The 57,671-nt window shown below is 56.9% G+C and carries 51 protein-coding genes (1 of these 51 running past the window's edge); 23 read left to right on the top strand and 28 right to left on the bottom strand.

What is annotated here, in order from left to right; genetic code table 11:
- Positions 1-125 precede the first annotated feature (125 nt).
- Positions 126-530 carry an OsmC family protein gene (locus tag IM299_RS17465; protein ID WP_008503018.1) on the bottom strand — a complete coding sequence of 135 codons (405 nt, stop codon included), beginning with the start codon at positions 528-530 and terminating at the stop codon, positions 126-128.
- Between the two features lie 311 nt (positions 531-841).
- Between IM299_RS17465 and crp the strand changes: the two genes are divergently transcribed.
- Both crp and IM299_RS17475 read left to right on the top strand, forming a co-directional pair.
- On the top strand, positions 842-1,474 hold the full coding sequence (gene crp / locus IM299_RS17470) for a cAMP-activated global transcriptional regulator CRP (protein ID WP_000242758.1): 633 nt from the start codon (positions 842-844) through the stop codon (positions 1,472-1,474).
- A 57-nt stretch (positions 1,475-1,531) separates the two neighbouring features.
- A complete protein-coding gene (locus IM299_RS17475; RefSeq protein ID WP_059357226.1) occupies positions 1,532-3,619 on the top strand; it encodes a YccS/YhfK family putative transporter in 2,088 nt (695 codons plus the stop codon).
- Here the strand turns inward: IM299_RS17475 and IM299_RS17480 are convergent.
- The 4 genes from IM299_RS17480 to ppiA all read right to left on the bottom strand — a co-directional run bounded on the left by IM299_RS17480 (position 3,616) and on the right by ppiA (position 6,779).
- Positions 3,616-4,836, bottom strand: a complete 1,221-nt coding sequence (locus IM299_RS17480; RefSeq protein WP_193357871.1) for an aspartate aminotransferase family protein — start codon at positions 4,834-4,836, stop codon at positions 3,616-3,618. The two genes, IM299_RS17475 and IM299_RS17480, sit on opposite strands and share 4 nt — an antisense overlap.
- An 86-nt stretch (positions 4,837-4,922) precedes the next feature.
- A complete protein-coding gene (pabA, locus tag IM299_RS17485) occupies positions 4,923-5,486 on the bottom strand; it encodes an aminodeoxychorismate synthase component 2 (RefSeq protein WP_048957360.1) in 564 nt (187 codons plus the stop codon).
- 30 nt (positions 5,487-5,516) lie between these two features.
- Positions 5,517-6,101, bottom strand: a complete 585-nt coding sequence (locus IM299_RS17490) for a putative adenosine monophosphate-protein transferase Fic (protein WP_193357872.1) — start codon at positions 6,099-6,101, stop codon at positions 5,517-5,519.
- A 105-nt stretch (positions 6,102-6,206) separates the two neighbouring features.
- Positions 6,207-6,779, bottom strand: coding sequence for a peptidylprolyl isomerase A (gene ppiA / locus IM299_RS17495; RefSeq protein ID WP_041911929.1), 573 nt, complete (start codon positions 6,777-6,779; stop codon positions 6,207-6,209).
- A 278-nt stretch (positions 6,780-7,057) separates the two neighbouring features.
- On the opposite strand from ppiA, the gene tsgA reads away from it, so the two are divergent.
- The 5 genes from tsgA (at position 7,058) to IM299_RS17520 (ending at position 13,192) form a co-directional block, all read left to right on the top strand.
- Positions 7,058-8,242 carry an MFS transporter TsgA gene (tsgA, locus tag IM299_RS17500; RefSeq protein WP_045259345.1) on the top strand — a complete coding sequence of 395 codons (1,185 nt, stop codon included), beginning with the start codon at positions 7,058-7,060 and terminating at the stop codon, positions 8,240-8,242.
- A 259-nt stretch (positions 8,243-8,501) separates the two neighbouring features.
- Positions 8,502-11,045: a nitrite reductase large subunit NirB gene (gene nirB, locus IM299_RS17505; protein WP_193357873.1), complete on the top strand. Its 2,544-nt coding sequence runs from the start codon at positions 8,502-8,504 to the stop codon at positions 11,043-11,045.
- Positions 11,042-11,368, top strand: coding sequence for a nitrite reductase small subunit NirD (gene nirD / locus IM299_RS17510; protein ID WP_041911926.1), 327 nt, complete (start codon positions 11,042-11,044; stop codon positions 11,366-11,368). The genes nirB and nirD overlap by 4 nt, the downstream gene beginning before the upstream one ends.
- A 135-nt stretch (positions 11,369-11,503) precedes the next feature.
- Positions 11,504-12,877, top strand: coding sequence for a siroheme synthase CysG (gene cysG / locus IM299_RS17515; RefSeq protein ID WP_193357874.1), 1,374 nt, complete (start codon positions 11,504-11,506; stop codon positions 12,875-12,877).
- A gap of 144 nt (positions 12,878-13,021) precedes the next feature.
- Positions 13,022-13,192, top strand: a complete 171-nt coding sequence (locus tag IM299_RS17520; protein WP_008503029.1) for a YhfL family protein — start codon at positions 13,022-13,024, stop codon at positions 13,190-13,192.
- 72 nt (positions 13,193-13,264) lie between these two features.
- On the opposite strand, the gene trpS is transcribed toward IM299_RS17520, so the two are convergent.
- From trpS to IM299_RS17580, 12 genes are all read right to left on the bottom strand, one after another.
- Entirely contained in the window at positions 13,265-14,269 is a 1,005-nt protein-coding gene (trpS, locus tag IM299_RS17525; protein WP_028014657.1) for a tryptophan--tRNA ligase, read from the bottom strand.
- Positions 14,262-15,023: a phosphoglycolate phosphatase gene (gene gph, locus IM299_RS17530; protein ID WP_193357875.1), complete on the bottom strand. Its 762-nt coding sequence runs from the start codon at positions 15,021-15,023 to the stop codon at positions 14,262-14,264. The genes trpS and gph overlap by 8 nt, the downstream gene beginning before the upstream one ends.
- Complete coding sequence (gene rpe / locus IM299_RS17535; RefSeq protein WP_023333698.1) at positions 15,016-15,693, bottom strand: ribulose-phosphate 3-epimerase; 678 nt, start codon at positions 15,691-15,693, stop codon at positions 15,016-15,018. The genes gph and rpe overlap by 8 nt, the downstream gene beginning before the upstream one ends.
- Positions 15,694-15,734: 41 nt before the next feature.
- Positions 15,735-16,547 (bottom strand): adenine-specific DNA-methyltransferase, encoded by an 813-nt coding sequence (dam, locus tag IM299_RS17540; RefSeq protein WP_028014659.1) that lies wholly within the window; start codon positions 16,545-16,547, stop codon positions 15,735-15,737.
- 67 nt (positions 16,548-16,614) lie between these two features.
- Entirely contained in the window at positions 16,615-17,916 is a 1,302-nt protein-coding gene (gene damX, locus IM299_RS17545) for a cell division protein DamX (RefSeq protein WP_193357876.1), read from the bottom strand.
- A gap of 92 nt (positions 17,917-18,008) precedes the next feature.
- Positions 18,009-19,097 carry a 3-dehydroquinate synthase gene (gene aroB / locus IM299_RS17550; protein WP_041911921.1) on the bottom strand — a complete coding sequence of 363 codons (1,089 nt, stop codon included), beginning with the start codon at positions 19,095-19,097 and terminating at the stop codon, positions 18,009-18,011.
- Between the two features lie 57 nt (positions 19,098-19,154).
- Positions 19,155-19,676, bottom strand: coding sequence for a shikimate kinase AroK (gene aroK, locus IM299_RS17555; protein WP_003861630.1), 522 nt, complete (start codon positions 19,674-19,676; stop codon positions 19,155-19,157).
- 286 nt (positions 19,677-19,962) lie between these two features.
- Entirely contained in the window at positions 19,963-21,201 is a 1,239-nt protein-coding gene (hofQ, locus tag IM299_RS17560) for a DNA uptake porin HofQ (protein WP_193357877.1), read from the bottom strand.
- On the bottom strand, positions 21,113-21,517 hold the full coding sequence (locus IM299_RS17565; RefSeq protein WP_047362544.1) for a HofP DNA utilization family protein: 405 nt from the start codon (positions 21,515-21,517) through the stop codon (positions 21,113-21,115). Before IM299_RS17565 ends, hofQ begins: the two co-directional genes overlap by 89 nt.
- Positions 21,507-21,962: a HofO gene (locus IM299_RS17570; RefSeq protein WP_193357878.1), complete on the bottom strand. Its 456-nt coding sequence runs from the start codon at positions 21,960-21,962 to the stop codon at positions 21,507-21,509. Before IM299_RS17570 ends, IM299_RS17565 begins: the two co-directional genes overlap by 11 nt.
- Before the next feature lie 3 nt (positions 21,963-21,965).
- Entirely contained in the window at positions 21,966-22,460 is a 495-nt protein-coding gene (locus tag IM299_RS17575; RefSeq protein ID WP_193357879.1) for a PilN domain-containing protein, read from the bottom strand.
- Positions 22,457-23,233, bottom strand: a complete 777-nt coding sequence (locus IM299_RS17580) for a DNA utilization protein HofM (protein ID WP_193357880.1) — start codon at positions 23,231-23,233, stop codon at positions 22,457-22,459. The genes IM299_RS17575 and IM299_RS17580 overlap by 4 nt, the downstream gene beginning before the upstream one ends.
- Positions 23,234-23,353: 120 nt before the next feature.
- Here IM299_RS17580 and mrcA point away from each other — a divergent pair, with 120 nt between their 5' ends.
- A complete protein-coding gene (gene mrcA, locus IM299_RS17585; RefSeq protein ID WP_028014665.1) occupies positions 23,354-25,906 on the top strand; it encodes a peptidoglycan glycosyltransferase/peptidoglycan DD-transpeptidase MrcA in 2,553 nt (850 codons plus the stop codon).
- A 79-nt stretch (positions 25,907-25,985) separates the two neighbouring features.
- Here mrcA and nudE read toward each other — a convergent pair whose 3' ends face one another.
- Entirely contained in the window at positions 25,986-26,546 is a 561-nt protein-coding gene (gene nudE / locus IM299_RS17590; protein ID WP_028014666.1) for an ADP compounds hydrolase NudE, read from the bottom strand.
- 322 nt (positions 26,547-26,868) lie between these two features.
- Here nudE and IM299_RS17595 point away from each other — a divergent pair, with 322 nt between their 5' ends.
- The 5 genes from IM299_RS17595 to pckA all read left to right on the top strand — a co-directional run bounded on the left by IM299_RS17595 (position 26,869) and on the right by pckA (position 33,032).
- Positions 26,869-29,004, top strand: a complete 2,136-nt coding sequence (locus IM299_RS17595; RefSeq protein ID WP_028014667.1) for an intracellular growth attenuator family protein — start codon at positions 26,869-26,871, stop codon at positions 29,002-29,004.
- Between the two features lie 67 nt (positions 29,005-29,071).
- Positions 29,072-29,755, top strand: a complete 684-nt coding sequence (yrfG, locus tag IM299_RS17600) for a GMP/IMP nucleotidase (protein WP_028014668.1) — start codon at positions 29,072-29,074, stop codon at positions 29,753-29,755.
- The gene (gene hslR, locus IM299_RS17605; RefSeq protein WP_028014669.1) at positions 29,752-30,153 is read left to right on the top strand and encodes a ribosome-associated heat shock protein Hsp15; all 402 of its coding nucleotides are present in this window, start codon (positions 29,752-29,754) and stop codon (positions 30,151-30,153) included. Before yrfG ends, hslR begins: the two co-directional genes overlap by 4 nt.
- Before the next feature lie 18 nt (positions 30,154-30,171).
- Complete coding sequence (hslO, locus tag IM299_RS17610) at positions 30,172-31,056, top strand: Hsp33 family molecular chaperone HslO (RefSeq protein ID WP_161495995.1); 885 nt, start codon at positions 30,172-30,174, stop codon at positions 31,054-31,056.
- Positions 31,057-31,412: 356 nt separating this feature from the next.
- On the top strand, positions 31,413-33,032 hold the full coding sequence (pckA, locus tag IM299_RS17615) for a phosphoenolpyruvate carboxykinase (ATP) (RefSeq protein ID WP_041911911.1): 1,620 nt from the start codon (positions 31,413-31,415) through the stop codon (positions 33,030-33,032).
- A 90-nt stretch (positions 33,033-33,122) separates the two neighbouring features.
- Here the strand turns inward: pckA and envZ are convergent, their stop codons facing one another.
- Complete coding sequence (envZ, locus tag IM299_RS17620; protein ID WP_028014672.1) at positions 33,123-34,469, bottom strand: two-component system sensor histidine kinase EnvZ; 1,347 nt, start codon at positions 34,467-34,469, stop codon at positions 33,123-33,125.
- A complete protein-coding gene (ompR, locus tag IM299_RS17625) occupies positions 34,466-35,185 on the bottom strand; it encodes a two-component system response regulator OmpR (RefSeq protein ID WP_001157751.1) in 720 nt (239 codons plus the stop codon). The genes envZ and ompR overlap by 4 nt, the downstream gene beginning before the upstream one ends.
- Positions 35,186-35,413: 228 nt before the next feature.
- On the opposite strand from ompR, the gene greB reads away from it, so the two are divergent.
- From greB to feoC, 5 genes are all read left to right on the top strand, one after another.
- Positions 35,414-35,887 (top strand): transcription elongation factor GreB, encoded by a 474-nt coding sequence (gene greB, locus IM299_RS17630; RefSeq protein ID WP_014885539.1) that lies wholly within the window; start codon positions 35,414-35,416, stop codon positions 35,885-35,887.
- Between the two features lie 86 nt (positions 35,888-35,973).
- Positions 35,974-38,295 carry a Tex family protein gene (locus tag IM299_RS17635; RefSeq protein ID WP_193357881.1) on the top strand — a complete coding sequence of 774 codons (2,322 nt, stop codon included), beginning with the start codon at positions 35,974-35,976 and terminating at the stop codon, positions 38,293-38,295.
- Between the two features lie 301 nt (positions 38,296-38,596).
- Positions 38,597-38,824 carry a ferrous iron transporter A gene (gene feoA / locus IM299_RS17640; protein ID WP_006177893.1) on the top strand — a complete coding sequence of 76 codons (228 nt, stop codon included), beginning with the start codon at positions 38,597-38,599 and terminating at the stop codon, positions 38,822-38,824.
- 30 nt (positions 38,825-38,854) lie between these two features.
- Entirely contained in the window at positions 38,855-41,173 is a 2,319-nt protein-coding gene (feoB, locus tag IM299_RS17645; RefSeq protein WP_192987453.1) for a Fe(2+) transporter permease subunit FeoB, read from the top strand.
- Between the two features lie 12 nt (positions 41,174-41,185).
- Positions 41,186-41,422 carry a [Fe-S]-dependent transcriptional repressor FeoC gene (feoC, locus tag IM299_RS17650; RefSeq protein WP_041911908.1) on the top strand — a complete coding sequence of 79 codons (237 nt, stop codon included), beginning with the start codon at positions 41,186-41,188 and terminating at the stop codon, positions 41,420-41,422.
- Positions 41,423-41,455: 33 nt separating this feature from the next.
- Here feoC and IM299_RS17655 read toward each other — a convergent pair whose 3' ends face one another.
- Together IM299_RS17655 and bioH are read right to left on the bottom strand one after the other, a co-directional pair.
- Positions 41,456-41,725, bottom strand: coding sequence for a YdgH/BhsA/McbA-like domain containing protein (locus IM299_RS17655; protein WP_023309499.1), 270 nt, complete (start codon positions 41,723-41,725; stop codon positions 41,456-41,458).
- 111 nt (positions 41,726-41,836) lie between these two features.
- Entirely contained in the window at positions 41,837-42,610 is a 774-nt protein-coding gene (gene bioH / locus IM299_RS17660; protein WP_028014677.1) for a pimeloyl-ACP methyl ester esterase BioH, read from the bottom strand.
- A gap of 36 nt (positions 42,611-42,646) precedes the next feature.
- On the opposite strand from bioH, the gene gntX reads away from it, so the two are divergent.
- The 3 genes from gntX (at position 42,647) to gntT (ending at position 45,590) form a co-directional block, all read left to right on the top strand.
- Positions 42,647-43,330: a DNA utilization protein GntX gene (gene gntX / locus IM299_RS17665; protein WP_193357882.1), complete on the top strand. Its 684-nt coding sequence runs from the start codon at positions 42,647-42,649 to the stop codon at positions 43,328-43,330.
- A 61-nt stretch (positions 43,331-43,391) separates the two neighbouring features.
- The gene (gene nfuA / locus IM299_RS17670) at positions 43,392-43,967 is read left to right on the top strand and encodes a Fe-S biogenesis protein NfuA (RefSeq protein ID WP_045630303.1); all 576 of its coding nucleotides are present in this window, start codon (positions 43,392-43,394) and stop codon (positions 43,965-43,967) included.
- A gap of 306 nt (positions 43,968-44,273) precedes the next feature.
- A complete protein-coding gene (gene gntT, locus IM299_RS17675; RefSeq protein ID WP_028014680.1) occupies positions 44,274-45,590 on the top strand; it encodes a gluconate transporter in 1,317 nt (438 codons plus the stop codon).
- Positions 45,591-45,649: 59 nt separating this feature from the next.
- Here gntT and malQ read toward each other — a convergent pair whose 3' ends face one another.
- Together malQ and malP are read right to left on the bottom strand one after the other, a co-directional pair.
- Positions 45,650-47,731: a 4-alpha-glucanotransferase gene (gene malQ / locus IM299_RS17680; RefSeq protein WP_193357883.1), complete on the bottom strand. Its 2,082-nt coding sequence runs from the start codon at positions 47,729-47,731 to the stop codon at positions 45,650-45,652.
- A 9-nt stretch (positions 47,732-47,740) separates the two neighbouring features.
- Positions 47,741-50,134 (bottom strand): maltodextrin phosphorylase, encoded by a 2,394-nt coding sequence (gene malP, locus IM299_RS17685; RefSeq protein WP_193357884.1) that lies wholly within the window; start codon positions 50,132-50,134, stop codon positions 47,741-47,743.
- 585 nt (positions 50,135-50,719) lie between these two features.
- Between malP and malT the strand changes: the two genes are divergently transcribed.
- The gene (gene malT, locus IM299_RS17690; RefSeq protein ID WP_047367202.1) at positions 50,720-53,425 is read left to right on the top strand and encodes an HTH-type transcriptional regulator MalT; all 2,706 of its coding nucleotides are present in this window, start codon (positions 50,720-50,722) and stop codon (positions 53,423-53,425) included.
- A 61-nt stretch (positions 53,426-53,486) separates the two neighbouring features.
- Here the strand turns inward: malT and IM299_RS17695 are convergent, their stop codons facing one another.
- Genes IM299_RS17695 through glpE form a run of 3 tightly spaced genes read right to left on the bottom strand, consistent with a single transcriptional unit; the run spans position 53,487 to position 55,472 of the window.
- The gene (locus tag IM299_RS17695; protein ID WP_028014684.1) at positions 53,487-54,245 is read right to left on the bottom strand and encodes a DeoR/GlpR family transcriptional regulator; all 759 of its coding nucleotides are present in this window, start codon (positions 54,243-54,245) and stop codon (positions 53,487-53,489) included.
- Positions 54,246-54,261: 16 nt separating this feature from the next.
- Complete coding sequence (glpG, locus tag IM299_RS17700) at positions 54,262-55,092, bottom strand: rhomboid family intramembrane serine protease GlpG (RefSeq protein ID WP_045259371.1); 831 nt, start codon at positions 55,090-55,092, stop codon at positions 54,262-54,264.
- A 47-nt stretch (positions 55,093-55,139) separates the two neighbouring features.
- Entirely contained in the window at positions 55,140-55,472 is a 333-nt protein-coding gene (gene glpE / locus IM299_RS17705) for a thiosulfate sulfurtransferase GlpE (protein WP_028014686.1), read from the bottom strand.
- A gap of 188 nt (positions 55,473-55,660) precedes the next feature.
- Here glpE and glpD point away from each other — a divergent pair, with 188 nt between their 5' ends.
- On the top strand, positions 55,661-57,169 hold the full coding sequence (gene glpD, locus IM299_RS17710; RefSeq protein WP_041911900.1) for a glycerol-3-phosphate dehydrogenase: 1,509 nt from the start codon (positions 55,661-55,663) through the stop codon (positions 57,167-57,169).
- A gap of 36 nt (positions 57,170-57,205) precedes the next feature.
- On the opposite strand, the gene glgP is transcribed toward glpD, so the two are convergent.
- Positions 57,206-57,671 carry the end of a glycogen phosphorylase gene (glgP, locus tag IM299_RS17715; RefSeq protein WP_041911899.1) on the bottom strand. Its footprint extends 1,982 nt past the window's final position, so the window shows 466 of its 2,448 coding nt (coding positions 1,983-2,448); the start codon falls outside the window, past its right edge; the stop codon is at positions 57,206-57,208.

Genomic DNA, 57,671 nt, shown 5'->3' on the forward strand with positions numbered 1-57,671 from the left:
CTCTTCTGATTTGTTAGCGCAACCAGTAGATCACACTTCATCGTGCTTTTCATTTTTCTGGGGAACCCTCAGCCCCGTGGGAGAGGGTTAGGGTGAGGGCATCAACACGCACGATGCCCCAATAATTAAGCCTCGATCACTTCATACGAATGGGTGATTTTTACCGCTTTCTCCAGCATTAACGCCACAGAGCAGTATTTCTCCGCAGAGAGATCCACCGCGCGTGAGACCGCCGCGTCTTTCAGTTCTTTCCCGGTGACAACAAAGTGCAGATTAATGTGGGTGAACAGGCGTGGCGCCTCTTCGCGACGCTCTGAGGTGAGTTTAACCTCGCAATCCGTCACGTCATGACGGCCTTTTTGCAGAATCGACACCACGTCGATCGCGCTGCATCCGCCTGCCGCCATCAGCACCATTTCCATTGGGCTTGGAGCTTTATCGCCGGAGTTACCATCCATCAAAATCTGGTGTCCTGATGCGGACTCGCCCAGGAACGTTAAACCTTCAACCCACTTCACGCGCGCTTGCATATTCATTAACTCCAACGTTGCATTTTTGGTGACAGATTACGCGTGCGTTACATTTCTCGCAATGGAAGGCGACCTGCATCATGCTGAAGCGAGACACCAGGAGACACGCGGCAAAAGCTATGCTAAAACACTCAGGATGCTACAGTAATACATTGACGTTACACATGTATGCAGAGGACATCAAACTTTACTGGCTGCGAAACGTTACGACAGCCGACTTCCCAGGGTATGGGTAAGAATTCGATTGCAACCCCAGAGTCCGGATGCATCTGATGACTCTGGTGACAGCTTATAACAGAGGATAACAGCGCATGGTGCTTGGCAAACCGCAAACAGACCCGACTCTCGAATGGTTCTTGTCTCATTGCCACATTCATAAGTACCCATCGAAGAGCACGCTGATTCACCAGGGTGAAAAAGCGGAAACCTTGTATTACATCGTCAAAGGCTCGGTGGCAGTGCTGATCAAAGATGAGGAAGGCAAAGAGATGATCCTTTCCTATCTGAACCAGGGCGATTTTATCGGTGAACTGGGCCTGTTTGAAGAAGGCCAGGAACGTAGCGCCTGGGTTCGTGCAAAGACAGCATGTGAAGTGGCTGAAATTTCTTATAAGAAATTCCGTCAGCTGATTCAGGTAAACCCTGACATCCTGATGCGTCTTTCTTCCCAGATGGCGCGCCGTCTGCAGGTGACGTCAGAGAAAGTGGGTAACCTCGCCTTCCTGGACGTGACTGGCCGTATCGCGCAGACTCTGCTGAACCTGGCGAAACAGCCAGACGCGATGACCCACCCGGACGGCATGCAAATTAAAATTACCCGTCAGGAAATCGGTCAGATCGTCGGTTGCTCCCGCGAAACGGTGGGCCGTATTCTGAAAATGCTGGAAGATCAAAACCTGATCTCCGCCCACGGTAAAACCATCGTGGTTTACGGAACCCGTTAATCCTGCCTAAACGGCGTGCCATCGCGAGGTGTCACGCCGTTTTTGTCTCTTTTCCCCATGTGGCGCAGGCTGATCTATCACCCGGAAGTTAACTACGCACTACGACAAACGCTGGTGCTGTGTCTTCCCGTGGCCGTGGGCCTGATCCTGGGACATCTTCAGCAGGGCCTGCTGTTTTCTCTCGTCCCCGCCTGCTGCAACATTGCCGGTCTGGACACGCCCCATAAACGCTTTTTCAAACGTCTGATAATTGGCGGCTCGCTGTTTGCTGGCTGTAGCCTCGCGGTGCAGCTTCTGCTGGCTCGTGATATTCCCCTGCCGCTGATCCTGACCGTGCTGGCGATGACCCTCGGCGTCACCGCCGAAATCAGCTCGCTCCATGCCCGTCTGCTTCCCGCGTCACTCATTGCGGCCATCTTCACCCTGAGCCTCGCCGGTAATATGCCCGTGTGGGAGCCGCTGCTGATCTACGCCCTCGGCACGCTGTGGTACGGGCTGTTTAACTGGTTCTGGTTCTGGCTGTGGCGGGAGCAGCCGCTGCGCGAATCTCTGAGCCTGCTCTACGTGCAGCTTGCGGATTACTGTGAAGCCAAATACACCCTGCTCACCCAGCATACGGATCCGGAAAAATCCTTACCGCCGCTGCTGACGCGCCAGCAAAAGGTGGTAGACCTGATAAGCCAGTGCTATCAGCAGCTGCATATGCTCGCCGCCAACAAGAACCACGAATATAAACGGCTGTTGCGCACCTTTCAGGTGGGGCTGGATCTTCAGGAGCATATCTCCGTTAGCCTTCACCACCCGCAGGAGGTGCAAAAGCTGGTTGAGCGCAGCCATGCCGAAGCGGTGATCCGCTGGAACGCACAAACCGTCTCCGCGCGCCTGCGGGTGCTGGCCGATGATATTCTCTACCACCGCTACCCCACGCGCTTTAACATGGACAAACAGCTCGGCGCGCTGGAGAAAATCGCCCGTCAGCACCCGGATAACCCGGTCGGCCAGTTTGCCGCCTGGCACTTCAGCCGCATCGCCCGCGTACTGCGCACCCAGCGCCCGCTTTATTCCCGTGACCTGATGGCGGATAAACAGAAACGTCTGCCGCTACTGCCGGCGCTGAGGAGCTACCTGTCTCTGAAATCTTCCGCTCTGCGCAACGCTGCAAGGATTAGCGTCATGCTCAGTATCGCCAGCCTGATGGGCATGGCGCTCCACCTGCCGAAACCGTACTGGATCTTAATGACCGTGCTGTTTGTTACCCAGAACGGCTATGGCGCCACGCGGGTGCGCATTCTGCACCGGGCAGGCGGCACGATGGCGGGGCTGATTATTGCGGGCGTGACGCTGCATTTTCACGTGCCCGAGGGCTATACCCTGGCAGGGATGCTGGTGGTCACCCTGGTAAGCTATCTAATCATTCGCAAAAACTACGGCTGGGCGATGGTGGGCTTTACGGTGACGGCGGTATATACCCTTCAGCTGCTGACGCTTAACGGCGAACAGTTCATCGTTGCCCGCCTGATCGACACGCTGATTGGCTGCCTGATCGCCTTTGGCGGCATGGTCTGGCTGTGGCCGCAGTGGCAGAGCGGGCTGCTGAGGCAGAACGCCCACGACGCGCTGGAGGCCGATCAGCAGGCCATTCGCCTGATCCTGAGCGACGACCCGCAGCCCTCCCCGCTGGCGTATCAGCGGATGAAGGTCAACCAGGCGCACAACGCCCTGTTTAACTCGCTGAATCAGGCGATGCAGGAGCCGGGCTTTAACTCACACTATCTTGCCGATATGAAGCTGTGGGTCACGCACAGCCAGTTTATCGTCGAGCACATTAACGCCATGACCACGCTGGCGCGCGAGCACACGATGCTGACTCCGGATCTGGCGCAGCGCTATTTGCAGTCGTGTGAAATTGCGTTGCAGCGGTGTCAGCAGCGTCTGGAGTATGACGCGCCGGGCGAGTCGGGTGACTCGAACATTCTGGAAGCACCGGAGACGCTGACCCACGGCCCGATGAGCACCCTGGAGCAGCATTTGCAGCGCGTGCTGGGACATCTGAACACCATGCACACCATTTCGTCGGTGGCATGGCGTCAGCGCCCGCATCACGGCATTTGGTTAACGCGGCGGTTAAAGCGAACCGAGTATTAACCTTTTACGATCTTCTCGACCGCCGCGGCAAAGCGGGTTAACCCGTCTTCAATATCTTTCTCTTCCACCACCAGCGAAGGCGCAAAGCGCATCACGTCCGGGCCGGCATTCAGCACCATCACCCCTTCGCGGGCAGCGGCGTGCAGGAAATCGCGCGCGCGGCCTTTGTACTGCGGCTTAAGCTCCGCACCAATCAGCAGCCCCATGCCGCGGATCTCGCTGAACACGTCGTACTTATTGTTAATCTGCTGGAGATGCTGCACAAACAGCTCGCGCTTCGCGCTAACGCCGTTCAGCACCTCTGGCGTGTTGATGATGTCGAACGCGGCACCTGCCACGGCGCTCGCCAGCGGGTTACCGCCGTAGGTCGAGCCGTGAGACCCGACGTGGAACGCAGAGGCAACCTCCTGCGTCGTCAGTACCGCACTCACCGGAAAACCGCCGCCGAGCGCTTTGGCGCTGGTCAGAATATCCGGCGTCACGCCGTAGTGCATGTAGGCAAACAGCTCTCCGGTACGCCCCATCCCGCACTGCACTTCATCAAACACCAGTAGCGCCTGATGTTCGTCGCACAGTTCGCGCAGCCCTTTCAGGAATTCCGCGGTTGCCGCGGTCACGCCGCCTTCGCCCTGAATCGGCTCCACCACCACTGCGCAGGTGTGGTCGTCCATCACCGCTTTCACCGCGTGCAGATCGTTAAACGGCACGTGGATAATGTCGGCTGGTTTCGGACCGAAGCCGTCGGAATACTTCGGCTGGCCGCCAACGGAGACGGTAAAGAAAGAGCGTCCGTGGAAGGCGTTATGGAAGGCGATGATTTTAGTTTTGTACGGGCTGTGGCGCGTGGTGGCGTAGTAACGCGCCAGCTTAAAGGCGGTTTCGTTGGCTTCGGTGCCGGAGTTCATAAACAGCACGCGCTCGGCAAAGGTCGCATCAATGATCTTACGGCCCAGTCGCAGCGCAGGTTCGTTGGTGAACACGTTGCTGGTGTGCCACAGGGTTTCGCCCTGGGTTTTCAGCGCGTCCACCAGCGCAGGATGGCAGTGGCCCAGCGCCGTGACCGCAATACCGCCCGCGAAATCCACATACTCTTTGCCCTGCTGATCCCAGACGCGGCTGCCTTTCCCCTTCACCGGGATAAACTCAGCCGGTGCATAAATCGGCAGAATCACTTCATCGAATGTCGCGCGGGTAATTGCTGGTTGTTCAGTTGCCATGTCATGCCCATCCATTTTATGTCACATTCATTGTGAAAATATAATCACAAAATATGCATAAAAACTCACAGCAAGGCAACAGATATTCAGCGATTGAGGAAATTTGCCAGCAGGGCGTGCCCCTGCTCGCTGAGGATACTTTCAGGATGGAACTGCACGCCTTCGAGATCCCACTCGCGGTGGCGAATCCCCATGATCTCCTGCGTATCGCTCCAGGCGGTCACGTCAAAGCAGTCGGGCAGCGTCGGTGGGTCAATCACCAGCGAATGGTAGCGCGTCACGGTTAGCGGGTTATTGAGCCCTGTGAATACGCCCGTGCCGGTGTGGGTGACCGGCGAGGTTTTGCCGTGCATCACTTTCGCGGCACGCACGATGGTAGCCCCAAATGCCTGGGCAATCGCCTGATGACCGAGGCAGACGCCCAGGATCGGCAGCCTGCCGGCATAGTGGTGAATAACGTCCAGAGAAATGCCCGATTCCGACGGCGTACACGGTCCCGGCGAAATGACAATTTTCTTCGGAGCCAGCGTCTCAATATCAGACAGGCTGAGCTCGTCGTTGCGGCGGACAACCACCTCTGCACCCAGTTCACAAAAATACTGGTAAAGGTTCCAGGTGAAGGAATCGTAGTTATCAATCAGCAGAATCATGGCGGCTCCCGAAAAAAATGCCGCCCTATTCTACTCAGATTCCCGCGCTTCGCTCACTATTTTGGCAAAGATAGCGCTCAGCGCGGTCAAATCTCCCGTGGCCCCGCTTCGGTTCGCCGCCACCCACTGCTCGGGATCAATATCCCGCCAGTCCAGCGCGTAATTTGCGTGGATGGCCAGCTGCTCAAAGAAGACGCGCTGAGCAATGCCATTACCGCGCATAAAGGGATGCAGCATATTGATTTCACAGTAGTAATGGCTCACTTTTTCAACAAACGCCGCTTTTTCAAGACCCACAAGATACTTATCACTTTCCAGCGCCGCCATCAGTTCGTTACCCATCGTCTCGATGTACTCAAAATGGCAGAAGGGAATGTCACCCTTAAAAATATCGTCGGTACGGAATTCGCCTGCCTGCTTCATCTCTCTGTGATACAGATGGCGATGAATGAGGCACAGATGCGGTAGCCCGGGCGCTGAGGGCCCAAGCTCCAGCGTCTCAATGCCGGGCTCTGAAGGACCATTACCTTTTTCAAGGAGACAACTGGCCTGAAAATTGACGTTACGCTGTTGCTCCCAGAGACGGGATTTTTGCTTATCGGTGAGTTTTTTCACTTAACGCCTCCCTGAATAGTCCGTTTGCCACAAGTATAAGCAGCAAAACGCGCTTTCGCAGGGAGGGGTCACAACACGGGCGAGGATCGCCCGTGTCAAAGAGGATTACGGCAGAACTTTTGCAGAGATGATAACGACAGGCTTAGACGGCACATTCTGGTATGGACCGACATCGTGGGTCTGAACCTGAGAGATTTTGTCCGCCACGTCCATCCCTTTCACAATTTTACCGAAGACCGCATAGCCGAAGTCGCGCTGGCCGTGGTCGAGGAAAGCGTTATCCGCCACGTTGAGGAAGAACTGGCTGGTGGCGCTGTCTTTATCCGCCGTGCGCGCCATGGAGATGGTGCCGCGCTTGTTCAGCAGGCCGTTGTCCGCTTCGTTTTTGATGGGTGGGTTAGGCTGTTTCTGCTGCATCTGCTCGTTGAAGCCGCCGCCCTGAATCATAAAGCCAGGGATCACGCGGTGGAAGGTGGTGTTGTTATAGAAACCACTGTTCACATAGTCGAGGAAGTTTTTCACAGAAACCGGAGCTTTCTGGCTATTTAGTTCCAGCTCAATGTTCCCGGCAGAGGTGGTCAGCAGAACGTGAGGGTCCCCTTTGGCTGCCAGCGCAGCAGGGGAAACGGCAGAAAGAGCAAACACAGCTGCGACAGCCGCCAGTGTTGATTTGAGCATGAGAATTCCTTAACAAAGCGCAGTATAAAAAGCGAATGGCTTGATTCTAAAGAGCAGTATGAACCGAGACCAGCCTTTTACCTAATTTTACGAAATTGAAACAATTATTACTGCGCAAACGATTGGTTATACCGCCATTTAGTGTGATTTAGATCACACTAAAACCTGCAATGGCATATTCATTTCCCTTAAAAGATAGGAATAGATCACTTTAGCGACTAAAATCTGCCCGCTCTCAGCGCCCTACCGGCGCTTTTCTTTTTCTGAACAGGCCAGACATGACTAACAGCAATCGCATCAAGCTCACATGGATAAGCTTCTTCTCCTACGCCCTGACCGGCGCGTTGGTGATCGTCACCGGGATGGTGATGGGAAATATCGCAGACTACTTCCAGCTGCCCGTTTCCAGCATGAGTAACACCTTCACCTTCCTCAACGCGGGGATCCTGATCTCAATTTTCCTGAATGCCTGGCTGATGGAAATTGTCCCGCTGAAAACCCAGCTGCGCTTCGGCTTCGTGCTGATGGTTGCCGCCGTGGCGGGCCTGATGTTGAGCCACAGCATCGCCCTGTTCTCCGCCGCCATGTTCGTGCTGGGCCTTGTCAGCGGGATCACGATGTCGATCGGTACGTTCCTTATTACGCACATGTATGAAGGCCGCCAGCGCGGCGCGCGCCTGCTGTTTACCGACTCCTTCTTCAGCATGGCCGGGATGATTTTCCCGATGGTCGCCGCGTATCTGCTCGCGCGCAGCATTGAATGGTACTGGGTATACGCCTGTATCGGTCTGGTCTATGTCGCGATCTTCATTCTGACCTTCGGCTGTGACTTCCCGGTGCTGGGCAAAAAAGCGCAGACCACCTCAGAGCCGGTGGCGAAGGAAAAATGGGGTATCGGCGTGCTGTTCCTCTCCATTGCCGCCCTGTGCTACATCCTCGGTCAGTTGGGCTTTATCTCGTGGGTACCTGAATACGCTAAAGGTCTGGGGATGAGCCTGAACGACGCGGGCAAACTGGTGAGCGATTTCTGGATGTCTTACATGTTCGGCATGTGGGCCTTTAGCTTCATCCTGCGCTTCTTCGACCTGCAACGTATTCTGACCGTCCTGGCGGGTCTGGCGACCGTGCTGATGTATCTGTTCATCAACGGTGCCCCGGAGCATATGCCATGGTTCATCCTGACCCTGGGCTTCTTCTCCAGCGCGATTTACACCTCAATCATCACCCTGGGCTCCCTGCAGACCAAAGTGGCTTCGCCAAAACTGGTGAACTTCGTGCTGACCTGCGGCACCATCGGCACCATGCTGACCTTCGTGGTCACGGGCCCGATTGTGGCGCACAGCGGCCCGCTGGCCGCGCTGCACACCGCTAACGGTCTGTATGCCGTGGTGTTTATCATGTGTTTCATTCTGGGCTTCGTGACCCGTCACCGCCAGCACAATACGGCAACGGCTACCCACTAATCGTCAAAACCCCTTTGCGTTCTGCAAAGGGGTTTTACCCTGCTTACCCGCTCTGACTGCCGATTCGTAAAAAACCCCTCAAATTTGTGCAAAAAACAAGCAAGCACAAAAATCAAACAATATCCGTTACTTATAAAAAACCTGACAAATCATAGATATACCCACTAAGGGGTAGGTGAAGGCGTATTTGATTTGCATCAATAAGTGCCCCTGCTGAATCGTTAAGGTAGGCAGTAATAGAAAAGAAATCGAGGCAAAAATGAGCAAAGTCAGACTCGCTATCATCGGTAACGGCATGGTCGGCCACCGCTTTATTGAGGATCTTCTCGATAAAGCCGATGCTGACCAGTTCGATATTACCGTGTTCTGTGAAGAACCCCGCAAGGCGTACGACCGTGTGCACTTGTCTTCCTACTTCTCTCACCATACTGCCGAAGAGCTCTCTCTGGTGCGCGAAGGTTTCTACGAGAAGCATGGCGTAAAAGTGCTGGTGGGCGAACGCGCTATCACCATCAACCGTCAGGAGAAAGTGATCCACTCCAGCGCCGGGCGTACGGTTTTTTACGATAAGCTGATCATGGCGACTGGCTCGTATCCGTGGATCCCGCCGATTAAAGGGTCGGAAACCCAGGATTGCTTCGTTTACCGTACCATTGAAGACCTCAACGCCATTGAATCCTGCGCACGTCGAAGCAAACGCGGTGCGGTTGTTGGCGGTGGCCTGCTGGGCCTGGAAGCGGCAGGCGCGCTGAAAAACCTCGGCGTTGAAACCCACGTTATCGAATTTGCCCCGATGCTGATGGCGGAACAGCTGGACCACATGGGCGGCGACCAGCTGCGTCGTAAAATCGAAAGCATGGGTGTGAAGGTTCACACCAGCAAGAACACCAAAGAGATCGTGCAGGAAGGCACAGAGGCGCGTAAAACCATGCGCTTTGCCGACGGCAGCGAGCTGGAAGTGGACTTCATCGTCTTCTCCACCGGTATTCGTCCGCGCGATAAGCTCGCCACTCAGTGCGGCCTGGCGGTAGCGCAGCGCGGCGGGATCATGATTAACGATACCTGCCAGACCTCCGATCCGGATATCTACGCCATTGGCGAGTGCGCCAGCTGGAATAACCGGGTATACGGTCTGGTGGCGCCAGGATACAAAATGGCGCAGGTCGCCGTGGACCATATCCTCGGTAGCGAAAACGCCTTCACCGGCGCAGACATGAGCGCCAAGCTGAAGCTGCTGGGCGTGGACGTAGGCGGTATCGGCGATGCGCATGGCCGCACCCCGAACTCCCGCAGCTACGTCTATCTGGACGAAAGCAAAGAGGTCTACAAACGCCTTATCGTCAGCCAGGACAACAAAACCCTGCTCGGTGCGGTGCTGGTGGGCGATACCAGCGACTTCGGTAACCTGCTCCAGCTGGTGCTGAACGCCATTGAGCTGCCGGAAAACCCGGACGCGCTGATCCTGCCGGCGCACGCCTCCAGCGGTAAACCATCTATCGGCGTAGATAAACTGCCTGACAGCGCGCAGATTTGCTCCTGCTTCGACGTCACCAAAGGCATGCTGATCTCCGCCATCAACAAAGGCTGCCACACCGTTGCGGCGCTGAAGGCCGAAACCAAAGCCGGTACCGGCTGCGGCGGCTGTATTCCACTGGTGACTCAGGTGCTGAACGCTGAACTGGCGAAACAGGGCATCGAAGTGAACAACAACCTTTGCGAGCACTTCGCTTACTCTCGCCAGGAGCTGTATCACCTGATCCGTGTGGAAGGCATCAAGTCCTTCGACGAACTGCTGGAGAAACACGGCCAGGGCTACGGTTGTGAAGTGTGTAAGCCGACCGTCGGCTCCCTGCTGGCGTCCTGCTGGAATGAGTACGTGCTCAAACCAGAACACACGCCGCTGCAGGACACCAACGATAACTTCCTGGCGAACATCCAGAAAGACGGTACTTACTCCGTCATTCCGCGTTCCGCCGGTGGCGAAATCACCCCGGAAGGGCTGGTCGCCGTGGGCCGTATCGCCCGTGAATTTAATCTGTACACCAAAATCACCGGTTCCCAGCGTATCGGCCTGTTTGGCGCGCAGAAAGACGATCTCCCGGAAATCTGGCGTCAGTTGATTGAAGCAGGCTTCGAAACCGGTCACGCATATGCCAAAGCGCTGCGCATGGCGAAAACCTGCGTGGGCAGCACCTGGTGCCGCTACGGCGTAGGCGACAGCGTGGGCTTCGGCGTCGAGCTGGAAAACCGCTACAAAGGCATCCGTACTCCGCACAAAATGAAGTTCGGCGTTTCAGGCTGTACCCGTGAATGTGCGGAAGCGCAGGGTAAAGACGTGGGTATCATCGCCACCGAGAAAGGCTGGAACCTGTACGTGTGCGGCAATGGCGGGATGAAACCACGCCACGCCGACCTGCTGGCGGCGGATCTCGATCGCGACACGCTGATCCAGTATCTCGACCGCTTCATGATGTTCTACATTCGTACCGCCGATAAGCTGACCCGTACCGCTTCCTGGCTCGATAACCTGGAAGGCGGTATCGACTACCTGAAGTCGGTCATCATTGACGACAAGCTGGGTCTGAACGAACAGCTTGAGTCCGAGATGGCTCGCCTGCGCGAGGCGGTGATCTGCGAGTGGACCGAAACCGTCAACACCCCGGCGGCGCAGACGCGTTTCAAACACTTTATCAACAGCACCCAGCGCGACCCGAACGTGCAGGTGGTGCCGGAGCGCGAACAGCATCGTCCTGCAACCCCGTATGAACGCATTCCGGTGATACTGGTGGAGGAAAACGCATGAGCCAGTGGGTAAACATCTGCAACATTAACGACATTCTGCCAGCGACCGGCGTCTGTGCTTTGCTGGGTAACGAGCAGGTAGCTATTTTCCGCCCTCGCCACGATGAACAGGTCTTTGCCATCAGCAATATCGATCCGTTCTTTGAGGCCAGCGTGCTCTCCCGCGGTCTGATTGCTGAACACCAGGGTGAGCTGTGGGTCGCCAGTCCGCTGAAAAAGCAGCGTTTCCGCTTAACCGACGGGCACTGCATGGAAGATGAAAGCTTCTCCGTGAAGCACTACGACGTCCGCGTGAAGGACGGCAAGGTGCAGCTCAAAGCGTAACCCTCCGCTTTTCCAATAGGAAAGGCTTATGACCCCTTATGGGTAACGGCAGGAAAAACCGTATGTTCTGTACGATTCCTGCTGTTATCCTGACGTCAATTCTTACCCCCTCCTTGAATGCTGTGAGGTAACGTCGTGGACCACCTGCCGATTTTCTGTCAATTACGCCATCGCGACTGCCTGCTTGTGGGCGGCGGCGATGTGGCTGAACGCAAAGCGCGCCTGTTGCTGGATGCTGGAGCCCGACTGACCGTCAATGCCCTCACCTTCGCTCCGCAGTTTGACGTCTGGGCGCAGGAAGGGATGCTCACGCTGGTGCAGAGGGAGTTTGATGAGTCCCTGCTGGATACCTGCTGGCTGACCATTGCCGCGACGGATGACGATGAAGTGAACCAGCGCGTCAGCGACGCCTGCGAAGCGCGCCGGATCTTCTGCAACGTGGTGGATGCGCCGAAAGAGGCCAGCTTTATCATGCCGTCGATTATCGACCGTTCACCGCTGATGATCGCGGTGTCTTCCGGCGGCCGCTCGCCCGTACTTGCCCGCCTGCTGCGGGAAAAACTGGAAGCTATTTTGCCGCAGCATCTCGGCCAGATAGCCCACTACGCCGGGCAACTTCGCTCCCGCGTGAAGCAAACCTTCTCAACCGTGGGTGAGCGTCGTCGCTTCTGGGAGAAATTTTTCGTTAACGACAGGCTGGCGCAGTCGCTGGCGAATCAGGACGCGAAAGCGGTTGAAGAGACGACCGAGCAGCTGCTGAGCGAGCCGCTGGATCACCGAGGTGAAGTGGTGCTGGTGGGCGCAGGCCCCGGCGATGCGGGTTTACTGACCCTGAAAGGGCTCCAGCAGATCCAGCAGGCGGATATCGTGGTGTATGACCGCCTGGTCTCCGATGACATCATGAACCTGGTGCGCCGCGACGCCGACCGCGTCTTCGTCGGTAAACGGGCAGGCTACCACTGCGTGCCGCAGGAGGAGATTAACCAGATCCTGCTGCGTGAAGCGCAAAAGGGAAAACGCGTGGTGCGCCTTAAGGGCGGCGATCCGTTTATCTTTGGCCGCGGCGGCGAGGAGCTGGAAACCCTGTGCAATGCAGGCATTCCGTTCTCCGTGGTGCCGGGCATAACGGCGGCGTCCGGCTGTTCAGCCTACTCAGGCATTCCGTTGACCCATCGCGACTACGCTCAGAGCGTGCGTCTGGTTACGGGCCACCTGAAAACCGGCAGCGAACTGGACTGGCATAACCTGGCCGCTGAAAAGCAAACGCTGGTGTTCTACATGGGCCTGAACCAGGCCGCAACCATCCAGGCGAAACTGCTGGAACACGGCATGGAGGCTGATATGCCCGTTGCGCTGGTGGAAAACGGGACGTCAATCAAGCAGCGCGTGGTGAATGGCGCGCTGACGCAGCTCGGTGAGCTGGCGCAGCAGGTCGAAAGCCCGGCGCTGATTGTGGTGGGTCGCGTGGTTGAACTGCGCGATAAGCTGAACTGGTTCTCGAATCACTAACGCATATTGTCCCTCCTTCGAGTAGTCCTTAAGCGGACTACTCCCTTCATACCTCAGTCGATAACATACCGCTCGCATAGTGGAACTTTTCCATTTATTCCCTCGTGTTACATCCAATTTAAGATTTTTTGACAAGGAATGCGTATGTTCAAGCTGGCAAAAGCCGCCGTTCTGGTTGGCCTGTTATCGACTCTGACCGCCTGCACCGGTCACGTTCAAAATACTAAAAATAACTGCAGCTACGATTACCTGCTGCACCCGGCGATCTCCATTTCGAAGATCATCGGCGGTTGCGGCCCGGCGGCACAGCAGTAAGCGTTTTTCAGGCGTAAAAAAACCGGGGATTTCCCGGTTTTTTTATTGAGTCCGTATTTGTCGGGTGGCGGCTTAAGGTTTCGCCACAAACCCAATCGCCTCGTACACCGCTTTCAGGGTTTCGGACGCGCGCGCGCTGGCTTTTTCCGCGCCGTCTTTCATCACCTTCTGCAGGAAAGCTTCGTCGTTACGGTAGCGGTTGTAGCGCTCCTGCAGCTCGGTCAGCATGCCGGAAACGGCCTCTGCCACTTCACCCTTCAGGTGGCCGTACATCTTGCCTTCGAAGTGTTTTTCCAGCTCGGGAATGCTCTGGCCGGTCACGCCGGAGAGAATGTCCAGCAGGTTGGAGACGCCCGCTTTGTTCTGCACGTCGTAGCGCACCACTGGCGGCTCGTCGGAGTCCGTGACAGCGCGCTTGAGCTTTTTCACCACCGATTTTGGATCTTCCAGCAGGCCGATAACGTTGTTGCGGTTATCGTCAGACTTGGACATCTTCTTGGTTGGCTCCAGCAGCGACATCACGCGCGCGCCGGATTTCGGAATAAACGGCTCTGGCACTTTGAATACGTCGCCGTAAAGCGCGTTAAAGCGCTGGGCGATATCACGGCTCAGCTCCAGGTGCTGCTTCTGGTCTTCACCCACCGGCACCTGGTTGGTCTGGTACAGCAGGATGTCGGCCGCCATCAGCACCGGATAGTCGAACAGGCCAGCGTTGATGTTTTCAGAGTAACGGGCAGATTTATCCTTGAACTGGGTCATGCGGCTCAGCTCGCCGAAATAGGTATAGCAGTTCAGCGCCCAGCCCAGCTGCGCATGCTCCGGCACGTGAGACTGAACGAAAATGGTGCTCTTTTCAGGATCGATACCGCAGGCCAGATAGAGGGCCAGGGTGTCCAGGGTGGCTTTGCGCAGCTTCTCAGGATCCTGACGCGCGGTGATAGCGTGCAAATCTACGATGCAGTAAATGCAATGGTAGTCATCCTGCATGCTGACCCACTGACGCAACGCACCCATGTAGTTACCAATGGTCAATTCACCTGAAGGCTGTGCGCCACTAAAAACGATGGGCTTAGTCATTATTCAATTCCTGATGTTCACTGTGCGAAAGCCCGAGTGCGGGCAACAAATCTTTGAAGTGGTCGAACACAACATCCGGCTCACTCAGCGTAATGGCCTCACCGTAGTTGTAGCCATAGGTTAAACCGACGGAAGGACACCCCGCCGCTCGGGCAGCCAGAATATCATTACGCGAATCCCCGACAAAGAGCAGCTCCGCAGGCGTTAAGGATAATTTTCCTGCCACCAGCAACAGCGGCTCCGGATGCGGCTTTTTGTTCTGCACGTCATCCCCGCCTACAATCACGGAGAAATATTTCGCGATATCCAGCGCCTCCAGCAGCGGCGCAACAAACGGCGTCGGCTTGTTGGTCACCAGTCCCAGCGGGATGCCTTTCGCGTGCAGCGCGCTCAGGGTTTCCTGGACGTCCGGGAAAAGGAAGCTCCCCTCCTCGACGACCTCTTCGTAGAAGCGATCGAACAGCTTGCGCAGAATACGCAGCTGCTCATCCTGCGGGATATCGGCATGATCGACGCTTGGTTTCCCCTGCGCGGAACGCTGCGACGCGCGTTCCTGACGAGCCCACGTCAACGCGCGCTCCATCAGGACATCGGCACCGTTGCCAATCCATGTAATCACACGATCTTCGCCCGCAACGGGCAGTTCCAGTGCATACAGCGCCTGATCGACGGCGCTCGTTAAGCCCGGCGCGCTGTCCACCAGCGTGCCGTCGAGGTCGAATGCCACACCCCGAATTGCCTGCAATTTATCCATGACTTACCTTCGCCAGCTCGCGGCGCATTTCATCAATGACTTTTTTGTAATCCGGTTGGTCGAAAATTGCCGAACCTGCAACGAACATATCCGCGCCCGCTGCCGCAATTTCGCCAATATTATTCACTTTCACACCGCCGTCCACTTCCAGACGAATATCATAGCCAGACTCGTCAATGCGACGGCGCACTTCGCGCAGCTTATCCAGCGTGTGAGGGATGAACGACTGGCCGCCAAAGCCCGGGTTAACGGACATCAGCAAAATCACGTCCAGCTTGTCCATCACGTAATCGAGATAGCTCAACGGTGTTGCCGGGTTAAACACCAGCCCCGCCTTACAGCCGTTCTCTTTGATCAGCTGCAGCGTGCGGTCAACATGCTCGGAGGCTTCCGGATGGAAAGTGATAATGCTGGCGCCCGCTGCGGCGAAGTCAGGCACGATGCGGTCGACAGGCTTCACCATCAGGTGAACGTCGATCGGTGCGGTAATACCGTAGTTACGCAGGGCCTTGAGCACCATCGGACCGATGGTCAGATTGGGAACGTAGTGGTTATCCATAACGTCGAAATGGACGACATCTGCGCCAGCTGCGAGAGCTTCCGCCGTGTCTTCACCCAGGCGGGCAAAATCGGCCGACAGAATTGAGGGGGCAATCAAAAACTGTTTCATCCGCATCTCCTTGAAATGTGTTTACCGGCGGGCAAAACGGCTCAGGGGCGATAAAGAGCCAGGAGTTCGTCCACCTTTTTACGTGTGCCGCCGTTGCTGCTAATGCTACGCCGCACCTTAACCTGAAAATGCTTCGCGGCTTTGTACCATTCGCGCGTATCAGGGGTATCGTGATTTGAAATTAACACCGGAATTCTTTTGCTGACCAGTTTTTCCGCCATCTCCGCCAGGCGGGCCTGTTCGGCCGGGCTGAAGCTATTGGTGTGGTAGGCGGTGAAGTTCGCCGTCGCAGACAGCGGCGCATAAGGCGGATCGCAGTAGACCACCGAGTTTACGCCTGCCAGTTCCATGCACTCTTCATAGGAGAGGCAGTGGAACTCTGCATTCTGCGCTTTCTTCGCAAAATGATACAGCTCGTCCTGCGGGAAGTACGGGCGCTTATAACGACCAAACGGCACGTTAAATTCGCCGCGCAAATTATACCGGCACAGGCCGTTGTAACCATGACGGTTGAGGTAAAGGAACAGCAGCGCGCGGCGGAACGGATCCTGGCTCTGATTAAATTCCGTGCGGAACTGATAGTAAACGTCAGGGCTGTTGTTCTCTGGCGTAAACAGCTTGCGCGCCTCTTCCACATACTCATCGGTACGCAGCTTAACGATGTTATAGAGGCTGATAAGGTCGCTGTTGATATCCGCCAGGATATAACGAGAAAAATCGGTGTTCAGGAACACCGATCCCGCACCCACGAAGGGCTCGATAAGACACTCGCCTTTTGGCAGGTGCTTTTTAATATCATCGAGCAGGGGGTATTTCCCCCCTGCCCATTTCAGAAAAGCGCGATTTTTTTTCATGCTGACTAACTGATTACACCTTCTCCGGCTGTGGAGAAAGCTCCGACAGCATCCTGCGCTTTAAACATTACTTCAGATCGGCCTGCACCTGATGAATCGGCTTCGCCCACGGGTTTTTCGCCTGAACGTCTGCTGGCAGTGTCGCCACGGCGCGCTTCGCTTCATCTTTGGAAGCATACACACCGCTCACCAGCACGTACCACGGCTGTCCGTTACGGGTCGTCTGATAAACCACGTAGTTTTTCAGATTCGATTTCTTCGCCCAGCCGTTGAGGTTGTCATAGTTAGACGAACTGCTCAACTGCAGCGTGTAGTTGCTGGACGGTGCAGATTTCAGCGAACCGACGTTGCCAGCTGTTTTACCTGCTGCAGCACTGGAAGCCGGCGCCGTTGCGGCAGGCGCAGCGGTGGCAGCAGGTGCCGTTGTGGTTGCCGTCGCTTTCGGCGCAGTCTGCGTGACTGGCGCTTTAGCCGGCTCGCTCACGGCAGCCGTTTCAGTGCGTTTCGGCTGTGCCGGTGCGGCTTTCACTTCAGGCGCTTTTACCACTGCCTGAGGCTTGGTTTCACGCTTAGGCTCAATGACCGCCTGCTTACGTTCAGGACGCGTCGCAGTTTGCGTCTGGCGCGGTTTAGTTTCCGTTGCTGCCGTCTGCGGCTGCGCGGTAGCACCGTGGATCGGCGCGACGGTTGCAGGTTCAGTTGGCAGCGTAGAGTTAACCACAACGTTATCAACCTGCTGCTGGTTTTGCGGCTGCATCAGCGCATTGTTCAGGTCTCCCTGAACTTCAACACGCTGCTGGCCTTCGGGCGTGACAGGTGCCTGGCCCTGAGCAGGCGTTGATGAAACGGGCGGCAGAGAAACATCCTGCGGCGTCGTTGTGTTGCTGGCAGTCTGCTCAGCGGAAGTGGTGCCCGGCGCTGGCTGTGCACCATTCGCCTGATCCGTCGCATCATTACCGGAGAGGTTGATGCTCTTCTCTGCGGAGGCGGTTTGTTCGGTTGAGTTGGTGGACGGTGCTTTCAGCGCAGAGCCAATGCCAACAATCAGCAGCACAAGCACCAGAACGCCAAGTCCCATCATGATGTACTGACGGGAGGCCGGTTTCTGCGCTGCGGCTTTTTTACGTTTACGCGGGCGACGCTCTACAGGCTGTTCGTCCATTGAATCTTCTTCGGACTCATAATCCTCTTCTTCTCGCTCATCACGCGCGTTGCGGCTGCGCGAAGGGCGACGATCGTCTGCATCCAGATCAACATCGTCAAAGTTGATCTGCGGCTCGTTATCACGTTCTGAAGATTGACGAGAACGACCAGTACGACGATCGCTGGGATCGGGTTTCAGCTCGTCTTCTGGTTTGAATTCATCCATTTAACACCCCACTCAAAGGCTTATGCCTACGTCTTTGCATTTCGCCTGAAGCTAAACGACCACCGATAACAGTGGCCTGACCTTTCTAGTTGTTACGCCTGCTGGCAATCAGCAATGGCGCCAAGAACGACATCGTGCGACACTCCGCCGCGCACTTCACTCTTCCCTATTGCAAGCGGGAGTACAAGACGCATCTCACCTGCCAATACTTTTTTATCGCGCATCATGTGGGGTAAATACGCCTGCGCCGACATCTCCTGCGGCCCGGTGACCGGCAAACCTGCACGTTCAAGTAGCGCAATGATACGTGCCGTCTCTTCCGGTTTAAACTGCCCAAGACGTTCAGAGGTGCGGGCTGCCATGACCATGCCAGCCGCGACGGCTTCACCGTGCAGCCAGTTGCCGTAACCCATTTCGGCTTCAATGGCGTGGCCAAACGTATGCCCAAGATTCAGTAAAGCACGTAAGCCGGTTTCACGCTCGTCTGCCGCGACAACTTCTGCTTTCAGCTCACAACAACGACGAATGCAGTATGCCAGTTTCGCCTCATCCAGGCGCAGCAGCGCATCCATATTCTCTTCAAGCCAGTTAAAGAACTCGCCATCCAGAATAATGCCGTATTTGATCACTTCAGCCAGCCCAGAGGCCAGCTCGCGTTTCGGCAGGGTTTTCAGGCAGTCGAGATCCACCACCACCGACGCAGGCTGGTAGAACGCGCCAATCATGTTTTTGCCGAGGGGATGGTTGACTGCCGTTTTGCCACCGACAGAGGAGTCGACCTGAGATAGCAACGTGGTCGGGATTTGAATAAAACGGACGCCACGCTGATAGCTTGCGGCCGCAAAGCCGGTCAGATCGCCCACAACACCGCCGCCCAGGGCAAGCAGTGTTGTATCGCGACCGTGCGGTTTTTGCAGCAATGCGGTAAAGACGGTATCGAGTACCGTCAGGCTTTTATACTGCTCGCCATCGGGCAGAATCACACTGTCGACTTTTACGCCTGCCTGCTCAAGCAGGTGGCGCACGCGGTCGAGATAAAGCGGAGCCAGCGTCTCATTGGTGACCAGCATCGCCTGATCACCCGCTTTTAGTGGTAAAAAGGAAGCTGGGTCGTTAAACAAACCAGCCGCGATGGTGATAGGGTAACTACGTTCCCCGAGAGTAACTGTAATCCTCTCCATGACGCGACATCCACCTTTAATGCTTTTACCCGCAGGCGAGTGTATATAAAGCCAGAATCAGTTGCTTTCCAGCATATGAATAATCTGGTTTGCAACCACTTTAGCGCTCTGATCGTCGGTACGAATGGTCACATCGGCAATCTCTTCATACAGCGGATTGCGTTCGTCGGCCAACGCTTCCAGAACTTCGCGTGGTGGCGTTTCAACCTGCAGCAGCGGGCGCTTTTTATCGCGCTGCGTACGTGCCAGCTGTTTCTCAATGGTCGTCTCAAGATAGACCACTACGCCACGGGCGGAGAGACGGTTGCGGGTTTCGCGAGATTTCACAGAGCCGCCGCCTGTTGCCAGTACGATGCCCTGTTTTTCCGTGAGTTCGTTGATCACTTTTTCTTCTCGGTCACGGAAACCTTCTTCGCCTTCTACATCGAAAACCCAGCCCACATCAGCTCCGGTTCGTTTCTCAATCTCTTGATCAGAATCGTAAAATTCCATATTGAGTTGTTGAGCTAACTGACGCCCAATAGTGCTTTTGCCGGCACCCATAGGCCCAACCAGAAAGATATTGCGTTTCTCTGCCATTTTATCGGTACTACTAAGACTATTCGTTAATGGTAATCCCCGCTTCGCAGACACCCGGCGTAGCAGGACATGAACTGAAACCTCATATGCAATAGAGCGAGAGTCAGACTAAAAATTATCTCAATACTCCGGCTTGTTTGGCAACTGATTAAATCACCGCGCCGGACGCATAAGGTAATAAGACGTAAGTCCAACTCAAATCGGTACTCCTTGTATGCTAATTCATGCCCCACGTCAAACATCTGCAACAAACTGAATGCAAAATCATTGCGGGGATCGTTACCCGTTAGTGAATACCGACCAGACGTGGCGTAATAAACACCACTAACTCACGCCGCTCATTATCTTTTCCATCATGGCGAAAAAGCTGTCCCAGCCAGGGGATGCTCCCAAGCCCGGGCACGCTGTCACTGCCGGTTTTGTTCTTTTGCGAGAAAATTCCCCCCAGCGCCAGCGTTTCTCCACTTTTTACCTCCACCTGGGTTTCTATCTCCTGCTTATCGATGGCAAGCGTTTCGCCATCGGCCTGCTGCAGCACCTGTCCCGGCATGTTTTCACTGATGTGTAGCTTCAGGCGCACGCGCCCACCGGGCAATACTACAGGCGTGACCTCCATTCCGAGTACCGCCTCTTTGAACTCCACCGAGGTCGCCCCGCTTTCACCGCTTGAAACCTGATACGGGATCTCACTCCCCTGCTTAATGCTGGCCGGTTGCATGTGCGACGCCAGCAGCCGCGGGCTGGCAATGATATCGACCTGCTGTTTTTGCTCCAGCGCAGAGAGCTCCAGATCCAGCAGCCTGCCGTTAATTCGCCCGATATTAAACCCCACATGCGTGGTAGCACTGGCCACGGAAAGATCGCTGCCAAGCGTCGTGAGCTGTCCAACTTTGCCCGCCTCAGCGGCCTCGGCAAGATTCCACTTCACCCCCAACTCTCTCAGGCTTTTTTCATTAATGGTGACAATGTGCGCCGCCAGTTCGACCTGCTCGACGGGAATATCCATCTGAGTCGCCCACTGCTGCAGCGCCTCCAGCACCGCCTGGTTATCCCTGATGAGCAGACGATTGGTGCGTTTGTCGACAGATAAGCTCCCCTTTGGACTCAGGAGCTTTTCAGCCGCTTTTTGCAGTTCTCCGGCATCCGCATAAGAAAATGGGATGCTGTGCGAGACCAGCGGAGCATCAAGCTGTCGACGCGCTCGCTCCTGCTCTAAACGTTCCCGCTGTTCACGCTGCCAGGCCGCGGTATGGACATAATAAATACCGCCCTCCTCTCGTAAAACGAGTCCGGCGCTGGTGACTACCGTCTGTAACGCCTGCCGCCAGGGAACGCGCGTCAGGTTAAGCGAGAGCGTGCCGCCGACATCCGGCGATACCACCAGATTACGGTTCTCCTGCGCAACCAGCGCCTGTAGCACCTGAACCACCGGCACGTCATCCACCACCAGCGTGACCGGCTTTGGCGCGGCGGCCCACAGCGGGCGGCTGAACGCCAGCAGCAACAGCACTATCCTTAACTTCATTTTTATCCTTTCCTTCTCGTTGCCACGCCCATTCTTCGGGATCGCATGTGTCACCCACATCAACAACCAGTTCCGTTTCATTGATGGCCGTTATCCGCCAGCCCGCCGGGAAACGTTCGTGCTCTTTCAGACGATGCCAGCGCCGTTGCCCATCCAGCAAAATACCAACGCGCTGCTGCCCTCCCACCATTCCGCGGTAGTGCCACTGTGCCAGTTCGGCTGTGGCGCAGGGGTCGTCCGGCGGGCGAAACGGATCGCGCATGCCGGTCAACAGCAGCGCCGAGCAAACCAGCAGGTATCTCGCGCTATTTCGCATGTTCCAGCTCCAGCCTCAGGCGTAACGCCGTACTTTGTGGCGCAAGCGTGAAAGCAGCGACCCGCACATCCCGCTGCGCCAGCCGGGAAAAAAGAGGCGGGATCGCCTGCCACTGCGCCTCCAGCGCCAGTTCACCGCCGTTTTGCAACGGCTTCCAGTGAAGGAGCCTTGTACCCTCCCCCTGAAAATCGAGCGGTGAAAAGGGCTTTATCTCCAGTGCCGTCCGGGTTTGCGGGCTAAACGGCACCTGACTGGCGGTGGGCCACAGCGACGCGTTAGTCCGCGCCGCCTGGCTCAACTGCTGCCGCTGATCCGCACACTGCCTCTCTGCTGGCCGGAGCACTACACCCCATGCTGTCAGGCCCATCAGGAGAATACCCAGCCCCCCGCAGACCAGCCGACACCAGGGACGACTTTCACACCAGCGTTCTAGCAATGTCTCCACGCATTACCCCTCGCTTTTCAGGTGCAGAGTGAACATCCAGCGCCCCTGGCTATCCTGCCGGAGTTCCCCCTCAGAACCGGGCGTAAAGCCGTCTATGTGCTCCAGCCCATTACGCAAGGCAGAAAGCGCCTGCAGGGTAGTGGCATATCCGATCAACATCAGAGCAGGAGGCTGATAACGCAGCTCTGTCAGCCATACCTGCGCAGGCATGGCCTCAGAAAGTGACTCCAGCACCGGTTGCCATGCGCGGCGCGGCTGCGTGCCCACAGGGTTCTGCACCTCTGCGGTGGGTCGCTGGCGAGACACAAGACCACGCTGCACGGACTGCGTACCCGCCAGTTGAGCCTGCAGCGCGCGCAGCGTTACCAGATGATTCATCCTTACGCTAAAAACGGTCACCAGCATGAGCAGCAATGCGCCGACAAATACGCCGCCCCAGAAACGCAGGCATCGCGCGCGCCGCTGCTGACGCCAGGGCAGGAGGTTGGTCACGTTCATTCAGGCACCTCGCTCATGGCCAGCGCCAGCGCGACGGTATAGTCAGCCCCGCATTCGGGAAGAGGCGCATGCCAGCGCTGCAGCGTTTCCCATGGGGACCGTTCGGCATCAAAGAACGCGATGTCATTCTGGTTGAGGGCCAGCAGCGCCGCCAGCTCAGTGACGTTTTCTGCTTCAGTGGTATAACGACGCCCCCACTGATGGCGCATAGCCCACAGCCAGTGGTGCGCATCTCGCCAGGCGACGCACAGCGTCGGCGCTACCGCAGGCAGCAGGTTCGTCAGCGCGCTGGCATCCGGGGTGATGGTCGCCAGCCGCAAACGTAGCGTTTTCGCCAGGTCAAGAAGCGTTTCAACCTCTTTGTTTTGTGCAGCAGTCACGTGAAACGTATTGCTGAAGGTGTCCTGGGTGTAGTCGAAACAGAGGGACTCTGTCGACATCTCCAGTTCGCGCGAAAGCGCCGCCCCCATCCACGAGAGCTGCTCGCTGTCGCGCAATGCAAGAGCCGGTCGGGGCAACGTTTTTTGCAGAGTCCGTGCAGCAGGAAAGGAGAGAAATACCCGATGGTAGTGCGGGAGCGCTTTTCGCCAGTCGCGTAAGGCATCGGCCAGCGCTTCTGGCTGACAAATTTTGCCGTCACGAATGATGCCTTCGGCCAGAGAAATGGCCCACCAGCGGCGTAAGCACCAGCCGCCTCTCTCCCGGACCAGTGCCGTAATCAGGACCTTATCCTGTTGAATATGAACGCCCGTTTGCCATGTTTTGAAAGCCATGCTTCACGATCTCCTTATCGCCCGTCGCCTTGACGGCTATATCAATGAATCAGGCTTGCCTTTATACTACCGCGCGATTGTTTAGAAACTGCCCAAGTGAAACCAAATGGGAAATCTCCGGTGAAGTTCGTAAAGTATTTATTCATCCTTGCAGTCTGTTGCATTCTGCTGGGAGCAGGCTCGATTTACGGTTTGTACAAATATATTGAGCCACAGCTACCTGATGTCGCCACGCTCCGCGATGTGCGTCTCCAGATCCCAATGCAGGTCTATAGCGCCGATGGCGAGCTGATGGCGCAGTATGGCGAGAAGCGTCGTATCCCGCTGACCTTAAACCAAATTCCCCCCGTGATGGTGAAAGCTTTTATCGCCACGGAGGACAGCCGTTTCTACGAGCACCACGGTGTCGATCCGGTCGGGATTTTCCGTGCCGCAAGCATTGCGTTGTTCTCCGGTCACGCCTCCCAGGGGGCGAGCACCATTACGCAACAGCTGGCGCGTAACTTCTTCCTCAGCCCTGAAAAGACGCTGACGCGTAAGATCAAAGAGGTGTTCCTGGCGATCCGTATTGAGCAACTGCTGAACAAGGACGAGATCCTTGAGCTGTACCTCAATAAAATCTATCTGGGCTACCGTGCCTATGGCGTGGGGGCAGCCGCGCAGGTGTACTTCGGTAAGCCTGTTGAACAGCTCACCCTAAGCGAAATGGCAACCATTGCCGGTCTGCCAAAAGCGCCGTCCACGTTTAACCCGCTTTACTCGCTCGATCGCGCTACCTCACGTCGTAATGTCGTCCTGTCACGTATGTTGAGCGAAGGCTATATCAGCCAGAGCGAGTACGACCAGGCGCGTAACGACGTCATTGACGCCAATTATCACGCCCCTGAGATCGCCTTCTCTGCCCCTTATCTGACCGAAATGGTGCGCCAGGAGATGGTGAGTCGTTATGGCGACAAGGCCTATGAAGATGGCTATCGCGTGTACACCACCGTTACCCGTAAAGTGCAGCAGGCGGCTCAGGACGCGGTGCGCAATAACGTGATGGACTACGATATGCGTCACGGCTATCGCGGACCGTCGAACGTGCTCTGGAAAGTGGGCGAAAGCGCATGGGACAGCAAAAAAATCACCAGCACGCTGAAAGCGCTGCCAACCTATGGTCCGCTCCTTCCAGCCGTAGTGACGCAGGCCGATCCTCAGGAAGCCGTTGCGACGCTGGCAGACGGCACGTCCGTCTCCCTGCGCATGGACGGTATTCGCTGGGCGCGTCCATACCGATCGGACACCCTGCAGGGGCCAACGCCGCGCAAGGTGACCGACGTGGTACAGGCCGGGCAGCAGATTTGGGTGCGCAAGTCAGGCGATGCCTGGTGGCTGGCGCAGGTACCGGATGTGAACTCGGCTCTGGTCTCCATCAACCCACAGAACGGGGCGGTAATGGCGCTGGTCGGCGGGTTCGATTTCAACCAGAGCAAATTTAACCGCGCCACGCAGGCGCTGCGTCAGGTGGGTTCCAACATCAAGCCGTTCCTCTACACGGCTGCGATGGATAAGGGACTGACCCTTGCCAGCATCCTAAACGACGTGCCGATCTCCCGCTGGGATGCCGGTGCCGGTTCCGACTGGCAGCCGAAGAACTCTCCTGCGGAGTATGCCGGTCCTATTCGTCTTCGCCAGGGTCTGGGGCAGTCGAAAAACGTGGTGATGGTGCGTGCCATGCGCGCGATGGGCGTCGACTATGCGGCAGAGTACCTGCAGCGCTTCGGCTTCCCGGCGCAGAACATCGTTCGCACCGAGTCGCTGGCGCTGGGCTCAGCCTCCTTTACGCCGCTTCAGGTCGCCCGCGGATACTCGGTGATGGCCAACGGCGGCTTCCTGGTTGACCCGTACTTCATCAGCAAAATCGAGAACGACCAGGGCGGCGTGCTGTTTGAAGCGAAGCCGAAAATTGCCTGCCCTGAGTGTGATATTCCGGTCATTTACGGCAACACGCCGAAATCCGAGGTGCTCGAAAACAAGGACATGGAAGACCCTGCCGTTTCTCAGGAGCAGCCAAATATCGTCTTGCCGCAGCCGCAGCTGGAGCAGGCTAACCAGTCGCTGGTGGCGCAGACCGGCGCGCAGGAGTATGCCCCGCACGTGATCAACACGCCGCTGGCGTTCCTGATCAAGAGCGCGCTGAACACCAACATCTTCGGTGAACCCGGCTGGCAGGGTACCGGCTGGCGAGCAGGGCGCGATCTGCAGCGCCATGATATCGGCGGTAAAACCGGGACAACTAACAGCTCGAAGGATGCGTGGTTCTCCGGCTATGGGCCGGGTGTGGTGACGTCAGTCTGGATCGGTTTCGACGATCATCGCCGTGATTTAGGCCGTACCACGGCATCCGGCGCGATTAAAGATCAGATTTCCGGCTACGAAGGCGGCGCCAAAAGCGCGCAGCCGGCCTGGGATGCCTACATGAAATCCGTTCTTGAAGGCGTGCCGGAGCAGCCGCTGACGCCGCCACCGGGCGTGGTGACGGTCAATATTGACCGCAGCACCGGCCAGCTCGCTAACGGCGGTAATAGCCGTGCCGAGTATTTCATCGAAGGTACGCAGCCAACCACACAGGCGGTGCATGAGGTGGGTACAGAGATTATTGATAACGGCGAAACGCACGAGCTGTTTTAAGCATAAAAATGCCCGGTAAAAACCGGGCAAAGAATTGCAGGCCGGGTAAGGCGAAGCCGCCACCCGGCTTTTTTATGGCCTACAGCCGCCCTTGCCCCTTCAGCCACTCGCGAACCAGGAACAGCGCGCTCACGTTGCGAGCCTCGTTAAAGTCAGGGTCTTCAAGCAGATCCATCAGATGCGCCAGCGGCCAGCGAACCTGCGGCAGCGGCTCTGGTTCATCTCCCTCCAGCGATTCAGGATAGAGATCTTCAGCCACCACAATGTTCATTTTGCTGGAAAAATAGGACGGCGCCATGCTCAGTTTTTTCAGGAACGACAGTTCGTTCGCGCCAAAACCCACCTCTTCTTTCAGCTCGCGGTTTGCTGCTTCAAAGACCGTTTCACCCGGATCGATGAGCCCTTTCGAGAACCCAAGCTCGTAAGATTCCGTCCCCACGGCGTATTCGCGGATCAAAATCAGATGATCGTCGACGATAGGGACAATCATCACCGCTTCGCGCGAAGAGGGGCGCATACGCTCATAAACACGACGCACACCGTTGCTGAACTCCAGATCCACACTCTCGACGTTAAACAGGCGCGATTTGGCGACAGTTTCAACGTGCAGAATGGTGGGTTTTTGTAGTGGTTTGCTCATCTTGATGGGGTCTTAGCAGTGTGAACTGGCGTTATTGTGCGATATGCCGCACGGTTTCGGCAATGTCAATTGTTCTTTATTTACATTTATGCAACGCAGCAGGGATCAATCCTCAATTCAAAACAAATGTCAAGAGGTTGAAATGTTTCTAGGAATTTGCTGATATCGCGCCATGACAGGCTTTGCTATCATCACCGGTCACTGGGATGCGCTTTAGAATGCTCAAGTTCGACTCCATACTTGCCGATAGCCAGCCACAGACTCTCATTCAATGTAAAGGTGCTACTGACTACACCTGTAAGATAAGTAAGATGGGGAAAGCATGAGCACCATTTTGATTGTTCTCGCTGCTATGCTGGTCAGCGCATTGATTGCAGGGTGGCTGTACAGGCGACGCATACAGCGCCGTTACCGGCTGCCCTTTTTAAATGCCTTCGCGGGTGCGACAACGCGTAAACTGACGCAAGACGAGCGCGATGCAGTTGAAAACTATCTCGAAACGCTGAACCGTTCTCAGTTAACGCCTGGGCCGACGGGAGCCACGACTGCACCTGTGGCGCTTAAGCTTAACGCGCAAAGTGACACCGTGCTCTGCGTGACGCGCTCCATCACGCGCTATGGCATTACGACTGACGACCCCAACAAGTGGCGCTACTACCTGGATTCGGTTGAGGTGCATCTGCCTCCGTCCTGGGAGCAGTACATTAACGACGAAAACAGCGTTGAGCTGATTCACACCGATTCGCTGCCGCTGGTAATCTCGCTCAACGGCCATACCCTGAATGACTATCTTCACGAAGCCCCGCGCTTTGCGCTGGAACGCGCGAGTTCAACGCAGGCCTCTATTCGTGGTGAAGAGACCGAGCAGATTGAGCTGCTGAATATTCGTCAGGAGACGCATGAAGAGTACGCCCTGAGCCGTCCGGACGGTATTCGTGAAGCCATCCTGATCGTTGCCGCTTTCCTGCTCTTTTTTGTCTGCCTGCTGACGCCGGACGTCTTTGTCCCATGGCTGGCGGGTGGCGCGGTGTTGCTTCTTGCGGCCGGGCTGTGGGGGCTCTTTGCCCCACCGGCCAAAACCTCGCTGCGGGAGATCCACTGCCTGCGTGGCACGCCAAAGCGCTGGGGCCTGTTCGGTGAGAACGATCAGGAGCATCTCAACAATATCTCACTCGGGATTATCGACCTGATCTACCCGCGCCACTGGCAACCGTGGATTGCGCAGGATTTAGGGCAGAAAACCGATATTGATATCTATCTTGACCGCCACGTTGTGCGACAGGGGCGCTTCCTGTCTCTGCATGATGAAGTGAAAAATTTCCCGCTTCAGCACTGGCTCCGCAGCACGGTCATCGCCGCCGGCGCCGGGCTGGTGTTTATCATGCTGCTGCTTTTCGTGCCGCTGGATATGCCCATCAAATTTACCCTGTCGTGGATCAAAGGCGCGCAGACCATCGAGGCGACCAGCGTCAACCAGCTCGATGAAGCGGGTGTACGGGTGGGCGATACGCTGCGCCTGAAAGGCACCGGAATGTGTAATATCCATACCCCGGGGGCGTGGAACACGCGCCAGAATTCACCGTTCACGCCGTTCGACTGTTCGCAAATTATCTGGAACGACGCCCCGCCGCTGCCGCTGCCGGAATCCGAAGTGGTGAATAAAGCCACGGCGCTGACTCAGACGGTCAACCGCCAGCTGCACCCTAAACCGGACGATGATTCACGCGTCAGCCCCGCGCTGCGTTCCGCTATTCAGAAATCAGGCATGATTCTGCTGGATGATTTTGGCGACATTGTCCTGAAAACCCAGGACTTATGCTCCTCGCAGGATGAGTGCATACGCCTCAAGAACGCGCTGGTTAACCTCGGGAACAGTAAAGACTGGGACTCGCTGGTGAAACGCGCCGAGGCGGGACGACTGGATGGCGTCAACGTGCTGCTGCGTCCGGTCAGCGCGGAATCGCTTGATAACCTGGTCGCCACCTCGACATCGCCGTTTATGATGCGCGAAACCACCCGGGCGGCTCAGGCGCTCAACAGTCCGGCACCGGGCGGCTTTGTGATTGCCAGCGATGAAGGCAGCGACCTGGTCGATCAGCCTTACCCGCAGGTAGCGCTTTATGACTACCCGGCCCAGGAGCAGTGGAGCCAGTTCCAGCGTCTGGCGCAGATGCTGATGCAAACGCCGTTCAGTGCCGAAGGGATTGTCACAAGCATCTACACCGACGCCAACGGCACGCGCCATATCGGCCTGCACCGGATGCCGGACAGCGCAGGATTGTGGCGTTACATTGGCACCTCTCTGCTGATGATCGCCATGCTGATCGCCATTTTCTGGAACGGTTTTATGGCCCTGCGCCGCTACCAGCGCTCCCGCACGCGTCTGGCGGAGATCCAGCAATATTATGAGAATTGCCTCAATCCTAAGCTGATCCCCTCCTCTGAGAGCCTGATCTGATAACGTCGTTGCGCGACAAGATGTGCTACCCTGTCGCGCACGTTTCTTCTGGCTGGAGTTCCCCCCTATGCATCTTGATATCGACTGGCAGCAGGTCGACACCGTTCTGCTGGATATGGACGGCACGCTGCTCGATCTCGCCTTTGATAACTATTTCTGGCAAAAGCTGGTGCCGGAAACCTATGGTGAGCAGCAGGGTATCTCCCCGGCAGAAGCGCAGGCGTTCATTCGTTCGCAATATAGCGCGGTGCAACATACGCTAAACTGGTACTGTCTGGACTACTGGAGCGAGCGCCTCGGTTTGGATATTTGTGCCATGACCACTGCCCAGGGACCACGCGCCGTGCTGCGCGAAGATACGGTTCCCTTCCTGGACGCGCTGAAAGCAAGCGGCAAGCGCCGTATTTTGCTGACTAACGCGCATCCACATAACCTGGCCGTGAAGCTGGAGCATACGGGACTGGCGTCGCACCTTGATTTATTACTTTCCACCCACACATTTGGTTATCCGAAAGAGGATCAGCGGTTGTGGCATGCGGTGAAGGAAGAGACCGGCCTGCAGCCGGAGCGCACGCTGTTCATTGACGACAGCGAGCCTATTCTGGATTCTGCGGCAACGTTTGGCATTCGCTACTGTCTGGGCGTCACTAATCCTGACTCTGGTCTGGCTGAAAAAAGCTATCTGCGCCATCCGGGACTGAACGACTACCGCCAGATGATCCCCTCACTGACCGTGAAGGAGACGCCATGAAAGAAAAGCCCTCAGATGGGGTAAGACTGGATAAATGGCTGTGGGCAGCCCGTTTTTATAAAACGCGCGCCCTTGCCCGTGAAATGGTTGACGGCGGTAAAGTGCATTACAACGGCCAGCGCAGCAAGCCGAGCAAGCTGGTTGAACTGAACGCCACCTTAACGCTGCGCCAGGGCAACGACGAACGTACGGTTGTGATTAAAGCCATTACCGAACAGCGGCGGCCCGCATCGGAAGCCGTACTGCTTTACGAAGAGACGGCTGAAAGCGTTGAAAAGCGCGAGAAGACCGCGCTGGCGCGCAAAATGAATGCGCTGACCATGCCCCACCCGGACCGGCGACCGGATAAAAAAGAGCGCCGCGATCTGATGAAATTTAAACACGGTGAGAGCGAGTAACCCTCACCCGCACGAGAGATGAAAATGGCCCAACACGACCAATTACACCGCTATCTGTTTGAACAATTCGCCGTGCGCGGCGAGCTGGTCACCGTATCCGAAACCTGGAAACAGATTCTGGAAAACCACAACTACCCGCTGCCGGTGAAGACCCTGTTGGGCGAACTGCTGGTTGCCACCAGCCTGCTGACCGCAACGCTGAAGTTTGCCGGTGATATCACCGTGCAGCTGCAGGGTGACGGCCCGATGACGCTGGCGGTGATCAACGGCAATAACCAGCAGCAGATGCGCGGCGTAGCGCGCGTTCAGGGCGACGTTCCTGAAAATGCTGATCTCAAAACGCTGGTGGGCAATGGCTACCTGGTGATCACCATCTCCCCGGAGGAAGGTGAACGCTATCAGGGCGTGGTCGGTCTGGAAGGCGATACCCTGGCAGCCTGCCTGGAAGATTACTTCATGCGTTCCGAACAGCTGCCGACGCGTCTGTTCATCCGTACCGGTGAAGTGGACGGCCAGCCTGCTGCGGGCGGCATGCTGCTGCAGGTTCTGCCAGCGCAGGACGCGCAGACCAATGACTTTGAGCATCTGGCGACGCTGACCGAAACCATCAAGGCGGAAGAGCTGTTCAACCTGTCGGCGACCGACGTGCTGTGGCGTCTGTACCACGAAGAAGAAGTGACCGTGTACGATCCGCAGTCCGTGGAGTTTAAGTGCACCTGCTCGCGCGAGCGCTGCGCTGGCGCACTGAAAACTCTGCCGGATGAAGAGATCGACAGCATCATGGCTGAAGACGGCGAAATTGATATGCACTGTGACTACTGCGGTACGCACTACGTGTTCAATTCAATGGATATCGCTGAAATCCGCAATAACGCCTCTCCGGCGGATCCGCAGGTTCATTAAAACGCTACCCCTCACCCTGCCCTTTCCCCTTTGCGGAGAGGGTTAGGGTGAGGGGCAAAAATCCCCCAAAAGCTGAATCGTTTTCCCTATGTAACTCTTACGTAATTTTCTTACATGTATGCGATTACATTCACATTCTCTCCGATAAAATCACCACCTCTTAACCTTTTCGGAACATTTTCCCCAACCAAAAAGCGATTCCTGCGATAATCCGCCTGCACTGTGACTGGAGTCGCAGCGTTTTCCGTTAGTAAGGGTTTTATCCAGATGCACAAATCTATGAGCCCCGTCGCGGTTAACATCCCCAGAAAAACCCTACAATTTCAGGCAGTACATATTGGCTAAGGAGCAGTGATATGCGTGTTACTGGTTTAACCCCGCAAGATCTCAAGGCTTATGGTATTCACGACGTCCAGGAAATCGTCTACAACCCCGATTACGATACGCTGTATCAGGAAGAGCTCAATCCAGCACTGGAAGGATACGAGCGCGGTGTGTTGACGAACCTTGGTGCTATCGCCGTCGATACCGGTATCTTTACCGGTCGTTCGCCGAAAGATAAGTATATCGTCCGAGACGAAACTACCCGCGATACGCTGTGGTGGGCTGACAAGGGCAAAGGGAAGAACGACAACAAACCGCTCTCCCCGGAAACCTGGCAGCATCTGAAAGGGCTCGTCACCCATCAACTTTCCGGTAAGCGTCTGTTCATTGTCGACGCTTTCTGCGGCGCTAACGCCGATACCCGCCTTTCCGTGCGTTTCATTACCGAAGTGGCCTGGCAGGCGCATTTCGTTAAGAATATGTTTATTCGTCCGACCGACGAAGAGCTGCAGGACTTCACACCTGACTTCATCGTGATGAACGGTGCGAAATGCACTAACCCACAGTGGAAAGAGCAGGGTCTGAACTCCGAAAACTTCATTGCCTTCAACCTGACCGAACGTATTCAGCTGATCGGCGGTACCTGGTATGGCGGCGAAATGAAGAAAGGGATGTTCTCGGTCATGAACTACCTGCTGCCGCTGCGCGGTATTGCCTCTATGCACTGCTCGGCGAACGTCGGCGAGAAAGGCGACGTAGCGGTGTTCTTCGGTCTTTCCGGCACCGGGAAAACCACGCTCTCCACCGATCCAAAACGCCGTCTGATTGGCGATGACGAACACGGCTGGGACGATGACGGGGTGTTTAACTTCGAAGGCGGCTGCTACGCGAAGACCATTCGCCTGTCTGAAGAGGCCGAGCCGGATATCTTCCACGCGATCCGCCGCGACGCGCTGCTGGAAAACGTCACCGTACGTGCCGACGGCTCTATCGACTTCGACGATGCGTCAAAAACCGAAAACACCCGCGTCTCTTACCCGATCTACCACATCGACAACATCGTGAAGCCGGTGTCAAAAGCGGGCCATGCCACGAAGGTGATTTTCCTGACGGCGGATGCGTTCGGCGTGCTGCCACCGGTTTCCCGCCTGACCGCCAGCCAGACGCAGTACCACTTCCTCTCTGGCTTTACCGCCAAGCTGGCGGGTACCGAGCGTGGCGTCACGGAGCCAACCCCAACCTTCTCCGCCTGCTTCGGTGCAGCCTTCCTGTCGCTTCACCCGACGCAGTACGCTGAGGTGCTGGTGAAACGCATGCAGGCATCCGGCGCGCAGGCCTACCTGGTGAATACCGGCTGGAACGGCACCGGCAAACGTATCTCTATCAAAGATACCCGCGCCATTATCGACGCCATTCTGGATGGTTCTCTGGATAACGCCGAAACCTTCACGCTGCCGATGTTCGATCTGGCCATTCCGACGGAACTGCCGGGTGTGGACACGCGTATCCTCGACCCGCGCAATACCTACGGATCGCCGGAACAGTGGCGCGAGAAGGCGGAATCGCTGGCGAAGCTGTTTATCGAGAACTTCGAGAAGTACACCGATACCCCGGCAGGCGCTGCGCTGGTGAGCGCGGGTCCGAAGCTGTAGGTAAAAGCAAAAAGGCAACGAAAGTTGCCTTTTTTAATGTTTTCTCCCTCTCCCCGTGGGAGAGGGCCGGGGTGAGGGCATCAGACCGCACTATCCCTCTTTCACCTGCCCCCGCGTCACCGGAACCGGCAACCAGGCGCGAATGCTCAACCCGCCCCGCTCGCTGGTACCAATCTCCAGCAATCCGTTATGGTTATCCACAATACGCTGCACAATCGCCAGGCCTAAGCCCGTACCGCTGGTGCTGCGCGCGCTATCGCCGCGCACAAATGGCTGGAACAGATGCTTACGCTGCTCGGGCTTAATGCCCGGGCCGTCGTCTTCCACCTGGAACCAGGCGCGGTTGAGTTCAGACCCGCTGCTAACCTTAATCCAGCCGTTACCGTAGCGCGCCGCGTTAACCACCATATTGGCCACCGCACGCTTAATGGAAAGCGGGTGCATACGAACCTGAATTTCACCGTCCTGAAGGTCAGTATCAATTTCACGCTCATAACCACTTTCTGCGGCCACCACTTCGCCCAGCACCGCGTTCAGATCGGCCATTTCCATCGGCATCTCCTGACCGGTGCGCAGGTAATCGATGAACTGCTCGATGATGGCGTTACACTCTTCGATGTCCTTGTTAATAGACTCGGCGAGATAACCGTCCTCTTCACCCATCATCTCCGTCGCCAGACGAATACGCGTTAGCGGGGTGCGCAGGTCATGACTGACGCCGGCCATCAGCAGCGTACGGTCATCCGCCAGCTGCTTAACGCCTGCCGCCATGTGGTTAAACGCGCGCGTTACTGAGCGCACTTCAGAGGCACCATATTCACGCAGTGGAGGAGGAATAATGCCTTTACCGACCTGCAGCGCCGCGTGCTCCAGGTCGACCAGCGGTCGGTTCTGGATACGGATAAACAGCCACGCGCCGCCTATCGCCAGAAGCATAATGGCAAGGGTGTAGCGGAACAGCGGCGAGAAATCGCCCTGATGGATTTCAGTCAGCGGAACGCGTACCCAGATGTTGGGTGACAGCCAGGTTTTCAGCCAGACGACGGGCGAGCTTTTGTTGACCTCAACGCGCACTTCCGTCGGGCCACCCAGCTGTTGCGCCATCTGCTGGCTGAGGAATTCATAGTGCTGCGCCCAGCGCAGGCCAGCATCTTCCGCCGCTTCATTGGAGTAAAGCGAAATGCCCAGTTCACGGTAGATTTCACGGCGAAATGCCGGGGGAACAACCAGCTGCGTGCCGTCCTCCAGCTGCAGCTTATCGGTCATCAGCATACGCACTTCGTAGGCCAGGACCTTATTAAACTGCTGGAGGCTCGGCAGAATCGCAAAGTTCAACACCACCAGGTAGGTCGTCACCAGGCTGACGAACAGCAGGGTGACGATCAGTAAGAGGGTGCGGGCAAACGAGCTTCGCGGCGAGAAGCGCATTCGCCTCATGCTTTAGAGCCGTCCGGAACGAACACGTAGCCCAGACCCCATACGGTCTGAATATAACGAGGATGCGCCGGATCTTCTTCCACCATGCGGCGCAGGCGGGAGATCTGCACGTCGATGGAGCGTTCCATTGCGGAGTATTCGCGACCGCGCGCCAGGTTCATCAGCTTGTCGCGTGAAAGCGGCTCGCGCGGGTGGCTGACCAGCGCTTTCAGTACGGCAAACTCGCCGCTGGTGAGCGGCATTGGCTCATCTTCACGGAACATCTCGCGCGTGCCGAGGTTCAGCTTGAACTTGCCGAAGGCAATGACGGCTTCTTCCTGGGACGGCGCGCCCGGCAGTTCATTCGCCTGACGGCGCAGCACGGCACGAATACGCGCCAGCAGCTCGCGCGGGTTAAACGGTTTTGGAATGTAGTCGTCGGCGCCGATTTCGAGGCCTACGATACGGTCAACTTCTTCGCCCTTCGCCGTCACCATGATGATCGGCATCGGGTTGCTCTGGCTGCGCAGACGGCGGCAGATAGAAAGCCCGTCTTCACCCGGCAGCATCAGGTCGAGAACCATCAGATGGAAAGATTCGCGGGTCAGCAGACGGTCCATCTGCTCAGCGTTCGCGACGCTACGAACCTGGAAGCCCTGCTCGGTCAGATAACGCTCAAGCAGCGCGCGCAGGCGCATGTCGTCATCCACGACCAGAATTTTGTAGTTTTCTTGCATTGTGTGTACTCCCAAAGGTTCGGATAGTCTTTGTAACAGCGTATTCTAAAAAAGTGCACGTATTCGACCAGTTAATTCTGGTATAAATTCTAGTCGAAATTGTTACAAAGCATATTTAACAGCAGCTTATCTGTTCATTTCATCACATAAATCATTATTAATCCTGTCTGTTACACTGTGTGGTACGTATTGTGCGCAAAACAGAGAACCGGCAGCAAAGGCAGCACCATGAAAACGCCCCTGATCACCCGCGAAGGGTACGAAAAGCTCAAAAAAGAGATGGATTACCTGTGGCGCGAAGAGCGTCCTGAAGTAACCAAAAAGGTGACCTGGGCGGCAAGCCTGGGCGATCGCAGCGAAAATGCTGATTATCAGTACAACAAGAAGCGGCTGCGCGAAATTGACCGCCGGGTACGCTATCTGACGAAGTGTCTCGAAAATCTTAAAATTGTCGATTACTCCCCGCAGCAGGAGGGCAAAGTGTTCTTCGGCGCGTGGGTGGAGATTGAAAACGACGATGGTGACACCCTGCGTTTTCGCATCGTCGGTTACGATGAAATTTTTGGTCGTAAAGATTACATTTCTATCGACTCCCCGATGGCCCGCGCACTGCTGAAAAAGGAAGTGGGCGATTTAGCCGTCGTTCAGACCCCAGCCGGTGAAGCCAGCTGGTACGTCAATGAGATCGTCTACGTAAAATAGTCCGAGAGCGCCCTCCCCGGCTGGCATTTTGCCGTGTCAGCCCGTATAACTATCCCCTGATTTTTGACCCACAAGATGATAAAGCCATGATGAAAGATTCGCTCTTCCGCATTATTGCGGGTGAACTTCAGGCCAGAGCCGAACAGGTAGAAGCTGCCGTTCGCCTGCTTGATGAAGGGAACACCGTGCCGTTTATTGCACGTTATCGTAAGGAAGTCACAGGCGGTCTGGATGACACGCAGCTGCGTAACCTGGAGACCCGCCTGGGCTATCTGCGCGAGCTGGAAGAACGTCGTCAGGCGATCCTCAAATCCATCGGCGAACAGGGCAAGCTGACCAGCGAGCTGGAAAGCGCCATTAACGGCACCCTGAGCAAAACCGAACTCGAAGATCTCTATCTGCCGTATAAACCGAAGCGCCGTACCCGCGGGCAGATTGCGATTGAGGCGGGCCTTGAGCCGCTGGCAGAGCTGCTGTGGAATGAGCCATCTCACGACCCGGAAACCGAAGCGGCGAAATTCGTCGACGCCGACAAAGGTGTCGCTGACACCAAGGCCGCTCTGGACGGCGCGCGCTACATCCTGATGGAGCGCTTCGCGGAAGACGCCGCCCTGCTGGCCAAAGTGCGTGATTATCTGTGGAAGAACGCCCACATCGTCTCTACCGTCGTCGCGGGCAAAGAGGAAGAAGGCGCGAAGTTCCGCGACTACTTCGATCACCACGAACCGATTTCGACCACCCCGTCTCACCGCGCGCTGGCGATGTTCCGCGGCCGCAACGAAGGCGTGCTCCAGCTCTCCCTGAACGCCGACCCGCAGTTTGACGAGCCGCCGAAAGAGAGCCACTGCGAGCAGATTATCATCGACCATCTCGGCCTGCGCCTGAACAACGCCCCGGCGGACAGCTGGCGCAAAGGCGTGGTGAGCTGGACCTGGCGCATCAAGGTGCTGATGCACCTGGAAACCGAGCTGATGGGCACCGTGCGCGAACGCGCGGAAGACGAAGCGATCAACGTCTTCGCCCGTAACCTGCATGACCTGCTGATGGCCGCTCCTGCGGGCCTGCGCGCCACCATGGGGCTCGATCCGGGCCTGCGTACCGGCGTGAAGGTGGCGGTCGTTGACGGCACCGGCAAGCTGGTCGCCACCGATACCATATACCCGCACACCGGCCAGGCAGCGAAAGCCGCCGTCGTGGTGGCGGCGCTGTGCGAGAAGTACAACGTGGAGCTGGTTGCCATCGGTAACGGCACCGCATCACGCGAAACCGAGCGTTTCTACCTCGACGTGCAGAAGCAGTTCCCGAAAGTGACGGCACAGAAAGTGATCGTCAGCGAAGCGGGCGCATCGGTCTATTCCGCCTCTGAGCTGGCGGCGCAGGAATTCCCTGACCTGGACGTTTCCCTGCGCGGCGCGGTCTCCATCGCCCGTCGTCTGCAGGATCCGCTGGCGGAGCTGGTGAAGATCGATCCGAAATCCATCGGCGTGGGCCAGTATCAGCACGACGTGAGCCAGACGCAGCTGGCGCGCAAGCTGGACGCGGTCGTGGAAGACTGCGTAAACGCCGTCGGCGTGGACCTGAACACCGCTTCCGTTCCTCTGCTGACCCGCGTGGCGGGCTTAACCCGCATGATGGCACAGAACATCGTGGCCTGGCGCGATGAGAACGGCCAGTTCCAGAACCGTCAGCAGCTGCTTAAAGTGAGCCGCCTGGGGCCGAAAGCGTTTGAGCAGTGTGCGGGCTTCCTGCGCATCAACCACGGCGATAACCCGCTGGATGCCTCTACCGTTCACCCGGAAGCGTATCCAGTTGTGGAACGCATTCTGGCCGCCACCCAGCAGGCGCTGAAGGATCTCATGGGCGACAGCAGCGCTCTGCGTAACCTGAAAGCCGTTGATTTCACCGACGACAAATTTGGTGTACCAACCGTTACCGACATTATCAAAGAGCTGGAAAAACCGGGCCGCGATCCGCGTCCTGAGTTCAAAACGGCGACCTTTGCTGACGGCATCGAGACCATGAACGATCTCCTGCCGGGCATGGTGCTGGAAGGCGCGGTGACCAACGTCACCAACTTCGGCGCGTTTGTGGATATCGGCGTGCACCAGGACGGTCTGGTGCATATCTCTTCCCTTGCCGACAAGTTCGTTGAAGACCCGCACACCGTGGTCAAAGCGGGCGACATCGTGAAGGTGAAAGTGCTGGAGGTGGATCTGCAGCGCAAGCGTATCGCCCTGACCATGCGTCTGGATGAGCAGCCGGGCGACACCAGCGCGCGCCGTGGCGGCAACGGCGGAGGCCGCGAGCAGCAGCGTCCGGCCGCGAAGCCGCGCGGGCGTGACGCGCAGCCTGCGGGCAACAGCGCGATGATGGACGCGCTGGCGGCGGCGATGGGTAAGAAACGCTAAGGTAACCCCCCTCACCCTACCCCTCTCCCCAAAGGGGAGAGAGCCGGGGTGAGGGGAATAAAATCCTCCCGAAATATATGAAACCGATTGCACACCCATATTTAAACCGCTATTTATCACTCCATTAACAAATAGGCTTTTTATTCCTTCCCGGGTAATTCTGCAAATATTGAGCAAGGTCAATCAGACCGCAAATTAATACGATTAACAACATCCCGTCACATTTTTATTATTGCTGATAAAAACTATTCTCATTATCATCGCAGTGTAGATTATTTAACCTCTCGTGGAATCAGGCATTATGCAATTCACTCCAGACAGTGCATGGAAAATTACCGGTTTTACCCGCGAAATTAGCCCGGCCTATCGGCAGAAGCTGCTGTCACTTGGCATGCTGCCCGGCTCATCATTCCAGGTCGTGCGTGTGGCGCCGTTGGGCGATCCTGTTCATATCGAAACCCGGCGCGTAAATCTGGTTCTGCGCAAAAAAGACCTCGCATTAATTGAAGTTGAATCTTTATCCCGTTAACAAGCCAGCGGTTTCGGTGGGTCTAATACAATGAAAAAATTAACTATTGGCTTAATTGGCAATCCTAATTCCGGCAAGACAACCTTATTTAATCAGTTAACCGGCGCACGCCAGCGCGTGGGAAATTGGGCAGGCGTAACGGTTGAACGTAAAGAAGGCCAGTTCGCGACAACGGACAATCAGGTCACCCTGGTTGACCTTCCCGGCACCTACTCCTTAACCACGATTTCATCCCAGACTTCGCTCGATGAGCAAATTGCCTGCCACTACATTCTTGGCGGCGACGCGGATCTGCTGATCAACGTGGTCGACGCTTCAAACCTCGAGCGAAACCTTTACCTGACGCTACAGCTGCTGGAGCTGGGGATCCCCTGCATCGTGGCGCTCAACATGCTCGACATTGCGGAAAAACAAAAGCTGCGCATCGACGTCGATGCGCTCTCCGCGCGCCTGGGCTGTCCGGTGGTTCCGCTGGTCTCGACCCGCGCTCGCGGTATCGACGCCCTGAAGCTGGCGATTGACCGCCACGCGGGAAACCGCGACGTTGAGCTGGTGCATTACGCCCAGCCGCTGCTGCGCGAAGCCGAACTGCTGGCGCAGGAGATGGACAGCAGCATGCCTGCAAAACAGCGCCTGTGGCTCGGCCTGCAGATGCTGGAAGGGGATATCTACAGCCGCGCCTATGCCGGACATGCGGCGGATAAGCTGGACGTGGCCCTCGCCCGTCTCAGCGACGAGCTGGACGATCCGGCGCTGCACATCGCCGATGCGCGTTATCAGGCCATTGCGTCAATTTGCGACGTGGTCAGCAACGCCCTTACCGCAGAGCCCAGCCGCTTTACGGCGGCGGTGGATAAGATTGTGCTCAACCGCTTCCTCGGTTTGCCCATCTTCCTGCTGGTGATGTACGTGATGTTCCTGCTCGCGATTAACATCGGTGGCGCGCTGCAGCCGATTTTTGACGCCGGTTCTGTCGCGGTCTTCGTACACGGTATTCAGTGGGTAGGTTACACCCTGCACTTCCCGGAATGGCTGACCATCTTCCTTGCCCAGGGGATTGGCGGCGGTATCAACACCGTGCTGCCGCTGGTACCGCAGATCGGCATGATGTATCTGTTCCTCTCGTTCCTCGAAGATTCCGGCTACATGGCGCGCGCCGCCTTCGTGATGGACCGCCTGATGCAGGCGCTGGGCCTGCCGGGCAAATCGTTCGTCCCGCTGATCGTCGGCTTCGGCTGTAACGTGCCGTCGGTAATGGGCGCGCGCACCCTGGATGCACCGCGTGAACGACTGATGACCATTATGATGGCGCCGTTTATGTCCTGCGGCGCGCGTCTGGCAATCTTTGCCGTCTTCGCGGCAGCCTTCTTTGGCCAGCAGGGCGCGCTGGCGGTCTTCTCGCTGTACGTGCTGGGCATCGTGATGGCGATCCTGACCGGCTTAATGCTCAAGCACACCATCATGCGCGGTGAAGCGTCACCGTTTGTAATGGAGCTTCCGGTCTATCACGTCCCGCATCTGAAAAGCCTGGCGATCCAGACCTGGCAGCGCCTGAAAGGCTTTGTGCTGCGCGCCGGTAAGGTGATTGTTATTGTCAGTATTTTCCTGAGCGCGCTGAACAGCTTCACCCTCACCGGTCAGGCGGCAGATAACATCAACGACTCTGCCCTCGCCTCCGTCAGCCGCGTCATCACGCCGGTCTTCAAACCGATTGGCGTACAGGAGGATAACTGGCAGGCGACCGTGGGCCTGTTTACCGGAGCAATGGCGAAAGAGGTGGTCGTCGGGACCCTGAACACGCTCTACACCGCAGAGAACATTCAGGAGCAGGAATTTAACCCGGCGGAGTTTCACCTCGGTGACGAACTGCTGGGTGCCGTAGAGGAGACCTGGCAGAGCCTGAAAGACACCTTCAGCCTGAGCGTGCTGGCTAACCCGATTGAGGCCAGCAAAGGCGACGGCGAAATGGCGACCGGTGCCATGGGCGTGATGGGCGAGAAGTTTGGCAGCGCGTCCGCAGCCTACAGCTACCTGATCTTCGTTCTGCTCTATATTCCGTGCATCTCGGTGATGGGGGCGATTGCCCGTGAGTCCAGCCGCGGCTGGATGGGCTTCTCCATTCTGTGGGGGCTGAATATCGCCTACTCGCTGGCGACGCTGTTTTACCAGACCGTTAACTTCAGCCAGCATCCGCGCTACAGCCTGGTCAGCATCCTGGCGGTCATCCTGTTTAACGTGATTGTGATTGGCCTGCTGCGCCGGGCGCGAAGCCGCGTTGATATCAACCTGCTGGCGACGCGTAAAACCCCGGCCACCTGCTGCAACAGCCCGGCTGGCGACTGTCACTAAGGGGAAAAACAGATGGCATCGTTGATTCAGGTTCGTGACTTACTGGCGTTGCAGGGACGCATGGAGGCAAAACAGCTCAGCCTTAGCCTGCATACGCCGCAGCCGATGATCGATGCCATGCTGGAGCGCCTGGAAGCCATGGGTAAAGCCGTGCGGATTCAGGAAGAAGCGGAGGGTTGCCTCTCCGGCAGTTGTAAAAGCTGTCCGGAAGGAAAGGCCTGTCTCAGGGAGTGGTGGGCACTGCGCTAATAAAGCCGGGCATTGCTGCCCGGCTTTATCGTATTACTTATAGACGTCCGCAGTAGCGCGTACGTTTTTGGTCTGTTTTTCTGCGCTGGTGACGACGTAGTATGTCCCGCCCAGCTCATCCGCTTTCTTCGACAGCTCTTTTCTTGCATCCATCGGCGCGGTGGTGTCAGACGTAGAAATCTCACCAATTTTCGTCAGATTCATCCCGGCAACTTTATCTTTTTCCAGCTCTTTTGCCGCAAAAACGCCAAATGACAGTGACCCAATAACCAGAGAAGTGACAATACCTGTAACAAGTTTCATAGCCTGACTCTCCATAGGATTGTTGTTTTGATCATCGTAGGCAGAACAACCGCAACGACATCTGGAGTATGGTTGCGGTGTGTAACTTTTTCCAGGCTGGATAGAAAATAATCAGTCTAAACGTTGACTTAACGCAACCAACGCTGAACAAAACTCCGTCGGATGAGAGATAAACGGCGCATGCGCGGCTTTTGCTATGACCTGTGATTCGCTGTCCGGCCAGAGGGAATCCAGAAGTGGGACCACTTTGCGCGGCACCAGCCCGTCGAGATAGCCATAGATGCGCAGGTGCGGCATGCTCAGCCCGGCCAGCGGCTCGCGCAGATCGGCCGTTTTCAGGATCTCCAGACCGCCGTTAAGCACCTCAACGTCCGGCATCGGCAGGGAGAGCACCACCTGCTTTAACGCTCTGGCATCCTGACGCGCGGTTTCGGTACCCATTGTCTGCAAGGCGAGGAATCGCTCGACGGTCCGCTGGAAATCGTCGCTCAGCTGCTGCTGGAAGCCCGCCAGAACGTCAGGTTTGATGCCGGGCCACGCCTCTTGTGCGCTAAAGCATGGCGACGAGGCCACGGTGACCAGCGCCCTAACGCGCTCGGGCCAGGAGAGTGCAATCTGGCTTGCCACCAGCCCGCCCAGACTCCAGCCCAGCCAGATGGCATTTTGCGGCGCGGCGTCTACAACGTGCTGCGCCATTTCATCAAGCGACATCGCGCCAAAGCCACGGCTGCGACCATAGCCCGGCAGATCAACCAGATGTAACGTAAATTGCGAGGCAAGTTCCTCGCTTATGCAATGCCACACTTCCGCATTCAGGCCCCATCCGTGCAGCAGCACAAGATGGCAATTTCCTGTCCCTACGGTCTGCCACCACAGCGTCTTCATCAGTTACTGTTCTCTTTTTTCACATGGAGGTTGCACATGCTAACAGTGCCTGCCTTGTGCTGGCTATGCAAAATGCCGCTTGCCCTCAGCGTGTGGGGCGTCTGTTCCGTCTGCACGCGTTCGCTGGAAAGGCATATTACAACCTGCCCGCAATGTGGTTTACCGACGGCGAACCGCGATTTGCCCTGCGGCCGCTGCCTGAAAAAATCCCCGCCGTGGAGCGCGCTGGTGGCCGTGGATGATTATGTTCCGCCGCTGAGCGGGCTTATTCACGCCCTGAAGTTTTCCGGCCAGAGTTCGCTGGCGCAGCCCCTTGCCCGCCTGCTTTTGCTGGCCGTTTTACAGGCGCGACGAACCCGCGCTTTGCCGAAAATCGACATGGTGGTGAATGTCCCCTTATACCGACGCCGGCACTGGCGGCGAGGCTATAATCAAAGCGACCTGCTCTGCCGCCCGCTCGCCCGGTGGCTGGGTTGTCGCTACGATGCCAGCGCGCTTACCCGCGTTCATGCCACCGCCATCCAGCATCAGCTCAACGCCCGGCTTCGCAAAAGGAACCTGAAAAACGCCTTTCGCCTTGAATTGCCGGTCCACGGCCTCCATATCGCCATCGTGGATGACGTCGTCACCACAGGCAGTACCGTTGCTGAACTTTCCCGACTGCTTTTGCAAAGCGGCGCCGCGTCGGTTCAGGTATGGTGTCTGTGCCGTACCTTGTAGCCCTTCTTCAATGGGCGTATGATTATACCCAGGTAATTTAGTCAACTATTAGGCCAAAGCTATGATCCGTATTTCCGATTCTGCACAAGCGCACTTTGCCAAACTGCTGGCAAATCAGGAAGAAGGGACGCAGATCCGCGTGTTTGTGATCAATCCAGGCACTCCGAATGCAGAATGTGGTGTCTCTTATTGTCCTCCGGACGCTGTGGAATCAACTGACACTGCCCTTAAATTTGAACAGCTCACCGCTTACGTCGATGAACTGAGCGCGCCGTATCTTGAAGATGCGGAAATCGACTTTGTCACCGACCAGCTGGGTTCTCAGCTGACCCTGAAAGCGCCAAACGCCAAAATGCGTAAAGTCTCTGACGATGCGCCGCTGATGGAGCGCGTTGAGTATCTGCTGCAGTCCCAGATCAACCCACAACTGGCTGGCCACGGCGGTCGCGTTTCCCTGATGGAAATCACGGAAGACGGCCTGGCGATCCTGCAGTTTGGCGGCGGCTGTAACGGTTGCTCCATGGTCGACGTGACCCTGAAAGAAGGGATCGAGAAGCAGCTGCTGAACGAATTCCCGGAACTGAAAGGCGTGCGCGACCTGACAGAGCACCAGCGCGGCGAGCACTCTTACTACTAATTCAGTACCCGTCTGTATTGCCCGGTAGCGCTGCGCTTACCGGGCCTGACTCCCTTGCCTTCCCCCTCTATATGTTGACCTGCGTCTCATAATTCAAATTTTGGCTCACCGGGTGATTCTCAACCACGATATGTTACCCGTATCATTCTCGTGGGCACTCAACACCCTTATAACAGCCGACTAAACTTAACTGTTTCGCAGGCATCAGTATGAGTGCCGTTAACCACTCTGTTCCCAGTTGGGACAACCGGAATTTGTCGTTGAAACAATGACGTTACCCATAACAATTCAAAGGCCAGGTAAATCATGCCATTAGTCATCGTTGCTATCGGTGTTGTGTTATTACTGCTCTTGATGATCCGCTTCAAAATGAACGGATTTATCGCTCTGGTTCTGGTGGCACTTGCAGTCGGTCTGATGCAGGGGATGCCGCTGGTTAAAGTTATCAGCTCTATCAAAGCCGGTGTCGGCGGCACGCTCGGCAGCCTGGCGCTGATCATGGGCTTCGGCGCCATGCTCGGTAAAATGCTGGCGGACTGCGGGGGCGCGCAGCGTATTGCCACCACGCTTATCGAAAAGTTTGGCAAGAAGAACATCCAGTGGGCGGTGGTGTTAACCGGTTTTACCGTCGGTTTCGCGCTGTTCTATGAAGTGGGCTTCGTGCTGATGCTGCCGCTGGTGTTCACCATCGCCGCCGCGGCCAACATCCCGCTGCTGTTCGTGGGTGTGCCAATGGCTGCTGCGCTGTCCGTGACCCACGGCTTCCTGCCGCCGCACCCGGGTCCAACCGCCATCGCCACCATCTTCCACGCCGATATGGGTAAAACCCTGCTGTTCGGTACGATTCTGGCGATCCCGACCGTAATTCTGGCAGGCCCGGTGTATGCCCGCTTCCTGAAAGGCATTGATAAGCCTATTCCGGAAGGCCTGTACAGCGCCAAAACCTTCACTGAAGAAGAGATGCCAGGCTTTGGCGTCAGCGTCTGGACCTCGCTGGTACCGGTGATTCTGATGGCAATGCGCGCCGTGGCGGAGATGATCCTGCCGAAAGGCCACGCTTTCCTGGCCGTTGCCGAGTTCCTCGGCGACCCGGTGATGGCAACGCTGATTGCGGTATTGATTGCGATGTTCACCTTCGGCCTGAACCGTGGCCGCTCCATGGATCAGATCAACGACACGCTGACCTCGTCCATCAAAATCATTGCCATGATGCTGCTGATTATCGGCGGTGGCGGTGCGTTCAAGCAGGTGCTGGTCGACAGCGGCGTGGACAAATACATCGCTTCCATGATGCATGAAACCAATATCTCTCCAATCCTGATGGCGTGGTCTATTGCTGCCGTACTGCGTATCGCGCTGGGTTCTGCAACCGTTGCGGCGATTACAGCGGGCGGTATCGTTGCGCCGCTGATTGCCACCACGGGCGTCAGCCCTGAGCTGATGGTTATTGCGGTAGGCTCCGGCAGCGTGATTTTCTCTCACGTAAACGATCCGGGCTTCTGGCTGTTCAAGGAGTACTTCAACCTGACCATCGGTGAGACCATCAAGTCCTGGTCAATGCTGGAAACCATTATTTCGGTCTGCGGCCTGGTAGGGTGTCTGCTGTTGAATATGGCTCTCTGACTCTCCTGCTCGATCGGTTCCCTCTCCCCTTTGGGGAGAGGGCTAGGGTGAGGGGCAAATTACGACTTCTTACCCACCGCCTTTCTGCGCTTATCCAAATCTTTAATCAGCCTGTTCACTCCGCCATCGGCAAACATCGTCTCAAGCGTTGTGGACAGCTTGCGGCGCCAGTTCTTGTACTGATAGCTGGTGCCCGGAACGTTCACCGGCTCCGCCATATCAATCCAGTCTTCCGGCTGCAGGCCGAGCAAAGCGCTGTTGCTGTCGGCAATATAGCGCTGCAGGCCACGGTTGAGCGTTGGGGTCATTGCCATCAGCGACGCCTTATGTCCGGCACGCTTCGGCAGACAGCCATGCTTGTGCAGCGCGTCCAGCAGCCCCTGCTTCGCCAGCTCGCGGTCCTGATACAGTCCGCGCAGAACCTCTTCATCTGGATAGAGGCCCAGCGTTTTGCCGAGGGTCAGATCGCCGCTTTCCCAGTAGCCTCTGAGCGTAGGAAGATCATGCGTCGTCGCGACTGCCATTGACTGTTCAGGGTACGCTTTCGGCGCGCGGAAGGTTTTCTCATGGTCGTTTTCAAAATAGAGCACTTTGTAGGAATAAACCCCGCTGTCGCGGAGCTTGCTGACAATTTCCACCGGCACGGTACCGAGATCTTCACCGATCACCATGCACTGATGACGTTTACTCTCCAGGGCCAGGATCGACAGCAGATCGTCCACCGGATACTGCACGTACGCCCCGTGATCGGCCGTTTCACCGTACGGGATCCACCACAGGCGCAGCACGGACATCACGTGGTCAATGCGCAGCGCCCCGCAGTTCTGCATGTTCGCGCGCAGCAGGTCGATAAACGGCTCGTAGGCGCGCGCCGCCATCACGTGCGGATCCATCGGCGGCAGGCCCCAGTTCTGACCGAGCGGGCCGAGGATATCCGGCGGCGCGCCGACGGATGCTTTCAGGCAGTAAAGCTCACGGTCACACCAGGTTTCCGCGCCGCCTTCCGCCACGCCCACGGCCAGATCGCGATACAGGCCGATCGGCATCTTATAGCCCTGGCTCACCTGCCAGCAGGCGGCAAACTGGCTGTACGCCAGCCACTGCAGCCACAGGTAGAAGTCCACCTCGTCGGCATGATTTTTACAGAAGGCTTTGACTTCAGGGGTATCCACGGTCTGATACGCTTCCGGCCAGACCGGCCAGCCCCAGCGCATTTCGTCCTCTTTCACCTGATACGCGTGCAGCGCATCAAATGCCGCCTGCCAGTAGAGGCTTTCACCTTCCTGCATCACGAACTGGCGGAAGGCCGCCATCTGCTCGTCGTCGCGCTTCGCAAAGCCTTTCCACGCCAGGCGCAGAGCCGCCATTTTCAGCGCGGTCACGGAGGCATAATCTACCCAGTCCGCATCGCGGGCCTGCTTCAGCAGCTGCTGGGTGGTCTCAAGCTTCCACCACGCCTGCGCCTCTTTGCTGTTTTTGAAATCGTCTAACGCGTTAACGTCGATGTAAATCACGTTTAGCCAGCGTCGGGAAGACGGGCTGTACGGGCTCGCGCTTTCCGGGTTGGCCGGATAGAGCGCGTGGATCGGGTTGAGGCCGATAAACGCGCCGCCGCGCTCGCCCACGGATGCCAGCATGTTCTTCAGATCGCCAAAATCGCCGATGCCCCAGTTGCTGTCTGAACGCAGCGTGTAGAGCTGCACGCAGGCGCCCCACAGTTTTTTGCCTTCGAGCAATGCCTGCGGCTCATAGCAGCGTTTTGGCGCGACGATCACCCGGCAGTGAAAACGCTGTTCGTCCTGGGTGAGCGTCAGGCTGTGGTAGCCCTCCGGCAGCTTTGCCGGAAGGTTTAACGTTTTGCCGCCGGTGGCGTGGCCTTTATGCTGATGCCCCTCTTCGGTGGTGAGCAGCCAGCTAAACTCGCCACGTCCCTCCACCGACAGCGGCATCTTTTTGCCTGCGGTAAAGACCTTCACGTTTGGCACCGGAGCAGCCGACGCGTTCGCGTCGGTTTTGTGCATGGCATCCAGCAAACGTCTTTTGGTGTCCGCACCAATAGACTGCGGTTTGCCGTGCGCATTGATGTAACTGAGGCTAATTCCCGCCGCCTGCGCGGCACTGTCCAGACGTTTACTCTCCATCGCGCTTCCTTAGCGTTTTGCCTGCCAGATACGGGCCTGATAATCACGGATTGAGCGGTCAGAGCTGAACATGCCGCAGCGCGCGGTGTTCAGAATGCACGCCCGGGTCCACGCCTCCTGGTCGCGGTACAGCACGTCGACCTGTTTCTGCGCTTCAACGTAGGCCGTGAAGTCCGCCATCACCAGGTACGGGTCGCCGCCGTGTTTGTCCATGCTGTGCAGCATCTGGTCAAACGCGTGCTTGTCGCCATCGCTGTATTTGCCGCTTTCCAGCTCCTTCAGCACCGCATCCAGCACTTTGTCTTTTTTACGCCATTTCACCGGGTCGTAGCCTTTGGCCTTGATGGCTTTCACTTCTTCAACAGTATGGCCGAAGATAAAGATGTTCTCTTCACCGACCTTCTCGGCGATTTCGACGTTCGCACCGTCCAGCGTGCCGACGGTCAGCGCGCCGTTGAGCGCCAGCTTCATGTTGCCGGTACCGGACGCTTCTTTCCCTGCGGTCGAGATCTGCTCGGAGATATCCGCCGCCGGGATCAGCATTTCCGCCGCCGAGACGCAGTAATCCGGCAGGAACACGACCTTCAGCTTGTCGCCCACTTTCGGATCGCTGTTGATCGCCGCCGCCACTTTATTGATGGCGAGGATAATGTTTTTCGCCAGGTAGTAGCCCGGCGCCGCCTTCGCACCGAACAGGAACACGCGCGGCACGCGGTCGGCCTGCGGGTTCTCGCGGATCTCTTTGTACAGCGCCAGAATATGCAGCAGGTTCAGGTGCTGACGCTTGTACTCGTGCAGGCGTTTGATCTGGATATCGAAAATGGCGTTCGGGTTGATCTCAATCCCGGTACGCATTTTCACAAACTCCGCCAGGCGAACCTTGTTCTCCAGCTTGATCGCGCGGTACTGCTCGCGGAATTTCGCATCGTCGGCGTATTTTTCCAGGTTAATCAGTTGGTCCAAATCGTTGGCCCACTCTTTCTTCAGGGTCTTGTCCAGCAGGCCGGCCAGCAGCGGATTGCACTGCTTGATCCAGCGACGCGGCGTAATGCCGTTGGTCACGTTGTGGAACTTAGTCGGCCACAGCTGGTGATATTCCGGGAACAGATCTTTCACCACCAGATCGGAGTGCAGCGCCGCCACGCCGTTAACGGCAAAGCCGCTCACCACGCACATGTTCGCCATACGCACCTGTTTGTCGTGCACCACCGCCAGCTTCGCCCAGACGGCTTTGTCGCCCGGCCAGGTTTTCTCCACCAGCGCTTTAAACTGGTCGTTAATCTTGTTGATGATCTGCATGTGGCGCGGCAGCAGCGTTTTCACCAGCTTCTCATCCCAGCACTCCAGCGCTTCCGGCATCAGGGTGTGGTTGGTATAGGCGAAGGTGCGGCTGGTGATGGCCCAGGCGTCGTCCCAGCTCAGCTGATGCTCGTCAATCAGCACGCGCAGCAGTTCCGGGATGGCAATAGTCGGGTGCGTATCGTTAAGCTGAATGACTTCGAAGTCCGGCAGCTGCGCCAGCTTGCGGCCCGCCAGGTGATGGCGACGCAGAATGTCCGCCACGGAGCAGGCGCACTGGAAGTACTGCTGCATCAGGCGCAGCTTTTTACCCGCCAGGTGGTTATCGTTCGGATAGAGGACTTTGGTCAGCTTCTCGGCGTCGATCCCCTGCTGCTCGGCGCGCAGGAAATCGCCGTCGTTGAATTTGGTCAGGTTGAACGGATGCGTGTGCTTCGCCTGCCACAGACGCAGCGGCTGCGCCACGCCGTTACGGTAGCCGAGCACCGGCAGATCCCAGGCTTCACCGGTAATAGTGAACGCCGGTTCCCAGAGCCCCTGCTTCGTCACTTTCCCGCCGATGCCGACCTGCACGTCCAGCTGCGCGTTGTGGCGGAACCACGGGTAGGTATTTCGATGCCAGTCGTCCGGCGCTTCCATCTGGTGGCCGTCGGCAAACGACTGACGGAACAGGCCGTACTGGTAGTTCAGGCCATAGCCAATCGCCGACTGGCCGACCGTTGCCATAGAGTCAAGGAAACAGGCCGCCAGACGCCCCAGTCCGCCGTTGCCCAGCGCCGGGTCGATCTCTTCTTCCAGCAGGTCGGTCAGGTTAATGTCGTGCTCTTTCAGCACATCACCCACCTCCTGATACCAGCCAAGGTTCAGCAGGTTGTTGCCGGTCAGGCGGCCAATAAGGAACTCCATCGAGATATAGTTAACGTGACGCTGGCCTTTGACGGGCTTCGCCACGGGCTGAGCATCCAGCTGCTCTGCGAGCGCCCCGCTCACCGCCTGCCACCACTGGTGAGGCGTCATCTCGTTTGCAGCATGAAGGCCAAAACGCTGCCACTGACGCGTCAGGGCAGCCTGGAATTGAGCTTTGTTGAAGGTAGGCTGTGACATAGGGGATCGGCATCCTTTAGAAAGAAAACACAAGTTGGCGCTAGTGTGCCTGGCTCATTTCACCTCTTCCTCCTCCCGTGGGGGATTAGACAGGGAGGAGTAGCGGGGATGAGCGTAAAAGTGTGATCGAGGCCACTCTGAGAGCATAGCCGGACTGTGCCCGGAAGATAAAAAAGTAACCGGGGAGAATGTCAAAGAAATGAAATGCGGTTTTGGATGAAATTAATCCACGCGGAAATGATTGCTTACGGAGAATAATATTTCAGCAATCGGGTCTTGCCTAAGGAGATTATTAATCTCACTCAACTTTACCCGAAGTTTATTAAATTCGACGTCATTATACCTTTCTGAAACCAGTTTCAGCCCAGCCTCGTGACATCCATACAAGCCAGCATTGACGCGGCATCAAAGCCTTTTCAAAAAAGTTCCAGTACTGGCCGGAATGTTTTGTGACAGAGTGCAAATTCAGAGCCACAAAAGCCAGACATAACTTGCAATAGTTCTCTTTCTGACCGACCTTATAGCTATTAATTACGAAGCGCAAAAAAAATAAATTCTCTCGTTCCCCACAGTGAAGTGAAACCTATGTTGATTCCGTCAAAATTAAGTCGCCCGGTTCGTCTTGACCATACAGTGGTCCGCGAGCGTCTGCTGGCTAAACTTTCCGGCGCGCATAATTTCCGACTGGCGCTGGTTACGAGCCCTGCAGGTTATGGAAAAACAACGCTCATTTCACAATGGGCCGCAGGTAAGAGCGATCTTGGCTGGTACTCCCTCGACGAGGGCGATAACCAGCAAGAGCGTTTTGCCAGCTATCTGATTGCCGCTATTCAACAGGCAACCAACGGACACTGCGTCGCCAGCGAGGCAATGGTGCAAAAGCGCCAGTACGCCAGCCTGTCCTCCCTTTTCTCTCAGCTGTTTATCGAACTGGCCGAATGGCATCGCCCGCTGTACGTGGTGATTGATGACTATCATCTGATCACGAACCCGGTTATCCATGAGTCGATGCGCTTCTTCCTGCGCCACCAGCCGGAAAACCTGACCCTGGTCGTGCTGTCACGCAACCTGCCGCAGCTCGGTATTGCCAATCTGCGCGTGCGCGATCAGCTTCTGGAAGTGGGCAGCCAGCAGCTGGCCTTTACCCACCAGGAAGCGAAACAGTTCTTTGACTGCCGCCTGACCTCACCCATTGAGGCCTCCGAAAGCAGCCGCCTGTGTGATGATGTCGCGGGCTGGGCCACGGCGCTACAGCTGATTGCCCTTTCTGCCCGGCAAAACAACAGCCCGACGCACCAGTCCGCGCGCCGTCTGGCCGGCATCAACGCCAGCCATCTTTCGGATTACCTGGTGGATGAGGTGCTGAACAGCGTCGATCCCTCCACCCGCAATTTCCTGCTGAAAAGCTCCCTGCTGCGCTCCATGAACGACGCGCTGATTGTGCGCGTAACAGGCTGTGAGAACGGTCAGCTGCAGCTGGAAGAGATTGAACGTCAGGGCCTGTTCCTGACGCGCATGGACGACCCCGGCGAGTGGTTCAGCTATCACCCGCTGTTTGGCAGCTTCCTGCGCCAGCGCTGCCAGTGGGAGCTGGCAACGGAATTGCCGGAAATCCACCGCGCCGCCGCCGAAAGCTGGATGGCGCAAGGCTTCCCGAGCGAGGCCATTCACCACGCGCTTGCCGCCGGTGACGCCAGCATGCTGCGCGATATCCTGCTTAACCACGCGTGGGGGCTGTTTAACCACAGCGAACTGACGCTGCTGGAAGAGTCGTTGAAAGCCTTGCCGTGGGAGAGCCTGCTGGAGAACCCGCGCCTGGTGCTGCTCCAGGCCTGGCTGATGCAGAGCCAGCACCGCTACAGCGAAGTGAATACCCTGCTGGCGCGCGCCGAGCAGGAGATGGAAAGCGAAATGGATATCACCCTGCACGGCGAATTTAACGCCCTGCGGGCGCAGGTCGCGATTAACGACGGCGATGCGGATGAAGCGGAACGGCTGGCGATGGTCGCGCTGGATGAACTGCCGCTGGCGAATTTCTACAGCCGGATTGTGGCTACCTCGGTGCACGGCGAAGTGCTGCACTGCAAGGGCGAACTGACGCGCTCCCTTTCGCTGATGCAGCAAACCGAGCAGATGGCGCGCCGCCATGATGTGTGGCACTACGCCCTGTGGAGCCTGATTCAGCAAAGCGAGATTTTATTCGCACAGGGGTTCCTGCAGGCCGCCTGGGAAAATCAGGAAAAAGCGTTCCAGCTGATTCGTGAACAGCACCTGGAACAGCTGCCGATGCACGAGTTCCTGTTGCGTATTCGCGCTCAACTGCTGTGGGCATGGTCGCGTCTGGATGAAGCAGAAAGCTGCGCCCGTCAGGGTGTGAACGTGCTCTCCGGCTTCCAGCCTCAGCAGCAATTGCAGTGTCTGGCCCTGCTGGTGCAGTGCTCGCTGGCGCGTGGCGATCTGGATAACGCCCGCAATCACCTTAACCGTCTGGAAAACCTGCTCGGCAACGGTCAGTACCACAGCGACTGGGTATCGAACGCCGACAAGGTTCGGGTGATTTACTGGCAGATGACGGGGGACAAAAAATCCGCCGCCAACTGGCTGCGCCAGACGCCTAAACCGGAATTTGCCAATAACCACTTCCTGCAAAGCCAGTGGCGCAACATCGCCCGCGTGCAGATCCTGCTGGGTGACTTTGAGCCTGCCGAAATTGTGCTGGAAGAGTTAAACGAAAACGCCCGCAGCCTGCGTCTGATGAGCGACCTGAACCGCAACCTGCTGCTGCTCAACCAGCTTTACTGGCAGGCGGGCCGCAAAAATGATGCCCAGCGCGTGCTGCTGGAAGCCTTGCAGCTGGCGAACCGCACCGGGTTTATTAGCCACTTCGTGATTGAAGGTGAAGTGATGGCGCAGCAGCTGCGCCAGCTGATTCAGCTCAACACGCTGCCGGAGCTGGATCAGCATCGCGCCCAGCGAATCCTGCGCGAGATTAATCAGCACCATCGCCACAAGTTTGCGCATTTTGACGAGAACTTTGTTGAACGCCTGCTGAACCACCCGGAAGTGCCGGAGCTTATTCGCACCAGCCCGCTCACCCAGCGCGAATGGCAGGTGCTGGGGCTGATCTATTCCGGATACAGTAACGAGCAGATTGCCGGTGAGCTGGCGGTGGCGGCAACCACCATCAAAACGCACATTCGCAATCTGTATCAGAAGCTGGGCGTGGCGCACCGTCAGGACGCGGTGCAGCATGCGCAGCAGCTGTTGAAGATGATGGGGTACGGAGTTTAGTTTTGTGCGGCCTGATGCCCTCACCCCGGCCCTCTCCCACAGGGAGAGGGAGAATGGCTTTTCAACACAACTCTAACTGCAAATTATTATCCTTAATCACCTGCATCACGCCCGCTGGCGGCATCACGTCGGTATAGACCGCATCCACCATGCTGATGCTGCCCATGTTCACCATCGCGTTACGGCCAAACTTCGAGTGATCCACCACCAGCATCACGTGGCGCGAGTTTTCAATGATTGCGCGCTTGGTGCGCACCTCGTGGTAATCAAACTCCAGCAGCGAGCCATCGGTGTCGATGCCGCTGATCCCCAGGATGCCGAAGTCGAGGCGGAACTGAGAGATAAAGTCGAGCGTCGCTTCGCCGATAATTCCGCCGTCGCGGCTGCGCAGTTCGCCGCCCGCGAGGATGATGCGGAAATCATCTTTCTGCATCAACGTGTTGGCGACGTTCAGGTTGTTGGTCACCACGCGCAGGTTCTCGTGATCCAGCAGCGCATGAGCAACCGCTTCTGGCGTGGTGCCGATGTCAATAAACAGCGTCGCACCGTTCGGGATTTGGCTCGCTACTTTACGCGCAATGCGCTCTTTCTCTGCCGTCTGCGTGGCTTTACGGTCGTGCCAGGAGGTATTGACCGAGCTGGACGGCAGCGCCGCGCCGCCGTGGTGGCGCAAAATACGGTTCTGATCGGCCAGATCGTTCAGGTCACGACGGATGGTTTGCGGGCTGACGGCAAACTGCTCGACCAGCTCTTCGGTGCTGACGTATCCCTGTTTTTTGACCAGTTCGATAATGGCGTCATGACGTTGTGTTTGTTTCATCAATTATCCCTGAGAATTATGTTCGTTTTCGCGCATGGAGCGTGTCGGCAAGCGCCATTGCAAGACCGACGGCGAGGCCGGTGACGTGCGCACCATTGGCGATAGACATACCAAACAGATCAAACCATCCGGCAATTAGCCATATTAACGCAAAGGCTATTAATCCGCGTTGTAAATAGATGCCGCTTTCCGGGTCGCGCTCCCCGCGAAGCCAGACGTAGCCCATCAAAGCGTAGACGACACCCGACAGCCCGCCGAACCACGGGCCGCTGAATTTATGCTGTACATAGCCGCTCAGCAGGGCGCTGATTACGGTGATGACAATCAGCTTGCCGCTGCCGAGCCGCTTCTCAACGATACCGCCGAGATACCACCACCACAGCAGGTTAAAGAGGATATGCATCACCGAGAAATGCATCAGCGCGTGGGTAAAGTAGCGCCAGACGTCAAAATCCAGCGACGGATCATACGGCCACGCCAGCGCGATCATCACGCTCTGGTCGCCCACCACGTTCATAATAATGAAGACAATAATGCAGGCCGCCATCAGCAGCAGCGTAAACGGGCCCGCGCGCTCGCGTATCGTGGCAAGGAAGGGAAAGCGGCTGTAATGCAGTCCGCTGCCGGTCTGCCCGGATTGCCAGCTGGCCGCCAGATAACGCGGGTCGCCGGGGTTCTCAAGGAAACGCGCCAGCTCCTCGTTGACCCGCCCTGCCTGGCTCTCATCGGCCAGCCAGACGTCGGTCTGAGTATGTTGCTGAATGGTCAGAATAACGCCCTGCGTCGCCATATAGTCGACAAACGCCTGGGCGACACGCGGGTTGGTAAAAGAGGTGATCATCAACATGGGCAGCGGTCGCTTATTTCCACACAAAAGGGGACAGTATAGCGGGATTAGCGCTCAAACGCGTATTCCACTTCTGCCGGGAAATGACGATGCCAGGCATCAAAGCCGCCGTCGACGCTGTATACCGCGTCATAGCCTTGCTGAATCAGATACTGCGCCGCGCCTTTGCTGCTGTTGCCGTGGTAGCACATGACCATAACGGGCGTTTCGAAGTCGTTATCGCGCATAAACGCGCCCAGCGTGTCGTTGGTCAGATGAAACGCGCCCGGCGTGTGGCCCATGGCAAAACTCTGCGGGTCGCGGATGTCCACCAGCACCGCTTTTCCCTGGTGCATCTTCTGGTGGGCTTCTTCTACGTTAATACATTCAAACTGATCCATGGTGTTCTCTTTACAGTGGTCAACGACAAGATTTTACCCCGTAGTGTACGTCCTGGCGGCGGGTAAACGCCATTATGTTATCCATATCACTCTAAATTGTTTTTTTGATGTTACCAAAAGCGCGTTCCTTTGCTATTATGAGCGATATCGAACATTTTTGAGCTTTAACGAAAGTGCATGAGGGTGTTATGGAAACCAAAGATCTGATTGTGATAGGCGGTGGCATCAACGGTGCCGGTATTGCGGTTGATGCCGCAGGACGCGGTTTATCCGTGCTGATGCTGGAAGCTAACGATCTCGCCTGCGCGACGTCGTCCGCCAGCTCCAAGCTGATCCACGGTGGCCTGCGCTACCTGGAACACTACGAATTCCGCCTGGTCAGCGAAGCGCTGGCCGAACGCGAAGTACTGCTGAAAATGGCCCCGCATCTGGCGATCCCGATGCGCTTCCGCCTGCCGCACCGTCCGCACCTGCGTCCGGCGTGGATGATCCGCATCGGCCTGTTTATGTACGATCATCTGGGCAAACGCACCAGCCTGCCGGGTTCGAACGGTTTGCGTTTTGGCTCAGAATCGGTCCTTAAGCCGGAAATCGTGCGCGGTTTCGAATATTCAGACTGCTGGGTGGACGATGCGCGTCTGGTGCTGGCGAATGCACAGATGGTCGAGAAGAAAGGCGGCGAGGTGAAAACCCGGACCCGCGCGACCGCCGCCCGTCGTGAAAACGGCCTGTGGATTGTCGAAGCGGAAGACGTGGATACCGGCGAGAAGTTCAGCTGGAAAGCACGCGGCCTGGTGAACGCCACCGGCCCATGGGTGAAGCAGTTCTTCGACGACGGCATGCACCTGCCTTCGCCGTACGGCATCCGCCTGATCAAGGGCAGCCACATTGTGGTGCCGCGCGTGCATACCCAGAAGCAGGCTTATATCCTGCAAAACGAAGATAAACGCATCGTGTTTGTGATCCCGTGGATGGACGAATTCTCCATCATCGGCACCACCGACGTGGAGTACAAAGGCGATCCGAAGAACGTCGAGATCGACGAGAGCGAAGTGAACTACCTGTTGAAAGTGTATAACGCGCACTTTAAGAAACAGCTGTCGCGCGACGACGTGGTCTGGACCTACTCTGGCGTGCGTCCGCTGTGCGATGACGAGTCTGACTCACCGCAGGCCATCACCCGCGACTACACGCTTGATATCCACGACGTAGACGGTCAGGCACCGCTGCTGTCGGTGTTTGGCGGCAAGCTGACTACCTACCGCAAGCTGGCCGAGCACGCGCTGGAAAAACTGGCGCCGTACTACAAAGGTATTGGCCCGGCGTGGACCAAAGAGGCAGTGCTGCCCGGCGGAGACATTGGCGGAAACCGCGACGATTACGCCGCGAAGCTGCGCCGTCGCTTCCCGTTCATTACCGAAGGGATGGCGCGCCACTACGCCCGCACCTACGGCAGCAATACCGAGCTGTTCCTGGGCGACGCGAAATCGCTTGCCGATCTGGGTGAACATTTCGGCCACGAGCTGTACGAGGCCGAGCTGCGCTACCTGGTTGAGCACGAGTGGGTTCGCCGCCTTGAAGATGCCATCTGGCGTCGTACCAAAGAAGGGATGTGGCTTAACGCCGAGCAGCAGTCTCGCGTGGCGCAGTGGCTGCAGCAGCATGCGGGGAAGCGTGAGCTGTCGCTGGCGTCGTGATGTAAAAAAGCCCGGTGGCGCCACCGGGCTTTGTTTTTACAACCGCACCGGATCAATATGCCAGATGTTCTCGGCATACTCCTTGATGGTCCTGTCAGACGAGAAATACCCCATGTTGGCGATGTTGTGCATCGCCGCGCTGGTCCACTTCTCCTGCTGACGGTACAGCTCGTCAACTTTATCCTGGCAGTCCACGTAGCTGCGATAATCCGCCAGCACCTGATAGTGGTCGCCAAAGTTAATCAGCGAATCCACCAGATCGCGATAGCGGCCCGGCTCGTCGGGGCTGAACACACCGGTCGCAATCTGCGTCAGGACCTGACGTAGCTCTTCATCCCCTTCATAGAACTCACGCGGGGAGTAGCCTTTCCTGCGCAGCGCCTCCACTTCTTCGGTGGTATTGCCGAAGATAAAGATATTCTCTTCTCCTACGTGCTCCAGCATCTCGACGTTCGCCCCGTCCAGGGTGCCGATGGTCAGCGCGCCGTTGAGGGCAAACTTC

The sequence above is a fragment of the Enterobacter cloacae complex sp. P47BA genome (assembly GCF_014930485.1).
In the GTDB taxonomy this organism is placed as follows: domain Bacteria; phylum Pseudomonadota; class Gammaproteobacteria; order Enterobacterales; family Enterobacteriaceae; genus Enterobacter; species Enterobacter bugandensis.

What these genes read in the sequence shown, in the direction of transcription:
- IM299_RS17465 (WP_008503018.1), bottom strand. Translation starts at nt 530, where the DNA reads ATGCAAGCGCGCGTGAAGTGGGTTGAAGGTTTAACGTTCCTGGGCGAG.
- crp (WP_000242758.1), top strand. Translation starts at nt 842, where the DNA reads ATGGTGCTTGGCAAACCGCAAACAGACCCGACTCTCGAATGGTTCTTG.
- IM299_RS17475 (WP_059357226.1), top strand. Translation starts at nt 1,532, where the DNA reads ATGTGGCGCAGGCTGATCTATCACCCGGAAGTTAACTACGCACTACGA.
- IM299_RS17480 (WP_193357871.1), bottom strand. Translation starts at nt 4,836, where the DNA reads ATGGCAACTGAACAACCAGCAATTACCCGCGCGACATTCGATGAAGTG.
- pabA (WP_048957360.1), bottom strand. Translation starts at nt 5,486, where the DNA reads ATGATTCTGCTGATTGATAACTACGATTCCTTCACCTGGAACCTTTAC.
- ppiA (WP_041911929.1), bottom strand. Translation starts at nt 6,779, where the DNA reads ATGCTCAAATCAACACTGGCGGCTGTCGCAGCTGTGTTTGCTCTTTCT.
- tsgA (WP_045259345.1), top strand. Translation starts at nt 7,058, where the DNA reads ATGACTAACAGCAATCGCATCAAGCTCACATGGATAAGCTTCTTCTCC.
- nirB (WP_193357873.1), top strand. Translation starts at nt 8,502, where the DNA reads ATGAGCAAAGTCAGACTCGCTATCATCGGTAACGGCATGGTCGGCCAC.
- nirD (WP_041911926.1), top strand. Translation starts at nt 11,042, where the DNA reads ATGAGCCAGTGGGTAAACATCTGCAACATTAACGACATTCTGCCAGCG.
- IM299_RS17520 (WP_008503029.1), top strand. Translation starts at nt 13,022, where the DNA reads ATGTTCAAGCTGGCAAAAGCCGCCGTTCTGGTTGGCCTGTTATCGACT.
- trpS (WP_028014657.1), bottom strand. Translation starts at nt 14,269, where the DNA reads ATGACTAAGCCCATCGTTTTTAGTGGCGCACAGCCTTCAGGTGAATTG.
- gph (WP_193357875.1), bottom strand. Translation starts at nt 15,023, where the DNA reads ATGGATAAATTGCAGGCAATTCGGGGTGTGGCATTCGACCTCGACGGC.
- rpe (WP_023333698.1), bottom strand. Translation starts at nt 15,693, where the DNA reads ATGAAACAGTTTTTGATTGCCCCCTCAATTCTGTCGGCCGATTTTGCC.
- dam (WP_028014659.1), bottom strand. Translation starts at nt 16,547, where the DNA reads ATGAAAAAAAATCGCGCTTTTCTGAAATGGGCAGGGGGGAAATACCCC.
- damX (WP_193357876.1), bottom strand. Translation starts at nt 17,916, where the DNA reads ATGGATGAATTCAAACCAGAAGACGAGCTGAAACCCGATCCCAGCGAT.
- aroB (WP_041911921.1), bottom strand. Translation starts at nt 19,097, where the DNA reads ATGGAGAGGATTACAGTTACTCTCGGGGAACGTAGTTACCCTATCACC.
- aroK (WP_003861630.1), bottom strand. Translation starts at nt 19,676, where the DNA reads ATGGCAGAGAAACGCAATATCTTTCTGGTTGGGCCTATGGGTGCCGGC.
- hofQ (WP_193357877.1), bottom strand. Translation starts at nt 21,201, where the DNA reads ATGAAGTTAAGGATAGTGCTGTTGCTGCTGGCGTTCAGCCGCCCGCTG.
- IM299_RS17565 (WP_047362544.1), bottom strand. Translation starts at nt 21,517, where the DNA reads ATGCGAAATAGCGCGAGATACCTGCTGGTTTGCTCGGCGCTGCTGTTG.
- IM299_RS17575 (WP_193357879.1), bottom strand. Translation starts at nt 22,460, where the DNA reads ATGAACGTGACCAACCTCCTGCCCTGGCGTCAGCAGCGGCGCGCGCGA.
- IM299_RS17580 (WP_193357880.1), bottom strand. Translation starts at nt 23,233, where the DNA reads ATGGCTTTCAAAACATGGCAAACGGGCGTTCATATTCAACAGGATAAG.
- nudE (WP_028014666.1), bottom strand. Translation starts at nt 26,546, where the DNA reads ATGAGCAAACCACTACAAAAACCCACCATTCTGCACGTTGAAACTGTC.
- IM299_RS17595 (WP_028014667.1), top strand. Translation starts at nt 26,869, where the DNA reads ATGAGCACCATTTTGATTGTTCTCGCTGCTATGCTGGTCAGCGCATTG.
- yrfG (WP_028014668.1), top strand. Translation starts at nt 29,072, where the DNA reads ATGCATCTTGATATCGACTGGCAGCAGGTCGACACCGTTCTGCTGGAT.
- hslR (WP_028014669.1), top strand. Translation starts at nt 29,752, where the DNA reads ATGAAAGAAAAGCCCTCAGATGGGGTAAGACTGGATAAATGGCTGTGG.
- hslO (WP_161495995.1), top strand. Translation starts at nt 30,172, where the DNA reads ATGAAAATGGCCCAACACGACCAATTACACCGCTATCTGTTTGAACAA.
- pckA (WP_041911911.1), top strand. Translation starts at nt 31,413, where the DNA reads ATGCGTGTTACTGGTTTAACCCCGCAAGATCTCAAGGCTTATGGTATT.
- envZ (WP_028014672.1), bottom strand. Translation starts at nt 34,469, where the DNA reads ATGAGGCGAATGCGCTTCTCGCCGCGAAGCTCGTTTGCCCGCACCCTC.
- ompR (WP_001157751.1), bottom strand. Translation starts at nt 35,185, where the DNA reads ATGCAAGAAAACTACAAAATTCTGGTCGTGGATGACGACATGCGCCTG.
- greB (WP_014885539.1), top strand. Translation starts at nt 35,414, where the DNA reads ATGAAAACGCCCCTGATCACCCGCGAAGGGTACGAAAAGCTCAAAAAA.
- IM299_RS17635 (WP_193357881.1), top strand. Translation starts at nt 35,974, where the DNA reads ATGATGAAAGATTCGCTCTTCCGCATTATTGCGGGTGAACTTCAGGCC.
- feoA (WP_006177893.1), top strand. Translation starts at nt 38,597, where the DNA reads ATGCAATTCACTCCAGACAGTGCATGGAAAATTACCGGTTTTACCCGC.
- feoB (WP_192987453.1), top strand. Translation starts at nt 38,855, where the DNA reads ATGAAAAAATTAACTATTGGCTTAATTGGCAATCCTAATTCCGGCAAG.
- feoC (WP_041911908.1), top strand. Translation starts at nt 41,186, where the DNA reads ATGGCATCGTTGATTCAGGTTCGTGACTTACTGGCGTTGCAGGGACGC.
- IM299_RS17655 (WP_023309499.1), bottom strand. Translation starts at nt 41,725, where the DNA reads ATGAAACTTGTTACAGGTATTGTCACTTCTCTGGTTATTGGGTCACTG.
- bioH (WP_028014677.1), bottom strand. Translation starts at nt 42,610, where the DNA reads ATGAAGACGCTGTGGTGGCAGACCGTAGGGACAGGAAATTGCCATCTT.
- gntX (WP_193357882.1), top strand. Translation starts at nt 42,647, where the DNA reads ATGCTAACAGTGCCTGCCTTGTGCTGGCTATGCAAAATGCCGCTTGCC.
- nfuA (WP_045630303.1), top strand. Translation starts at nt 43,392, where the DNA reads ATGATCCGTATTTCCGATTCTGCACAAGCGCACTTTGCCAAACTGCTG.
- gntT (WP_028014680.1), top strand. Translation starts at nt 44,274, where the DNA reads ATGCCATTAGTCATCGTTGCTATCGGTGTTGTGTTATTACTGCTCTTG.
- malQ (WP_193357883.1), bottom strand. Translation starts at nt 47,731, where the DNA reads ATGGAGAGTAAACGTCTGGACAGTGCCGCGCAGGCGGCGGGAATTAGC.
- malP (WP_193357884.1), bottom strand. Translation starts at nt 50,134, where the DNA reads ATGTCACAGCCTACCTTCAACAAAGCTCAATTCCAGGCTGCCCTGACG.
- malT (WP_047367202.1), top strand. Translation starts at nt 50,720, where the DNA reads ATGTTGATTCCGTCAAAATTAAGTCGCCCGGTTCGTCTTGACCATACA.
- IM299_RS17695 (WP_028014684.1), bottom strand. Translation starts at nt 54,245, where the DNA reads ATGAAACAAACACAACGTCATGACGCCATTATCGAACTGGTCAAAAAA.
- glpG (WP_045259371.1), bottom strand. Translation starts at nt 55,092, where the DNA reads ATGTTGATGATCACCTCTTTTACCAACCCGCGTGTCGCCCAGGCGTTT.
- glpE (WP_028014686.1), bottom strand. Translation starts at nt 55,472, where the DNA reads ATGGATCAGTTTGAATGTATTAACGTAGAAGAAGCCCACCAGAAGATG.
- glpD (WP_041911900.1), top strand. Translation starts at nt 55,661, where the DNA reads ATGGAAACCAAAGATCTGATTGTGATAGGCGGTGGCATCAACGGTGCC.